The sequence below is a fragment of the Exiguobacterium alkaliphilum genome (assembly GCF_018138125.1).
GTDB lineage: Bacteria > Bacillota > Bacilli > Exiguobacteriales > Exiguobacteriaceae > Exiguobacterium > Exiguobacterium alkaliphilum.
The window spans coordinates 2,305,023-2,362,693 of record NZ_CP073101.1; the positions used below are offsets into that span (position 1 = coordinate 2,305,023).

Here is a 57,671-nt window from a genome sequence, read left to right on the forward strand (position 1 = left end):
CGTTCGTGAACGATTGGACGACACGTGCCCCGGAGACGCTGTCTTCGACCCGCGCGTTCACTTCGCCGATGTTCGTATACATCTTTTGCCACGCCTTATTCATGTTCTTGTTGGCGTATGTGATCATCGCGACCAAGAACGGAACGGCGACGACCGTGACGAGTGCGAGCTGCGGATCGATTGTGAACATGATCCCGAACGCGCCGAGGAGCGTCATGATGGCGATGAAGAAATCTTCTGGCCCGTGGTGCGCCACTTCGCCGATATCGAACAAGTCGTTCGTCACCCGGCTCATCAGATGGCCGGTCTTATGATTATCGAAGAATCGGAACGATTGTTTATGGATATGGGTGAACAGCTCTTCCCGCATATCGGTCTCGATGTTGATCCCGAGTTTGTGTCCCCAATAGTTGACGACGTATTGCATCATCATGGCGAGTATGTAAAGGATGAGTAGGCCGATGCTGACGATGATAATCCAGTTCCATTCCCCACCTGGCAATAGATCATCGATGAACCACTGGACGGCGAGCGGGAACCCAAGTTCGAGCAGACCGACGAGGATGGCGAATGAGAAATCAAGGATGAATAACTTCTTATGTGGACGGTAATAACTAAAGAAACGTGAAATCATGTCGTTTCCCCCTTCTAAACAAATAGTTTACGCCTTTTTGCAGGAAGTGGAAAATGGGAAGCACGTCTTTTTCAATCTTTTTTCAGTCGCGGTATAATACAAGTAAGGAGTGATACACATGAACGTACAGATTACAGACAGCGCCAAGGCACGCATCGACGCCTTGAAAGGTGAACGTGACGGACAGATGCACTTGTTTTATGAGACGGAAGGTTGTGGTTGCGGCAATAGCGGCATCTTCGAGATTCGCTACGTGACCGAGACGACATCGGAGGACGTCGAGATCGACTCGAACGTCGGACCGATCCTCATCAAAAACTGGACGAAAATCTTTTTGGACGAGGATATGATCATCGACTATCGTGACGATAAGCGGACGCTCGTCTTGAAGAGCAACGGCCAAGTGTTCAACTCGAACTTGCTCGTGACCGACGGGACCGGTTGTCAGTTGAACGTCCCGAGCCGATGAAAGAGGCGTTACGACATCATCCGGCCCTCTGGCTGTGGTTTCTCCTCAGCTTCGGACTCGGCTTGTTCGGCATTTATCTCGCCTTCACAGATTCCGTCTATTCGATGACGGCCGTGATCGCATCGCTGTTCGCTTTTGGATTTGCGCTTCAGCGGACGGCGAAAAAGATGGAAACATAATTAATAATGCGTCACTTCTAACCTTTTGACCAGAAGTGACGCATTTTTAATTGATATCAATCGTATTGAATGTGATCAAGCCACTATCTTTCAACACACCATAGGCCACACGCCCGTCGACGTAAATTGGTTTCGACGTCGTCCCGCTCGTGTTCGGTAACGTCGCTACACTTTCTTGGCCTAGGTCTGCAATCAACAACCGATTCATCCCTTCCCGGAAAAGGATCCGGTCGTCGTCTAGGAAACGAAACGCATCAAACGTTATTTTCGTCTGTGATCCTCTATATTCAAACGTCTGGGAAGAGGATTTCGAGACAAACTCCGCTCGGCCTTCTTTGCCGAGCGCGACATAATCGGTCCCCATCTCAAAATCAATCAATGCGCCCATCTCTTCGTCAAACGAACCATCGGTCGACACGAGCCTCGTCGTTTTGTCCCCTTGATCGAAAAAGCTCTGATGGATCAGCGCACCATCCACACTACCACGGTAGTCGAATGGGTATTCCCCGTCTCGTTTCTCCCCTTCTTGGAGCGTATACGTCCGTAACGCTTCAACCGACCCTATCGTCGGCGAATACTGCACCAGACTTGACGTCGTCACTGTCTCTGACGCCACATAGTCGACCCACATAAAGCCGTCTTCTGAAGTGACCACATAAGGAAGGGAGGTCTGAAACGCGCTGATGCCTTCGTAAAGTTCAGTCGGTTTCGTTTCACTCATCTTCATCCGAAAGATCGTCCAGGCAAAAGTTTCACCCTCAATCATGTCGTACTCGAGCCAAACCAACTCGTCATCGATGCCGACGAGATTGCCAATCGTTTTGGACGTTTTGTAAATCGATTGGTTCGTCGCTTGTTCCGTATCATAGACGAACACTTCATGCGCCGCCTCACCCGTCGTATACGTATAGACAATCCGCGTGTCGACGAGATGCTCCGATGCGATCATCGGTGTTTGATCAGCGAAGAATAGCGACAGGTCATACGTCATCATTTCCCCGACTGACTCGATTTCCCCGGCGCTAGACAACAAAATCATGTCCTCATGATCTGGAACTGATTTTGTCACCGTCTCATCGACGGATTTCTTGGTTTGTGGTGTTGCTTTCGATTCTGCGAAGCAACCGGACAAAGCGATCGACACGGCCATCGTGAGTCCGACCCATATCATGCTTTTGTTTCGTTTCATAATTACCCCTACTCCACATACATTTTATTCCATAATCATAACATCATTTCCCTTCTTTAGATATATGAAAAAAGACCCGCCAATTGACGGGTCCTTGTGACTAACACTTATTTCTTCTCTTTCACGGCTGTGCGAATCGACAACTCCTCGAGTTGTGCGTCCGCGACCGGGCTCGGTGCTTGTGTGAGCAAGTCGCTCGCCGACGCCGTTTTCGGGAAGGCGATCGTGTCACGAAGGTTCGAACGACCCGCGAGGATCATGACGAGACGGTCGAGACCGAGCGCGATACCCGCGTGTGGCGGTGTGCCGTATTCGAACGCTTCGAGCAAGAAGCCGAACTGGTCGACCGCTTCTTGTTCGGTGAAGCCGAGCAATTTGAACATCCGCTCTTGAATGTCACGCTCATAAATCCGTTGCGATCCGCCACCGAGCTCATAGCCGTTCAAGACGAGGTCATACGCGAGGGCGCGAACGCTCGCAGGGTCCGTCTCAAGCAAGTGGAGGTCCTCACGGTTTGGCATCGTGAACGGGTGGTGGTTGGCGTAGAAACGGCCGTCTTCTTCTTCGAACGTGACGAGTGGGAAGTCCGTCACCCAAAGGAAGTTGAACTTCGACTCGTCGATCAGACCGAGTTCATGTCCGAGCTTGACGCGAAGCGCGCCGAGGCTGTCCGCGACGACAGTCGGTTTAGCCGCCACGAAGAGGAGAAGGTCGCCCGCTTCCGCATTCGTCGCTTCGATCAACTTCTGCGCGTACGTCTCGTCGAAGAACTTGGCGATCGGTCCGTTCAAGCCTTCCGATGTCACTTTGAGCCACGCGAGGCCTTTCGCACCGTAAACGGCCGTGAACTCTTGAAGCTTATCGATGTCCTTACGTGAGAACTTGTCGGCTTCCCCTTTAACGTTGATTGCTTTGACGTGGCCGTTCGACTCGAGCGCCATATCGAACACTTTGAAGCCGGCTCCCGTGACCGCTTCCGCGACATCGATGAGTTCAAGTCCGAAACGAGTGTCCGGTTTGTCTGAACCGAAACGGCGCATCGCTTCCGCATAAGTCATCCGTTCAAACTTCGCTGGCGTGTCCGTCCGACCAAGCGTCGCTTCCATCACTTGTGCCATCATCGATTCCATCATCGCCATCAAGTCTTCGACGTCCATGAAACTCGTCTCGATGTCGACTTGTGTGAATTCCGGTTGACGGTCAGCCCGAAGGTCTTCGTCACGGAAGCAACGTGCGATTTGGAAGTACCGATCGAACCCGGCTACCATCAAGAGTTGTTTGAAGAGTTGTGGAGATTGTGGGAGCGCATAGAACTCACCGCCGTGGACACGACTCGGGACGAGATAGTCACGCGCGCCTTCCGGTGTCGACTTCGTCAAGATCGGTGTCTCGACTTCAAGGAACTCTTCTTCCGTCAAGAAGTTACGAATCGTGTTCGACGCTTTTGAACGGAGACGGAACGTCTCTTGGAGCGCCGGACGACGGAGATCAAGATAACGATACTTGAGGCGAAGGTCTTCCGATACGTTCTCAGCCTCGTCCCCGATTGGAATCGGTGTCATCTTCGCTGCGTTCAAGATGTTGATTTCTGAAGCGATGACTTCGATGTTCCCCGTCGGCATGTTCGGGTTTTTGTTCTCACGCTCAAGGACTGTTCCTTTAATGTCTAACACGTACTCGCTTCGAATCGACTCGGCGAGTTTATGAACCGCCTCGTTTTCTGGGCGGACGACGACTTGGACAATGCCTGTGCGGTCACGGAGGTCGATGAAGATGAGCCCTCCGAGGTCACGACGTTTTTGAACCCATCCTTTCAATTGTACGTCTTGGCCAATCAGTGACTCGGTCACGCGGCCGTTCATATGTGTGCGTCCAATCATTGTGCTGCTCCTTCCGATAGTTCACGAATTTTGTCTGCGACGGCCGAGAGCGGCACGTCGACTTGTTCCCCTGTCGCCATCACTTTGAGCGACGCCGAGCCGCGCTCGACTTCATCGTCACCGAGGATGACGGTAAATTTCGCCTGCAAGCGGTCGGCTTGCTTGAATTGGCCTTTGAACTTGCGGCCGAGGTAATCACGGTCCGCCTTGAATCCTTCAATACGAAGGAGTTGCAACAGACGGGTCGCTGTCACTTCGACGTCTTTCCCGCCTTGGGCGACGACGAAGACGTCAAGTCCTGTCTCGAGTGCCGGGAGCACCCCTTCGTTCTCGAGAGCGAGGATGAGACGCTCGAGTCCGATCCCGAAACCGATGCCCGCCATGTCCGGTCCACCGATGTCTTGAACGAGACCGTTATAGCGTCCCCCGCCGCAAAGCGTCGTGATGGCGCCGAAGCCTTCTGCCTCGGACATGATTTCGAACGCCGTGTGCGTATAGTAGTCGAGCCCGCGGACGAGCGTCGGGTCGACGACGTAGGCGACGCCGAGCGCATCCAAGTGTGCGAGCACTTTCTCGAAGTACGTCTTCGACTCCGCGTTCAAGAAGTCGAGGATTGACGGTGCCGTCTTCATCGACGGGTGGTCGCGGTCGACTTTGCAGTCGAGCACGCGGAGCGGGTTTTGGTGAAGCCGCGTCTGACAGTCTTGGCACAGTTCATGCGCGACCGGCTCAAAGTGGCGGATGAGCGCTTCGCGGTGCGCGTTCCGACTCTCGGCATCCCCGAGCGAGTTGACGACGACTTTGATTTTCTTCAAGCCGAACGACTTGTAAATCGAGTAGGCGAGGCTGATGACCTCGGCATCGACGGCCGGGTCACTGCTGCCGATCGCCTCGACACCGTATTGGTGCAACTGACGGAAGCGACCTTTTTGCGGACGCTCGTAGCGGAACATCGGTCCCATGTAGTACAGTTTCGTCGGCTGGTCTGGGCTACCGAACAGCTTGTTCGTGACGAAGGCGCGAACGACCGAAGCCGTCCCTTCCGGACGGAGCGTGTACTCGTCCTTACCTTTTTTCACGAGCGTGAACATCTCTTTTTGGACGATGTCCGTCGTCTCACCGACGCTTCGTTTAAATAGGTCGGTCGTCTCGAAGATCGGGGTACGAATCTCTTTATAGTTGTAACGGGCGCTGATGTCGCGTAATTTCGCTTCGACATATTGCCACGTCTCGACCGTGCCCGGGAGCAGGTCTTGTGTGCCGCGTGGTGCTTTCATCTAAATTCCCTCCTTAAAATACAAAAAGGCCCTCGTCCGCAAAGGGACGAGAGCCTGTTAAAGTTTCCCGTGGTACCACCCTCGTTGCAGAGCCAATGCTTGAAACTCTGCCACTCGAAATCGGTTAACGCCCGATGAAACGGCTTCCCCTACTCTACGTTCAAGGAAGCACCTCCAAAGTGTCGTTCGGGTCATCATCCAGACGATGCTTTCAGCCGCGGCATCGATCTCTTTACTGGTGGGGTGACCGTACTCTTCTTTATCAAAGGTGTTAGGTTATATGCTTCATCATGCCGAATCACGCCTCGTTCTGTCAAGCGTTTTTTTCGAGCATAAGTGTGACCGGCCCGTCATTGACGAGCGCGACATCCATCATCGCCCCGAACTTCCCGGTCTCGACGACGAGCCCGTGCGTCCGCAGCCGGTCATTGAACTTCTCGTAAAGCGTCTCTGCGATATCTGGCTTCGCCGCTTGCGTGAACGCGGGACGGCGCCCTTTTTGCGTATCACCGTACAGCGTAAATTGGGACACCGACAACACTTTACCGGCGACATCTTGAATTGATAAGTTCATCTTCTCATCCGCATCTTCGAAGACGCGGAGTCCGGCGACTTTGTCGGCGAGCCAGTTCACTTCTGTTTCGGTATCCTCGTGGGTTACCCCGACGAGGAGAAGATAGCCGACATCAATCTTGCCGACGATTGTCTCGTCCACCGTGACCGATGCTTCTTTCACTCGTTGCAACAATACACGCACTGAAATCTTCCTTTCGTCACGTCATCATGACTCGGCTGACCGAGTACACGTCCGAAATCTGTTTGATTCGGTCGACGACTTTTTGCAGATGGTTCACGTTCGGAATCGAGATCGTCATCGAGATGCGGGCCTGTTTGTTCGTATCCCCGCGACCGCTGACCGCCACGATGTTCGTGTTCGTCGCCGAGACGGCTTGAAGCACATCGTTCAAGAGACCAGACCGGTCGTATCCCGTGATCTCGATGTCGACGTTATAGTTCTTCTCTTTCGCTTGTCCGGCTTCCCACTCGACGGTGAGAAGGCGTTCCGGGTGTTGCTCGTTGATGATGTTCAAGCAGTCTTTCCGGTGAATCGAGACGCCACGTCCGCGCGTGATATAGCCGACAATCTCATCGCCCGGCACGGGGTTACAACACCGGCTCATCCGGATGAGCATATTGTCGATCCCTTTCACCGTCACGCCGGCCTCGGCCGTCTTCTTCTTCGGCGACTGGCTCACTTTCAGCTCGTTGATCGCATCAGACAGTTCGAGCTTCGGCTCTTTCCGTTGCTTCTCCGTCAACTTATGTGCGACTTGGGCCGCGGTGATGCCGTGATAGCCGACAGCCGCATACATCTCTTCCTCGTTCCCGAAGTTGAACTTCTCGACGACGACGGCGAGCGCTTGATCGTCGATGACTTCTTTCGGTTCAAAGCCGAGTTTCTTAATCTCGACCTCGACGAGCTCTTTCCCTTTCTCGACGTTCTCTTCGCGCTGTTGGCGTTTGAACCATTGACGAATCTTATTTTTCGCTTGGCTCGAGACGGCGAGTTTGAGCCAGTCCTTGCTCGGCCCGTAACTGTGTTTCGACGTGATGATCTCGATGATGTCGCCGGTCTCGAGTTTATGGTCGAGCGGCACCATCCGTCCGTTCACTTTCGCACCGGTCATCCGGTGACCGATCTCGGTGTGAATCCGATACGCGTAGTCGATTGGGACAGAGCCTTTCGGCAACTCGAAGACGTCGCCTTTCGGTGTGAAGACGTACAGCATGTCGCTAAAGAAGTCGACTTTGAGCGACTCCATGAACTCTTCGGCGTCCGTCGTATCTTTTTGTAACTCGAGAATCTCGCGAAGGTGGGCGATTTTTTCATCGAACCCGTTCGTCGCGACGTTTTTTCCTTCTTTATACGCCCAGTGCGCGGCAATCCCGAACTCGGCGATGAAGTGCATGTCTTTCGTGCGAATCTGCACTTCGAGCGGTTCACCTTTCGGTCCGATTACAGTCGTGTGAAGCGATTGATACATGTTCGGTTTCGGCATGGCGATGTAGTCCTTGAAGCGCCCTGGCATCGGTTTGTATTGCGTATGGATGATCCCGAGGACGGCGTAGCAGTCACGAATCGAATCGACGATAATCCGAACAGCCATCAAGTCATAAATCTCGTTGAATTCTTTTTTATGCTTCACCATTTTATTATAGATGGAATAGATGTGTTTCGGACGTCCGTTCACATCGGCCTCGATCGACACTTCTTCGAGGACTGCGTTCACTTCCTTGATGACCGACGTGACGAGTGCTTCTCGCTCGGTCCGTTTCTGCTTCATCATCGAGACGATCTTGTAGTATTGCTGCGGGTTGATATAACGTAACGAAATATCTTCGAGCTCCCACTTGATCGTCGAGATCCCCATCCGGTGTGCGAGCGGGGCAAAGATTTCAAGCGTCTCTTCGGCCTTTTGGACCTGTTTCTCTTTCGGCATATGTTGAAGCGTCCGCATATTGTGCAATCGGTCGGCGAGCTTAATCAAGATGACGCGCACGTCTTCTGCCATCGCGATAATCATCTTGCGATGGTTTTCGGCGAGCTCTTCTTTCTTCGATTTATACTTGATTTTCCCGAGCTTCGTGACGCCATCGACGAGCATCGCCACGTCCGCACCAAATTCATCCGCCAACTCCTTGAGCGTCACGTCCGTGTCTTCGACGACGTCGTGCAGGAGCGCCCCGATAATCGTCGTCGCGTCGAGTCCGATATCGACGAGAATCCCGGACACTTGGACCGGGTGGAGGATGTAAGGTTCGCCGGAACGTCTGAACTGACCGGTATGATGGCGTTTTGCGTATTCGTAAGCGCGCTTCACTTCGGCAATGTCGTCTTCACCCATATACTCCCCGAGCGCGTCGAGAAGGTCCTCAATACTTACGATTTGTTTTTTGGTCATAACATTCGACACCCTTTTTCTTACCGCCCCAATCGTCTCGGATTCGACGCAGCATGGTAGTAGTGAACGTACATGTACATTCTAATTTTACTTACTATTATCAAAAAAATCTGACGACCTGTCAAAGGTTGCGGGTTATTTTACTCAAAAACTATTCAAAAAAGGGAAGCGTTCGCTTCCCTTTCAATCAATCTTCGTAACGGATGAGCGAGAAGACGTCATATCCTTCAAGACGCTCACGTCCGCCGAGGCCGTCAAGCTCAATCAAGAACCCGATTCCCGCGACGACACCGCCGAGTTGTTCGATCATTTTGATTGTCGCTTCAATCGTTCCACCTGTCGCAAGCAAATCGTCCAAGATGACGACTTGTTGACCTGGTTTGATTGAATCTTTGTGCATCGTCAAGATGTCCGTCCCGTACTCGAGACCGTAAGCGACACGCACCGTCTCGCGCGGCAATTTGCCTTCTTTACGGACCGGTACGAAGCCGAGCTCGAGTGCGTATGCAGCCGGGCAACCGACGACGAATCCACGCGCTTCAGGGCCGGCGATGAGTTCTGCGCCGCGCTCCTGTGCGTAAGTGACGAGTTCGTCGACCGCTTTCTTATACGCGACACCGTCTTGCATAAGTGACGTGATGTCTTTGAAGCTGATTCCTTCTTTCGGGTAATCCGCTACTTCTTTAATATGTTGTTTGAAATCCATTTTATGAGTAAGCCTCCTGCATCTTGTTCGATCGCAACGTTTGTAACCGCTCTTTCAGTTCCGCCAACGACGCATAGACGTAACGCTCTTCGAGTTGTTGTTTCCCGACTCGACGTTTGTAGCATGGCGCTTCCGTCAAATCACGCTTCGGCGCTTCCGGATTTACTCCAGGCAGTCCGTCTTCCATTGTAACAAGAAATTCGAGTTCAGAGAATACTTGATGCATAAATTGAATCGTATTTTTTGACCATTTTCGCTCGATTGACAGGCGAATCAAGTTTTCACGCAAGTTTTTCCGTTCGCACGTCGCCATGTGGACGTAATATGTTCGGAAATCCTCCCGTGTCGGCAACTTCTCGAACAGCGAGTCGCCTTGACCGAACGCACAGTACACACGCTCGACTCCGTCATGGAGTCGGTCCGCGAGTTCAGATTCATCGTCCGGCAAGTCGAGCAAGACGACGAAGCGGTTGAGCGGCTCGTCACCTTCGTGGAGCGGGAACGGTTTAGACGTCCCTTGGAACGAGACGAATGACGTCGCATCTTTCGGCAACTCGTCGAGCTCTTGGAGCGACTTCTTCTTGCCGCGATAGTCGAACACTTGGAAATCGTCGACGCGCATATCTTGAATCATGAGTTGTGGTTTGCGCATCCCGTTCCATTCGTTCACCTGGAGGCTGCCCATGAGCGAGACGTGGGCCATCTTCGAGATTTCCGAGATGACGTGCCCAAAGCCGAACCCGATGCCGTCGAGTTCACGTTTGTCCCCGGCGAGCTGCACTTTCAAGTGTGAGTTGTCCCGGCCGATTTGGCGGATGTCCCGCAGCCGTGCGTCCGCGACGACGACACGCGGTGACGGGTTCCCCATCCCGAACGGGGCGAGCTTGTTAATCTCGGCGATCAACTCGAGCGTCACGTCGTTCACGTCGAGCTTCAAGTCGACGTTGACCCGGGCGACGAACGTCTCGTCCGGGATCGTTTCTGCCTGTTCGTTCAATCGTTTCCGGAGCTCGGCGACGTTCTCAGACAAGAGCGTCATCCCGGCCGCGGCCGGGTGTCCACCGAAGTGCGGGAGGATGTCTTCATTTTTCGACAGCTCCTTGAACAAGTCGAAGCCGTCAATCGAGCGGCCAGACCCCTTCGCCTTCCCTGTCTTCGGGTCGTGACAGAGCAAGATGACCGGGCGGTAATACGCCTCGACGAGTCGTGACGCGACGATTCCGACGACGCCAGGATTCCAGCGCTCGCTTGCGACGACGAGGACGCGGTCGTCCGTCATCGAGGCCTCGACGAGCTCGGTCGCCTCTTTCGCAATCGTCTTGACGATATCTTGGCGCTCTTTATTTTGTTTATCGAGTTGCTGCGCGAGCTCGAGCGCTTCGGCTTCCGTCTCGGCGAGAAGCATCTGCAAAGCCGGCATCGCGGAGTCGAGGCGTCCGGCTGCATTGATGCGAGGCCCGAACGCGAAGCCGACCGACTCCTCGGTAAGCGGCGCGTCCGTCAACGCGCACACTTCGCGCAACGCAAGGATACCGGGCCGTTTCGACTCGTCGAGCGCCTTCAGGCCGAGCTTCGCGAGGAGACGGTTCTCCCCGTCGAGCGGCACGAGGTCAGCGATCGTTCCGAGGACGGCCAAGTCGAGGAGCTCTGCCGGCATGCGGCCGAGCACCGCATGGGCGACCTTTAAGGCGACGCCGGCACCGGCCAACTTGTCGTACGGATAGGTAGCATCGATGTGCGGATGAATGATCGCGAACGCGTCCGGGAGCGTCTCTTTCGGCTCGTGGTGGTCGGTGAGAATCAAATCGACCCCGAGCTCTTTTAAGAGTGCCGCCTCTTCAATCCCAGAGATGCCGCAGTCGACCGTGATGATGAGCGTGAACCCTTCATTCGCGGCCCAACTGAACGCCTCTTTGTTCGGCCCGTACCCTTCTGTGAAGCGGTTCGGGATATAGCATTCGGCCATGACGCCAATCTCGGTCAAGGCGTGCCACATGACGGCCGAGGCGCTGACGCCATCGACGTCATAGTCCCCGTAGATGAGGACCATCTCGCCGTCGTCCGCGGCCCGTTTGATGCGCTCGACGACTTTCGTCATCTGTTCGAATAAGTATGGATCGTGAAACGTGAGCTCGTCCTCGACGTGAAGAAACGCGCGCGCCGCCTCGACGTCAGCGTGCCCCCGCTCGACGAGCAACGTCGCGAGTTGAGGCGATATATTTAATTCGGTTTGGATTCGTTCAATCGCGGTCGCATCCGTCTCCGGATACACCCACCGTTTTTTTGCATGATACATGTCCTTCACTCCAATCAACTGTTGATTATATCAGAAGGAGCGAACGATGTGCCGTCTTGACATTTAAAAAGGTCCCCCGACCGAAGTCGGGAGACCATTGAATCACGCCTCTGGGGCGGGCTCTGCTTTCTTTTTGTTGAGCGTCATTTTTTTCAAAAGGAGCCAGAGGTATGAGGCGATGAAAATCGACGAGTACATACCCATGAACAGACCGACGAGAAGCGCGACCGAGAAGCCGCGAATCGATTCGGCGCCGAACACGTACAACGCGAGCGCCGTCAGAAGGACGGTGATGACCGTGTTGACCGAGCGGACGATCGTCTCTTGAATCGACTGGTTGATGATTGAACGGTAGACGTCCATCGATTTGATTTTCCGTTCTTTCTCATACGCCTGAATGTTCTCACGGACACGGTCGAACGTAACGATCGTATCGTTGACCGAGTAACCGATAATCGTCAAAATCGCAGCGACGAAGTACAAGTTGACTTCGATGCCAAAGATGGAGAACGCGACGATCATGAAGAAGGCATCATGAAGCATGGCGACGACAGTCGCGACCGCATACGAGAACTCGAAACGGAACGTAATATAGAGAATAATCCCGAGCGACGCGAGTGCGACCGCATAGATGGCGTTTCGGGCGATGTCACGACCGACTTCGGCCGAGACGGTGCTGATGTTCGGGTCGCTTCCGAACGTCTCCGTAAAGACGTCTTTGACAGATGCGACGTCTTGTTGCCCGAGCTGTCCGACGAACGTCACGTTCGCGAGCGTGCCGCCCTCCGCGTATTGGACCGACGAGATCGATTCGTCGACGCCCGCCTCGCGGAACGCTGCCTCGAGTTCTTCTTGTGACACTTGTGTCTCGGTTTGAACTTCAACCCGCGTCCCAGACGCGAAATCAATCCCGAGGTTGAGGCCACGGAACAACAAGATGCCGAGACCGATGATGACGATGGCGCACGAGACGAGGAACATCGTACGCATATGTTTCACATAGTTCCATTCAGTGAGCTTAAAGTTCACGGATTTCACTCTCCTTCACACCAAACCATCCTTTGCGTTTGTCGAACAGACGACTTGAAACGAGGAGGTGCATCAAATAACGTGAGATGAAGACGTTCGAGATGAACGTCATCGCGATTGAGATCATGAGCATGATCGCGAAGCCTTTGACCGAGCTCGTCCCGAAGTAGAACAAGACCGCGGCCGAAATGAGCGTCGTCAAGTTGGCGTCAATGATCGTGCTAAGCGAGCGGCGGTTACCGGCACGGAACGCCGACAACACCGATTTCCCAGAACGGAGCTCATCTTTGATTCGCTCTGCCGTGATGATGTTCGCATCGACCGCCATCCCGACACCGAGGACGAGTGCGGCAATCCCTGGCAGCGTCAACACGGCGTTGATGCCGTTAAAGAACAGCATGATCAAGTTGATATAGAGCACGAGCGTGATAATCGAGACGAGGCCCGGCAAACGATAGAAGAACAACATGAACAAGAAGACCGCGGCAATCCCGATTAAGGACGCGAAGATCGTCTTGTCGAGGGCGTCTTGGCCGAACTGGGCCGAGACCGACGTCGAGTAAATCTCTTCAAGTTTGACCGGGAGCGCACCGGCGTTCAAAATGTCAGCAAGACGTTGACCGCTCTCGGCGTCAATCCCGCCACCTGAGATGATGGCCTTGTCTGACAAAATCGGAGACGTGACGGATGCGTCCGAGACGATCTTCGAATTCTCTTTTTGAATCTCTTCTTCATATGTGTCGCCTTCTTCATAGTCTAACCAGATGACGAGACGGTTTTCTGGTGGTTGACGCTGCGCGATTTGCGATGTCACTTCACCGAACTTATCGGCCGACTGAAGCGTCAACTCAACGACCGGCTGGCCTTGTTGGTTATAGCTGAGGGCGGCCCCGCGCGGTGCGAGGTCTTTCCCGTCGAGGAGGACGTTGTCATCGATGTCACGGAACGTGAGCTGCGCTGTCGACGACAGCACTTCCCGCGCATCGTTTTGGTTCGATACGCCCGCGAGCTGGACGCGGATTCGGTTGCTGTCCTCGATGCGGATGTCTGGTTCCGATACCCCGAGGACGTTGACCCGGTTATTGATGGCGCGAACGGTTGCATTCATCGCCGACTGGTCGATGACGTCCCCGTCTTCGAGTGGCTGTACTTCATACAGCACTTCGAACCCGCCCTTTAGGTCGAGACCGAGGTTCGTGTTCTTCACGACCCACGGCGCCGTGAAGACGGCAAGTAGAATCGTTGCAATCATGATGACCGCAAAGATCGCGATATTCCCTTTTTTGTACATACGACAATTTCCTTTCTACACCACAGGTTCTGTTTGAAAATCTTCTCTCGTTAACATTACAAATATTCTAAACATTTATCAATCGTTTTCCTAAAATTGTAACACCAAAGCGACCATTTCCCACGTTTTAATTTGCGCAAGCGACTAAATGTTGCGCAAGGGCAAAACTTGATGTATGCTGAATTTATCAAAAACTCAAATTTTATGACAAAGGAGCTTTAACTTATGGATAGCACAATTGTTTACGCCTTTTTACTCACTTTGTTCGCCGGACTCGCGACCGGCATCGGGAGTATGATCGCGTTCTTCGCCAAACGGACGAATACGGCCTTCTTGTCCGTATCCCTCGGTTTCTCTGGCGGGGTCATGATTTATGTCTCGTTCGTCGAGATTTTCCCGAAAGCGCTCGAAGAACTGATCGGCGCCCACGGAGAACAGGCCGGGACGATTTATACCGTGCTCGCCTTTTTCGGTGGAATGCTCCTCATCGCGCTCATCGACAAGTTCATCCCGTCCCCTGAGAATCCGCACGAGGTCAAGTTCGTCGAGACGATGCAACACGACCCGTCCACACACGAGTTGGCTACGACAGCGACTGCACAAGCGCCTTTGAATGAGGCGTCGAAGAAACGTCTTCATAAGATGGGCCTCTTTATGGCGCTCGCGATCACAATCCATAACTTCCCGGAAGGACTCGCGACGTTCATCTCGGCGTTGAACGACCCAGCCGTCGGTCTCGCCATCGCCATCGCCATCGCGCTTCACAACATTCCGGAAGGGATCGCCGTGTCGGTGCCGATTTATTACGCGACCGGTTCGCGGAAGAAAGCACTCAAATACTCGTTCTTATCGGGGCTTGCCGAACCGGCAGGCGCCATCGTCGGGTTCCTCATCCTCATGCCGTTCTTGAACGACACGATCTTCGGTCTGTTGTTCGCCGCGGTCGGAGGCATCATGGTGTTCATCTCGCTCGATGAGTTGTTGCCAGCCGCACGAGAGTACGGTCGCGCCCATCATGCGGTCTATGGCATGGTCGCAGGGATGATGGTCATGGCGACGAGCCTCGTCCTGTTGATGTAACTGTTTGATTCACACGCGCATGAAAAAAGAGGTCGGAGAAACGTTCGTTTCTTCGACCTCTTTTATGTGTGTCTCACTGCTGATCTGACGTTTTGAATAAATGCACGAGGTCTTTTAATTCAACAGACATGTGGCTCATCGTTTCGGCGATGCCGTTAATCTCTTGAATCGCCGCAAGTTGCTGCTCGACGTTTGCGCCTGCCTCTTCGACACGTTGTTGTGTCGACATGGCGTTCGTTGACATATCCTCGACCGAGACGGCGACTTCCGTCGTGTTCGCGCTCACTTCTTCGGTCGCGGCCGCGATCTCGCCCATCTGACGGGACGTCTCTTGAATGACGGAGACGATCTCTTTGAACGCTTCCGCGACCTCGCCCATTTGCGCCACCCCGTTCGTGACGTGTCCGCTCGTTACGTCGAACGCCGACTCGACTTGTTTCGTGTCGCGCTGGATGTCACCGACGACCGCCTGAATCTGTTTGGCCGACTGTTTCGATTCCTCAGCGAGCTTTCGGACTTCGGCCGCGACGACGGCGAACCCTTTCCCGTGTTCACCGGCTCGGGCGGCTTCAATTGCGGCGTTCAATGCGAGCAAGTTCGTCTGCTCGGTGATGGCCGTAATCGAGCGTGTGATCTTCTCAATTTCGAGCGACTGATTCGACAGACGTTTCACCATCTGCTCGGTCAAATCGTTCGCCCGTTGAATCTCTTGCATTCTCGCCTCGGCGAGTTGAATCGTCTCGAGTCCCCCGCTCGCCGCTTCGAGCGTATGGATGGTTTGCTCGTTGACGCCTTGGGAGGCCGCTGCGATTTGATTCAGACCGAGGACGGCTTGGTTGACGCCTGACGTCCCTTCCTCGGCCCGTCTCGCCAATACTTGGGCGGCGAGGTTCATCTCTTCAAATAAACCGGCGACACCTTGCGTCGTCGTGGCGACGTGATCGGTGCTCGAATATAGGTTCTCCGAATAGGCGGTCACTTTCTCAGACGCTGCCCCGACTTGACGAATCAAGCCGACAAGATTTCGTTTCATATCATTGAACGCTGACACGAGGTCACCGAGTTCGTCGTTTGACTCAACGTCGATATCCCCTCCTGTCAAATCACCTTCTGCGACGACGCGCGCTTCTTTCACAAGACGATTGATCGGTCGAAGGAACAGCTTTTGTAGGGCGATGAGAGAAAAGACGCCCACTCCGACACCGATGACACTAATGACGATCATCCAAACAATCGATTGTCCTGCCCCAGCCTGCACCGCATCCGTCTCCTCTGCCAGAAGTTCAGTTTGGTGAGCGACAAGGTCAGTCACGGTCATCCGGACGCGATCGGTCGTCGGCGTCACGCTTGTATTGAGCACCGTTTTGAAGCCGATCTCGTCTTGTTGTTGCCGCAGGTCGATCGCGCGAGCCATCTCTGTGTCGAGGTGTTGATTGAATTTTTCTAAGTCGGCAATCTTACCGAGTACCGTCTCGTCGGCCGAAGCTGCTTTTAACGAACTCATCAACTCGTCCCGCTTGGCTTGCGTCGCTTCCAAGCTGATGAGTGTCTTCGGGTTTGAGACGAGCAAATAGTAATTTAAATACCGCTCCGCATCGGTCACGGTGAGCGCCAAGTCTTCGGCAATTAACATCTGCTTGACCCCTTCATTTAAGACCCGGTCATAGTCAGACGTCGCCCGCTGTAGCTGGTACGATCCAAGTCCCCCGACGAGGAGGAGCGCGATGATTGTCGGTACGAGGGCGACCGCCATCTTCCGGCGCATCGACGACCGTCCTCTCTGTTTCTTCGGTCGCACCCGCCGTCTCCAGTTCGTCAACGGGCGAAGCAATCGTTTCACGTCCATATCCATTCTCCTTCGTTTCCAAATTCTTCTCAATATGACATTAATGCAAACGTTTTCATGATTCAATTTGATTTTTGGAAATGAGGTCGATGTTTCGATGTATTGACGAAGTTTGACAAAAATCAGTCACTTCCGTTATCCTTTTAATCGTAACGATTACTATTTAAGAGGTGCATGATGATTTCTTCCCATACACGTTTATTGATTATCGGCGGCGGGATCCACGGAACGACGCTTGCCGTCTCCTATCTCGAACAAGGCGGCGCTCTCGACGACGTCTTGATCATTGATGCGAACGAACGACTGCTCGATAACTGGAAACGGCAGACGTCCACAATCGAGATGACGCATTTGCGGTCGACGCGTGTGCATCACGTCTCGTCGAACCCCCACGCCTTGAAACAGTTCGCAAGCCGACACGACTACGGCTCGCATCACTTCAAAAATCGCTTTCGGACGACCCTCGCTCGCCATGTTCAACGACCACTGTGAACAGACGATTGAAGCGTTAGGGCTTCCTGCCCGGTTTATCGGAAACGAGGCAGTCGAATCAATCGAGCGACACGAGACGTTCGTCATTCAAACGACGAATCGACGCATCACGGCCGATACGGTCATCGTCTCGACCGGGCAGTCGAACACGATGCACGTGCCAGAATGGGCGACCCTGTCGACATGTCGCCACGTCTTCTCAAAATCAGAAAGTGAGGAACAGGAGAACGTGACGGTCGTCGGCGGCGGGATTACGGCACTCCACTATGCGATTGCCCGGGTGAACAAAGGGCATCACGTCACGCTCGTCACGAAACGTCCGCTCGAGCCGAGCCAATCGTTCTTACGTCCGCTCCTAGAGCAGTTGTCTTTACCGCTCACCCCGTGCGGTACGCCGGTCCTCGACGACACGCTCGCTTGGACTGACGGTCTCTATATGACCGGACCCTACGCGGACCTCGTGCTCGGACCGTTCGCCCGGGCCATTTATGGCGGCCAAGAAGCGGCACGACGCATCGTCCCGCAACTCTTGAAGGCAAAACAAAAAGTCTGACCGGATTCGGTCAGACTTTTTTGCTTACTCCGCGAACGAAGCGTTTGCTTTTTTGACGACTTCAGCGATCGCGCTCCGGTTGAAACGGAGAAGCGACTGGTCGCACTTCAAGACGACTTGCGTGTCTTCGATTTGGTGGACGACGCCGTGAAGGCCGCCGATTGTTACGACGTGATCCCCACGCTCAAGCGCGTTTTGCATCGATTGAACTTCTTTCTGACGTTTCGTCTGCGGACGGATCAACAAGAAGTAGAATACGACGAAGATAAGGATCATCGGTAATAGTGCTACGAGAGTTTCCATGCGTAAATTCACCCTTTCCTTCAATATCAGGTTCATTATACCGTGAAACTGAATCGTTGTCACACAATGCCTGTGGAAGAATTAGAAATTCTTGGCGTTCGGTTTGTTATACCCATATTCTTCGAAAAACTCTTCCTTGAAATCAAGGAGACGGTCTTCACGAATCGCCTGGCGCACTTGCTCCATCAACTTGACGAGGAAATGGAGGTTGTGCGTCGAGCAGAGGTGGAGGCCGAACATCTCGTCGGCACGAATCAAGTGGTGGACGTATGCGCGCGAGTAGTTTTTACACGTGTAGCAGTCACACTTCTCATCGATTGGACCGAAGTCGGTCTTATGTTTCGCGTGCTTGATCGTGACGCGCCCTTTCGACGTCATGAGCGTCCCGTTACGGGCGATTCGCGTCGGCAAGACGCAGTCGAACATGTCGATCCCGCGAATCGAGCCTTCGATCAATGCGTCCGGCGAGCCGACGCCCATCAAATAGCGTGGCTTATCTTCGGGCATGAACGGCGTCGTGAACTCGAGCGCGCGGTACATGACGTCTTTCGGTTCACCGACTGACAAGCCCCCGACCGCATAACCCGGGAAATCGAGCGACACGAGGTCGGCCGCACTTTGACGACGGAGATCTTCGTACTCACCGCCTTGAATGATCCCGAACAACGCCTGATCCTGCGGACGTTCGTGCGCTTCGAGGCAACGCTCCGCCCAGCGGCTTGTCCGTTCGACCGATTTCTTCATGTATTCATGGGTCGCCGGGAATGGCGGGCACTCGTCGAACGCCATCATGATGTCCGACCCGAGCGCGTTTTGAATCTCCATCGCCTTCTCTGGTGAGAGGAACAGCTTGTCCCCGTTCAAATGGTTGCGGAAGTGGACGCCTTCTTCCTGGATGTTACGAAGGTCGGCGAGCGAGAACACTTGGAACCCGCCCGAGTCCGTCAAGATGGCGCCGTCCCAGTTCATGAACTTATGAAGGCCGCCCGCTTGTTTGACGACTTCGTGTCCCGGACGAATCCATAAGTGGTACGTGTTCGACAGGATGATGTTCGCGCCCATCGCCTTGACTTGTTCCGGCGCCATCGTCTTGACGCTCGCTTGCGTCCCGACCGGCATGAAGACAGGTGTCTCGAACGAGCCGTGCGGCGTATGGACGATTCCGTGCCGCGCCCCTGTCTGTTTACATGTGTGGATGTGTTCGTATGTGACTGCGTGTTTGGTCATTTGTTCTCTTCCTTCCTCGTGATGAGCATCGCATCTCCAAAACTGAAGAAGCGGTAACGTTCTTGTACCGCGGTACGGTAGGCGTTCAAGATGATGTCGCGTGACGCGAACGCCGAGACGAGCATGACGAGCGTCGACTTCGGCAAGTGGAAGTTCGTGATGAGCCCGTCAATCGCCTGTAGGTCGACCCCTGGGTAGATAAAGATGTCCGTCCAGCCCGATGACTCGACGAAGTCCCCATGGTCGCGCACGATCGTCTCAAGCGTCCGGGTCGATGTCGTCCCGACGGCGAAGACGCGGCCGCCGTTTGCACGGACGTCGCGAAGTGCGTTTGCCGACGCATCAGACAACTCGAAATATTCACTGTGCATCGTATGCTCTTCTATCGAATCGGCCGTCACCGGACGGAACGTGCCGAGCCCGACGTGGAGCGTAAGCGGGATGAGCTTGACGCCTTTCGCCTGTGCCGCCTCGAGCAGTTCTTCCGTGAAGTGCAGTCCCGCCGTCGGTGCGGCCGCACTCCCGCGCTCTTTCGCATATACCGTCTGATAGCGGTCCTGATCATCGAGCTGTTCGCGAATGTACGGCGGGAGCGGCATCGTACCGAGCTCATCTAAGATCTCATAGAAGATGCCCTCATAGTCGAACTTGAAGCGACGTCCGCCTTCCGGGAGCTCCTCGACACACTCGGCACGGAGCAGTCCATCACCGAACTCGACGATGGCGCCGACGCGCACTTTCTTCGCCGGTTTGACGAGCGCTTCCCAGACGTCGTCCTCTGTCTGTTTCAAGAGCAGCAGCTCGACTTTCCCACCCGTCTCTTGTTTCGCCCCGAACAATCGGGCCGGCAAGACGCGCGAGTCGTTGACGACGAGGGCGTCGCCTGTCTGTAAATAGTCGAGCACGTCACGGAAATGACGGTGCTCGATGTCGCCCGTGTCGCGGTCGAGGACCAAGAGGCGTGAGCTCGTCCGGTCGAGAAGCGGCACTTGGGCGATTAGTTCTTCTGGTAACTCAAAATCATAGTCGTTGACGTTTAATTGAATGTCTTGCATAGCGTTACTCCTCTTCATAACCAAAATGCGTCTTTGCGTACTGGGTGATCATCCGTCCACGCGGGGTGCGCTGGAGGAATCCTTGTTGCAACAAATACGGCTCATACACGTCCTCGATCGTCTGGGCGTCTTCCCCAATCGTCGCAGCGAGCGTCTCGAGCCCGACCGGTCCGCCGCCGAATCGTTCGACCATCGCCCGTAATAGCCGGTGGTCGACCTCATCGAGCCCGAGCGCGTCGACGTGCAACCGGTCGAGCGCGCTTGAAGCGAGCTCTGGATTGATCTCTTTCGTCCCCGCCACTTGGGCGAAGTCACGGACGCGGCGCAATAGCCGGTTGGCGATTCGCGGCGTGCCGCGCGAGCGTTTCGCAATCGCCCCGCTCGCCTCTGGTGAGATCGATAGTCGGAACAGTTGGGCCGTCCGGCTGACGATGGCGGCGAGCTCGTGCGTCTCGTAATATTCGAGTTTGAGCGTCACACCGAAGCGGTCACGGAGCGGGGCCGATAACATGCCGGCCCGTGTCGTCGCGCCGACGAGCGTGAACGGCGGCAAGTCGATGCGGACGCTTCGTGCCATCTCGCCTTGCCCGTAGACGATATCGAGACAGTAGTCTTCCATCGCCGGATAAAGAATTTCTTCAATCGTCCGGCTGAGTCGATGAATCTCGTCGATGAACAAGACGTCACCCGGTTCGAGCGTCGATAAAATCGCCGCTAGGTCACCTGGCCGCTCGATCGCAGGACCCGCTGTCGTCTTGATGCCGACGCCCATCTCGTTGGCGATGATTTGGGCGAGCGTCGTCTTCCCGAGCCCCGGAGGACCGTAGAGGAGGACGTGGTCGAGCGTTTCACGGCGCAACTTCGCCGCCTGAATGAAGATCGACAAGTTGCCCTTTGCCTTCTCTTGTCCGATATACTGCTCGAACTTTTGCGGGCGCAGGCTCCACTCTTCTGAGTCTTCATATTGTTGATGGGATTGTGACAACAACCGTTCGTCCATAGCTTCCTCCTTATTTCAACAACAACTGCAAGGCGCGCTTTATGTAAGCGTCTGTCGTCAGGATTTCTGAATTCAGTTCTTTACGGACACGGGCAATCTCACGCTCCGAGTAGCCGAGGGCGACGAGCGCTTCGCATGCCTCGTCGAGTTCCGATGCGCCTTGGGCGAACAAGCCTGTCTGCGGCACATAGTCCGGTGCGAGTTCGGAGAGCTTCCCTTTCAAGTCGAGCGCCATCTGTTTGGCCGTCTTCTTGCCGACGCCCGGGAATTTCGTCAAATACTTCTCATTCTCCGTCTCAATCGCATCGATGAGCGCATCGATGTCGCCCGATGCGACGATGGCGAGCGCCCCTTTCGGTCCGATGCCGTTGACGCCGAGCAATTTATTGAACAGCTCGCGCTCCCGGCGTGACCGGAAGCCGTATAGCGTCTGTTGGTCTTCGCGCACGTAGTGGTGCGTAAATACGATTACATGTTCGTCTTGTTCACGATAAAAAAACGGGTTAGGCACATGTACTTTGTAGCCGACGCCCGAAACATCCAACGTTATATATTCCGCACACACATAGGCGACGGAGCCTTTTACGAATTCAATCACGGTCATATCTCCTCTTCATAGGAAAACTGCATTCATTGTACCATAACCATCGTCACGAAAAAAGGACAGGCGATTGCCTGTCCTTAGCGTGCGAGCATCCGCTCGAGAGCGCGCGTCGCCCATTTCGTCGTCTCTTGATCGACGCGGATGATATTGACGGGATCTGTCTCGAGTGACTCGAGTGCCCAGAGAAGATGCGGTAGGTCGATGCGGTTCATCGTCAGGCACGGACACATGTACGGGTTGAGCGAGACGATGTCCTGCTCGGGGTGCGTCGCGGCGAGTCGGTTGACCAAATTCATCTCGGTGCCGACGGCCCACTTCGTCCCCGGCGCACTCGCCTCGATTTGGTCGATGATGTACGACGTCGACCCGGCCTCGTCCGCCGCCTGAACGACGTCAAACGTACATTCCGGATGAACGATGATGCGTCGCTCCGGGTCATGCTTCCGTAGCGCTTCGATTTGGGCGACGTTGAACTTCTCATGGACCGAGCAGTGCCCTTTCCATAGAATAACGCGGACGTCCTCGATGTCACCCTCATAGACGAGACGTTCCCGGAGCGGGTCCCAGACGGCCATCGCCTCGAGCGGCACGCCCAAGTCATATGCCGTGTTCCGTCCGAGATGTTGGTCCGGTAAGAACAAGATCCGTTCGCCCGCCTCGAGCGCCCAGCGCACGATGTCATGCGCGTTCGACGACGTGACGGTCGCCCCGCCATGTTTCCCGACGAACGCCTTGATCGCCGCCGTCGAGTTGACGTATGTGATCGGGATGATGCTGTCACCGAGCAAATCTGTCAGCTCTTCCCACGCGACTTCAGTCTGATCGATATCGGCCATGTCGGCCATCGAACACCCGGCCCGCATATCCGGCAAGATGACGAGCTGGTCGTCTCGCGTCAGCATGTCGGCCGTCTCGGCCATGAAATGGACGCCACAGAAGACGATGAACTCCGCCTCGCTCATCTGTTCGGCGAGCCGTGCGAGCTGGAGCGAATCCCCGGTCGCGTCCGCGAACTGGACGACCTCGTCCTTTTGGTAATGGTGGGCTGGCAAGAACAGGCGGCTGCCGAGCCGTGCCTTGATGGCTTCGATTCGTTGTTCCATCTGTTCAACCGTCAAATCAGCGTATCGCGCTGGCATCGTTCCGAGTAACTGCATGTTTGATCCCTCCTAATAAATTCAAGCTACAATCGAGCGCCGTCACCGAATGGGTCAACTGCCCGACCGAGATGACGTCGACGCCCGTGCCGCGATAGGCAACAATCGTCTCGACGGTGATGCCGCCCGACGCCTCCGTCTTGATGTGACTTGGGACGAACGTTCGCCACACCTTCAGTTCTTCTGGCGCCCGGTTGTCGAATAGGATGATGTCGGCGTTCGCCTTAATCGCCTCATGTAACTGTTCGAGCGTCTCGACCTCGACTTCGATCGGTGTCGTATGGCCGACGAGCGTCCGCGCCCGGGCGACCGCGTTCGTGATGCCGCCGAGCGCCGTGATATGGTTGTCTTTAATCATGACGGCGTCGTCGAGGCGGAGCCGGTGATTCTTCCCGCCTCCCGAGCGGACGGCGTGCTTCTCGAGCATGCGCAGTCCCGGTGTCGTCTTCCGCGTGTCCGTGACGGCAATCGTCGGGTCATCGAGCGCCTCGATGCAGCGCCGGGTCATCGTGGCGATGCCACTCAAGTGTTGGACGAGGTTGAGCAGCACCCGTTCCGTCTCGAGAAGCGTCCGTGTCTTCCCCCGCAACGTGAAGAGCTCATCCCCGATTGAGACGTTCGTGCCGTCCGAGAGGCATGATTCGACGACGAGCCGTTGCATTTGGGCCAGCTCCAAGACGACGTCCATACCACAGAACACCCCGTCCATTTTGGCGGTGACCGTGGCAAGTGACGTCTCGCGCTGGTCAATCAGTCCACTCGATAGATCACCGAAACCGATGTCCTCATGTAGATACGCCGTCAGCTGTTCGCGTAAAGCAATCTTGTTCATATGTATCCTCCGTCCTGATCATGGCATGGGCCAAGAGCCGCGCCGCTTGCAGACTCAACGTCTGTTCACTTAATTGTCTTGTCACGTGTTTCGTCCGTGCCAGTTGTTGGGTATTTTCTAAGAAACTAGCGATTTTGCCTACATGCGGCGAGATTGTCAACCATTCCCCTATCTGTTGCCGATAGCGGCCGAACAGATCATCCGACACCTCAAACCCGGTCGTCTCGTTCACCGTGAACGGCTTCTCCTCCACTACCATCGCCGCCGCCACCCGTTTTCCGAACACCCAGCATTCGAGTAATGAGTTTGACGCGAGCCGATTCTGTCCATGGACGCCCGTATCGGCGACTTCACCGACCGCGTATAGTCCTGCGACCGTCGTTCGTCCATAGGCGTCAACGCCGACACCGCCCATATGGAAATGCAGTCCCGGTCGGACCGGGATGCGTCGGACGTCAATCCCGTGTGCGACACACGTCGCCATCAGTTTCGGGAACCGCTCCCCAATCCGTTCGACGCGGCTCGTATCCAAGTACACCGGGCCTGTATGGTCCGTAAGCACACGGGCGACCTCATCCCTCGGGGCGAGGCTGCCGAGGGGGTGCTGTTCCATCACATGTCGCCCGGACGTGTCGACGAGTTTGGCGCCCGCCCCGCGTAGCGCTTCCGTCACGAGATGGGGTGAATCGACCGCGAGCAGCGTCGGATGAAACTGGATCCGAGACAAGTTCGAGAGTCGTGCCCCGACCGCTGCCGCCAAGACGAGCCCGTCCCCTGTGACCGATCGACAGTTCGACGTCCAGTCGACGAGTCCCCCGATGCCGCCTGTCGCGAGGACGACGGCCCCGGCCTGCACGTGGAGACGCGTCTCGCCGTTGAAACCGGTCGCTCCGCTCACACGGTCGTCCGCCTTCGTCAACGTATCGATGAGGACGTGCTCCATGACGGTCACGTGATCCGGGAGCTTGCGCCGAAGCGTCGCCATCATATGGCGCCCCGTCTCATCGCCACCGACGTGAAAGATGCGATTTTGGCCATGTGCCCCTTCTCGCCCGACGGCGTACCCGGTCTCATCGCGGTCGAAAAGGATACCGAAACGTTCCAGCTCTTGAATCGCCGTCCGTCCCTCCTCGACGAGCGTATGGACACGGTCGGGTTCGGCCGCGTGTTTCGAGGCGACGAGCGTATCCCGCTCATGATCGACGCTCGACGGCTCCAAGTACGAGCTCGCAATCCCTCCTTGGGCCAAGTCCGAATTCGTACTCGTTCGTTCATGCTTGGAGACGAGCAGGACGCTCAACGTCGGGGGCAGATGGAGGGCGACCGTCACGGCCGCCAAGCCGGTGCCGATAATCAGCACATCGACTTTTTCAAACTGTAAAGACATCTGTATATCACCTGTTTTTCATATGTAATGTTGACTTGTAAACTAGTTTCGCATAATTTTGTGAAGAAGACAACATGAGAAAAGAGGGACATCTGATGAATCGATACTTTGATTACGCCGCCACCCATCCGATGACGAAGGTTGTGCTTGACTATTACGTGGCGATGGCCCGGGGCGTCTACGGCAACCCGTCCTCCCTCCATAGCGCCGGATTCATGGCGGAAGATTATTTGACCGATTCGAGACGACTCATCAAACAAGCGCTCGGCCTCGACATGCTCCGCGGCAAACTGCTCTTCACCGGGAGCGGCTCCGAGAGCAATTACATCGCGCTGACGAGTCTGCGGAAACGCATGAAAGGCAAAGAAGTGATCACGTCGTGGCAAGAGCACGACTCGGTGTCGCTCCTCCTTGACGAATGGGAGGCCGAGGGCGTGACCGTCCACCGCTTGAAATTGAAGGACGGCCGTTTCGACCATGAGACGTTCACCCGGCTCCTTGACCGGGACATCGGCCTCGTGACGTTTCAGCACGTCAACTCGGACACGGGTTGGGTCTTGCCGCTTCATCACATCCTCTGCCAATTGAAATATAAAAAAGTGCTCCTTCACGTCGACGGTGTCCAGGCGCTCGGGAAGATTCCCGTTTCCGTCGACGGGATTGACGCCTACTCGTTCAGCGCCCATAAAGTCGGGGGTCCAAAAGGCGTCGGCGGGCTATATATGGAACGCCTGCTTCCCCCGCCCTATTATCCGGGCCATCACCAATACGGGATTCGACCGGGGACGATCGATGTGCCCGGAATCTGCGCCTTCGTCAAGGCGTTCACCGAACGGCATGAGGCACGGACACGTCATGAAAGAAATTACGTGGCGTTTCGTGCTATCTTGAAAGAGAAGACATCGTCTTACGTAACATGGCTCGAGTTCGAGCAGCAGAGCCCAGCTATCTTTTCGTTCGTCTCGAGCCGGCGCGACGGGCAATGGTGGATGACCGAACTCGACGCGCTCGGGTTCCAAGTCTCGGCCGGGTCGGCCTGCCGGGCCGGTCAGAACGGGCCGAACCGCATGCTCGAGTCGCTCGGTTTCGAGACGAGCGCCTGTCACGGGCTCGTCCGCATCTCGTTCGGGGAAGGTACGACCATCGAGGCAACGTCGGCGCTCGCCGACGCCATCGTCACTTTAGCAAGGAGAGTTGAATCGTATGAACAAACGCTTAGCCGGTGAAGAACGCCGGCGTACGCTATTAGAACTGATTGAATCGAGCACGGAACCCATCACCGGGGCCGAGCTCGCCCGCCACGTCGCGGTCAGCCGACAAGTCGTCGTCCAGGACTTGTCGCTCTTGAAGGCGAAAGGCCATCAAATCGTCGCGACGGCGCGCGGGTATGTCTATCTTCCCGGTGAAGGGGCACCATCGGCCTACACCCGAAAGATTGTCTGCCGTCACACACCCGAAGAGATGGAAGTCGAGATGAACGCCATCGTCGATGAAGGGGTCACGATTCGCGACGTCATCATCGACCATCCCGTCTACGGCTCCATCACCGGACAGCTCATGGTGAAGAGTCGTCGCGACGTCCGGGCCTTCTTAGAACGGGTCGCCGCCAATCAAGCCGCTCCGCTGTCGCATTTGACGGACGGGCTCCACATCCATACGCTCGAGGCGGACAGCGAGGACGCGATTCACGCCGCCGTCGAGGAGCTCGATCGGCTCGGCATTCTCGTGTCGGCACTCGACTAAAAAGATGTCACGTTTTTGTGACATCTTTTCTTTTGCTTTTTCGTCCCGTCCGGTATACTGATGGATGGGTATGATTTCCTATTAACTTATTTGAGAAAGGAGTGACGCGGCATGTGGCATTTCCTCGAACAACTGTTGGTCGGTTGCGGTGTGTTCAGCATCCCGCTCGGCATCTTCATCCAACTGATCCCGAACGAGCTCGTGCTCGCTTACGGCGGTTATCTCGTCGGGTCCCTTGACGCGTCGTTCCTCTTCATCTTCCTACTTGCCTGGTCCGCCTTCGTGACGAGCCAGGTCGGCTTATATTGGATCGGCCGCTACGGCGGGCGCCCGGTCGTGTTGAAACTGTATCGCTCGTTCCGCATCAAGCCGGAGAAGCAGCTGCAGGCGGAGGCGTGGTTCGAGAAATATGGCGCCTGGATCGTCTGCCTGAGCTTGATTTGGCGGCAACTGTTCGCCATCAGTGCCGGCGTCATGCGTTTGTCGTTCCGAAAGTTCTTCGTCGTGACGACGATCGTCTTCGCGGCCTGGTCGTTCGTCTTCATCAAAGTCGGGCTGATGCTTGGCAGCAACTGGCGGCAGATCGGGGAGTTCATGCACGGGTTCGGCCCGTACGTCCTCCTCGCGATTTTGTTGTTCTTCGGCGTCCGTTACGTCATGTCCCATCCGAGCATCTTAAAAAAGTCAGCTTGAGCCATCGCTCGAGCTGACTTTTTGAATAGAGGGAAATCACCCGTCTGCGGCGAATAGGTCAACGTGCAGTCATCACGCGAATAGACGGCAACCGTCAAAGGAGGAATCACCATGTTCCATCGTCGAAAAACGTATACGATTCGCCCAGAACGTCTTGAAGAATTCACGTCATTTTTCCATACATACCTGTATCCGATTCAGGTATCGCACGGCGCACGGCTCGTCGGCCGTTGGGTGACCGAAGACCAGACCGAGGTCATGGCGCTTTGGGAGTACCGCGACCGCGAGCATTACGAGCAAGTCGAACGGGACTACCGCGCGAGCTCGCTCCGCCGCGAGGCGATGAAGAAGCGGGCCCGACTCGGGAAGGACCTTTACATCAAGTCGATCGAGGAGTTCATGATGCCGACGGGACATTACACACCCCCGCGCACCATCGTCTCGGTGACCGCGTACGTCACGAACGATGCGGGCGAGGTGCTCCTCGTCCAAAATATGCACCGGAACGACACGTATGAGATGCCGGGCGGTCAAGTCGAAGAGCACGAGTCGCTCGTCGACGCCGTCCATCGTGAAGTGAAGGAAGAGACCGGGGCCGAGATTGAAGTCGAGGGCATCACGGGCATCTATCAGAACGTATCGTCTCGTGTGTTGTGTGTCACGTTCCGGGCCCGATACGTCTCTGGCGACCTCGCCCCGCAACCGGGCGAGACGCAAGAAGTCGGCTTCTACAACATCGATGCGTCGAACATCTCCGATTACATCAAACGCGAGCACTTCCAGATGCGCGTCCTCGACGCGATGGACCCGACGTATTTGCCGCACGCCATTTACAAAGTCCGCCCATACGAGCTGCTCGAACGTGTCGAGCGCCATCCTACCGTCTGACGACAAAAGGGACCCCCGGCTGGAGGTCCCTTTCGTTTATGCTTCTTCTGCCGGATCGGGCTCGGATTGGTTCGTTTCGACCAACAGCTTGCGCACACGGCGTTTTTCGACGTGGAGAACAGTGAACGTCATGTCCTCATACGTGACACGCGCCCCTTTCTCCGGGATGTCGCCGAGCAATTCGACGAACCATCCTCCCATCGTATTCGAGTCTATTTCAGGTTCTTTAATGCCCATCTCTTCGGCGAACTCATCGACGTCCATGTCGGCCATACATTCGTACACGCCTTCACGGAGGCGTCGCAAGTAGACGACCGATTCGTCGTGCTCGTCCCAAATGTCGCCGACGAGCTCCTCGAGCATGTCCTCGAGCGTGATGAGACCGGCCGTCCCCCCGAACTCATCGAGCACAATCGCCATATGCGACTGCTTTTGCTGCAAGATCGGGAGCAGCTCAATCAATTTCGTCTGAGGCGAGACGTACGTGAGCGGTCGGATGAGCGCCCGGACGTCCGTCACTTCCTCGCGTACCATCGAGCGGAGGAAATCCCGCTCGGACAGTACGCCGATGACGTTATCGATTGAATCTTTATAGACCGGCAGGCGCGAATGCCCGCCACTGAAAATGGTTTGTTTGATTTCTTCAAGCGAATCATCGATATCGACGGCAAGGATGTCGATGCGCGGCGTCAACACGTCATCGACTGTGATGTCGTTGAACGCGAAGGCGCTGTGCACGAGCTCGGCCTCGGTCTCCCCGAGCACCCCTTCCTCTTCCCCCATATCGACGAGCACTTTCAGCTCTTCTTCCGTCACGGACGGCTCTTTGTCCTTCATCCCGATGACACGAAGCGTCAGACGCTTCAGTCCCGTGAAGAGGATAGTGATCGGCTTCAACACCTTCACCAAGAAGATGAGAATCCCGCTAATGAGAAGCGAGTATTTCTCGGCGAACTCCTTGGCGAGCGATTTCGGGAGAATCTCACCGAAAATCAAGATGAGCACCGTCGTCGCGAACGTCGAGATGAGCAGGCCCGTCCCGCCGCTGAAGATGGATGTCGCGATCGCCGTCGCAACCGTCGCCGAGCCGATGTTGACGACGTTGTTCCCGACGAGAATCGTCGAGAGCGTGTCGTCGAACCGGTCGACGAGATGCAAGACGCGCTTGGCGGCCTTGTCCCCATCTTCCGCCATGCGAATCATGCGGACGCGGTTCACACTCGAGAGCGCGGTTTCCGCTGACGAGAAGAAGGCTGACAATAGAATCAATACTGCATAAAGAATTAAACTAGACGAGGGCACAGGGTCCACGTGTACTTCACACTCCGTTCCTAATTGAAAAGATTATTCGACGAACTCGAACTCGAAGTCGAGAATCGCTACGACGCTGCCGTCTTCGGCACCGAGTTTGCGGAGATCGTCGTCGATGCCCATCTGACGCATCTGACGGGCGAATCGTTTGATTGACTCGTCGTGGTCGAAGTTCGTCATCTTGAAGAGCTTCTCGATGCGTGGCCCCGTGATGACGAAGCGATCGTACTCATCGATGTTGATTTGATACCCTTTCTCTTCCTTCTCATAACGATAGACGACGCGCGGTGTCGCAGTCTTCTCTTCGAGCTCTTCGAGTGGGAACTCAGGCGTAGCATCCACAAGGTTAGCTACTTCGATAAGCAGATTGCGAAGTCCTTCTTTCGCGAGCGCTGAAATCGGGAATACTTTGACGTCATCACCGACTTTTTGTTGGAACTCGGCGAGATGCTCTTCTGCATCCGGCATGTCCATCTTGTTGGCGACGACGATTTGTGGACGCTCGAGGAGGCGTAAGTTGTACGACTCGAGCTCCCGGTTGATTGTCGTGTAGTCTTCGAACGGGTCGCGCCCTTCCATGCCGCTCATATCGATCATGTGGACGATGACTTTCGTCCGTTCGATGTGACGGAGGAACTGGTGACCGAGGCCGACGCCTTGGCTCGCCCCTTCGATGAGTCCAGGAAGATCGGCCATGACGAAGTCACGGTCATCTGCCGTCTTGACGACACCGAGGTTCGGTGTGATCGTCGTGAAGTGGTACGCGCCGATTTTCGGGCGTGCCGACGAGACGACCGACAACAGTGTCGATTTCCCGACTGATGGGAAGCCGACGAGGCCGACGTCCGCGAGGAGTTTCAACTCGAGGCGAAGTTCGCGCTCTTGTCCTGGTTCCCCGTTCTCGGCAATCTCTGGTGCCGGGTTGGCCGGCGTCGCAAAGCGACAGTTCCCGCGTCCACCGCGACCGCCTTTGGCAATCGTGGCGCGTTGGCCGTGCTCCGTCAAATCGGCGATGACGGTATCCGTCGCCGCGTCAAAGACGATTGTGCCTGGTGGGACTTTGACGACGAGCGGCTTCGCGCGACGTCCGTGCATCCCTTTCGACATGCCTTTTTCACCGTTTGAGGCGATGAATTTCTTCGAGAAACGGAAGTCGACGAGCGTACGCAACCCTTCTTCCACTTCAAAAATGACGTCGCCGCCGTGACCACCGTCACCGCCGGCAGGGCCTCCGTCCGGGACATACTTCTCGCGGCGGAATGCGACCATCCCTTTACCGCCGTCTCCAGCTTTTACAAAAATATTAACCTGATCGACAAACATTTAATTCCCCTCCTTTAAACGAAACGTAGAACATTCTACGGTCTGTTCGTACACTTCCTCTGGCGTGAACACGCCTTCCGGCACGTTGCCGAAGACGCGCACCGTCAGTCCGTCCGTGAACGTCACATGAATCGGTCCATCCGTTCCTGACAGAAGACGGACGAGCTTGTCCGCCACGCACGCATCGTCTAACGATACGCGGTCGGTCGATACCGAATAGGTCAACCGCCCTTCCCAATTCGCTTGAATGACGACGAGACTCGTCGCCGGTACGTTCAACCGAATGAGCGCACTCTCTTCGTCGGCGTGCTGACGATATCGCTCGTACAGCCCCTCGAGTTTATCAGGTTCGAGCGCCGCATACAAAGAGATCATCTGAAGCCGATTCATCCATTCGTGACGGACGGTCGATACGAGTTTCAGTGCTTCTTGTGAGTCCATTTGATCCTCTCCTAGAAAAAAAGACTCTAACCAAATAAGTGGCTAGAGTCTTCTGCGTGGTTCTACTTACGCAACTGGGTAAACGCTCACTTGTTTCTTGTCGCGACCAAGACGCTCGAAGCGTACTACGCCGTCAACTTTAGCAAACAATGTGTCGTCGCCACCACGGCCGACGTTTTCACCTGGGTGAATCTTCGTACCGCGTTGACGGTAGAGGATTGATCCAGCTGAAACAGTCTGTCCGTCAGCGCGTTTAGCGCCGAGGCGTTTCGAAATCGAGTCACGACCGTTTTTAGTCGATCCTACTCCCTTTTTCGATGCGAAGAACTGAAGGTTCAATTGTAACATGAGGTCCACCTCCTATTGTTCAATTTGGATATAATCACCGTAACTTTGGGCGACCGTGTCTAGTTGCACGAGCATCCCTTCTAGTAACAGCTGGGTGCGAGTCATATCCTCCGGCGATAAATCAGGATACGTCTCGACATAAAAGTAACCACCCTCTGTTTTGTCTGCCATTTCTACGAGAAGCGACTGACCTGCGAGTACCTCGACCGCGTTATACGCCCCAAAGATGATGGCGGAAACGCCGGCACACACTAAGTCAGAACCGGGTTCAGCAAAGTTGGCGTGACCTGTCACTTCAACGGAACGAATCGACTTCGTCTCGTCTCGTCTGACCATTACTCGAATCATAGCTTACGCTTCGATTTTCTCGATGCGAACTTTCGTGTAAGGCTGACGGTGACCTTGCTTACGACGGTAGTTTTTCTTAGCTTTCATTTTGAAGACAGTGATCTTCTTCGCGCGACCGTGTTTAACGACAGTTGCGACGACTTTAGCGCCCTCTACGAGTGGAGCTCCGACTTTAACATCGTCACCACCAACGAAAAGAACTTCACCGAATTCTACAGTACCCTCGACATCAGCATCGAGTTTTTCGATGTAGATCTCTTGACCTGCTTCAACTTTGATTTGCTTACCACCAGTTTTGATGATTGCGTACATATACGTGCACCTCCTTGTTTAACTCAGACTCGCCATCCAGGGCAGGGCAAAACCGTTTCAACCCGTTCTGTGCGGTTGTAGCCATTTGGGTGCTTCCAAACGAACTAACGTTATAGATGATACCACTCTCGTTCAAACGTTGTCAACGACGTTGTACGAAATTTTGACATTCCTCGTCCGTCCCGAAAAAGACGATGTCCGCTTCCCCGTCAACGAAATAAATTTGAAGCCCGAACGCATCCCACTCCCCATCCTGCCATTTCGGCGGGAGCGCCAAGACGACGGCCTCATGCGCCGTCAAATCGAGAAGGTCACGCTCAAGCTTTGAGAAGACGGCGAGCTTCGACGGACGCCCGTCCCGCACCATCCGGTCTTGAATCGAGCGGCCGGTCCGTTCTCGGGACAGTTCGAACAACCCCATCTTCGTGAAACCGTACACTTCGACGCGACGCGGGTCGCGGACGCCGACTCCCTTCATCTTTTTCAAAATCCGGGCTTGTCCGTCCTTTGAACCGCGCAAAAAATCGATGACGACCATGCCGCCGATGTTGCGTAGCCGGAGTTGCTCCATAATCGTATAGAGCGCCGCCTCGTTAATCGTGTCGGCGGCCCGGCCTTTGTCTTTGACGGCGACGTTCTTGCCGCTGTTGACGTCGATGACGGTCATCGTCTCGACTTGTTCAATCAAGACGTACGCCCCGCCTTCGAGCCAGACGACCCGGCTCGTCAGCTTCGCAATCGCGTCATCAAGCCGACGTGCCTCGTTCATCCGGCCTTTGCCGACGAACCGCTCGACCGGGATTTCAAGTAGGTCGAGACGACGTTTCGCCTCGGCGTCGTTCGTCGTGACCGATTCGACCGTATGTTTCCGGGCGAACTGTTCACAGAGCAGCTCGTCTTGTCCGAAACGCGCGGACGCGACGTCTTGGGCCCGGGCGCGCAGACGCGCAAGCTCGTCTCGTAACGCTTCAGGGTTCGCCTGACCCGACTCGGTCCGGAAGAGCACCCCTTCCGCTTCCTCGAGATCGAACACTTTCGACAACCGGTCTTGTGTGACGAGGTCGAGCTTCCGGCTATAAAGTGTACGTCGTCCATACGGGAAATAGACGAGATAGCGTCCGCCGAAGCGGATGTTTTCCGTCACTTTATGATGTTTGCCGTTGATGCCTTCCTTCGTCACTTGAACGAGCCGTTTCTCGCCGACGACAGCCGCTTGACCGATCGTCGGGACGTCCGGGTACGACGCGAGCGCCTTCAGCGTCTCGGCGATCGGGAGGAAGAACGTCGTCGCGCCGTCGGTCAAAAACGCGGCCCCGAGCGATGGATGAATCCGTTCGACCGCCGCCTCGACGATTGTGCCGACGGCGAGTTGGTCGAGGAAGCGCTCTTCGACTTCGAGCAACCGCTCCCCGTCGACGAGCATCGCCCGCTCGATGGATGGGGTCCGTTCATAGATGAGTTTCATAGTTCGCTCTCCTTTCGACACAAAAAGGCAACTTTCGTTGCCTTTACGCTTTTTTCATTCCAAATTTCATCATGAGCTTTGTCCAGAAGCCGACCGGTTTTTTCTCCGTCTGAATCGACATGAGTGGCACCGATTCACCGAGGATGCGACGCGTGATGTTGCGGTACGCTTGTCCGGCGTTATTGTCCGGGTTCATCGTCACCGGCACCCCGCGGTTCGCGGCGGCGATGACTTCTTCGTCATCGACGACGACGCCGAGCAGGTCGATCGACAAGATGCGCATGATGTCATCGATGTCGAGCATGTCGCCCGATTCGACGAGATGGTTCTTGACGCGGTTGACGATCAATTTCGGTGCGGCGACGTGCTCGGCTTGCTCGAGCATCCCGATGATGCGGTCCGCATCTTGGACGGCCGCTTTCTCGGGTGTCGTCACGACGACGGCCTCGTCCGCTCCGGCGATGGCGTTCATGAAGCCTTGCTCGATACCGGCCGGGCAATCAATCAACACGAAGTCATATTGCGTCTTCAACTGGTCGATGATCTCTTTCACTTGTTCCGGTTGGACCGACGTCTTGTCTTTCGACTGGGCGGCCGGGAGCAAGTACATCTCTTCGAACCGCTTGTCGCGGACGAGCGCTTGATGCAGCTTGCATTGACCGCTAATGACGTCGACGAGGTTATAGATGCTCCGGTTGTCGAGTCCAAGCACGATATCCAAGTTCCGAAGACCGATGTCCGTGTCGACGAGACAGACCGAATGTCCAGACAATGCGAGACCCGTCCCGAGGTTCGCGGTCGTCGTCGTCTTCCCGACGCCACCTTTCCCCGACGTCACGACGATAGCCCGGCCTTTCTTCACTTCTTTCGCTGTATGTACAGGCTCTACTACTTGCTCCATCAAACTCACCCTCTCTGTAATTCCATTGCATATGCATCTTTCAATCCCGTCATGACTTGACGGAGACGTGTCATTTCAATCCCTTGATTCGTCTGATACGCGCAACCCATCTCGATTTCCGGAAGCTCTTCGCCGTCGTCCGACGCGAGAACGTGCTCGCCGATCGCCAAGAACTTCGGATGCAAGAGACTTGCCGTGATGACCGCGTCACTCCATCCTTCGACACCGGCCCGTACATTTCCTCGTATCGTACCTAAACAATAGATGCTACCTGTCGCCCGAACCTCGGACCCCGGGTTGACGTCCCCGATGATGAGGACGGACCCGTCAAACGAGAGCACTTGTCCGCTGCGGATCGTCCCGCTATGGTAGTGGAACGTCTTTTTGCCGTAAGTCGCCTTCGCCTCTTCGGTCAGCATGACCTCGCTCGAAAGCTCCTCGATATAAAAAACGCCATGACGAGCAACGACTTCACGAATTTGACGTGACAGCTCCTCGTCTAAATAACGAGTTCCCGCGTGCAACTTGAGTGCAATCTTCCCAGAGGGCGGCTCCATTTCTTCTAACGTGGCCTCAAGCTCTAGGAGCACGTCGTCGATGCCACTCCGTGGATTGAAGTGGATGGCAATCCCGTTGCGATGTCCTTTAATCGTAATGTGTCGTTTACGCTCCATCATGGCTACCCTCTCTTCGCTACAGGGCGCGTCGCCACGTACCGCGTCATCGGGTAATACAGTACCGCGATGGCGATTGCATTGACGAACAACGTCCCTGGAATCTGTTCAACTAAAAGTGTCTGCATGGTCATGGTCGTCCCGCCGATTGCTGCCATCACACTATAAATCGTGAACGAATAGACAAGAATCATAAACGTGAACGTGATGACGACCGAGAAGAAGTTCTCACCTATATATTTTAACACGAAGCTGACTAAGAGAGGAATGAGTGAAAAAGTAAATAAGTAAATTCCGAGCAAGTCGGTGTAGACGATGTCATACAGTAATCCGAAAACGAGCCCGAAACCGAACGCCGACTCAAAGCGGCCATACAAACTGATATACATGAGTCCGATCAACGTCAAAGCGAGGAACGGGGTCATGTAGTGCCACGAAAAGATGGCCGCCCATGTCCCTTCAATAAGAAAGAGGAGGAACAAGGCGATGAACACTCTCATGTTACTCACCGGCTGCTCCTCCTTCCTCAGGTGCCGTCAAGAACGGTTCGACGAGCGTCCGATCGATGACGTACATTTGCGAGAACTCGTTGAAGTCCGCCTCTGGCTTGATGCGGGCCACTTGCGACACCCCGTACTCATCGGTCTCAATCGACTCGACCGTCCCGATGACGAGTCCAGCCGGATAACGGCCGCCAAGACCTGACGTCGAGACGATTTCGCCTTCTTTCAATTCGACGCTGTTCGAGATCTTCGTGAAGAAGAGCTCGTTCGTCTCACTGTCGAAGCCGTCAATCGTACCGTACGTCGCCTTCCCGTCCGCATCGTTGACGACGGCCGAGACGTTGTTCGTCCGGTTGTTGTCGCTGAGCAGTTGGACTTGCGACGTATACGCGCTCGTCTGGATGACACGTCCGACCATGCCGCCGGCTGCCGTGACGGCCATCCCTCGCTCGACGCCGCGCTCTTCCCCGACGTTAATCGTGATGTAACGTTGCCAATCGTTCGGCGTCCGTCCAATCACTTCGGCCGGGATGAGGTCGAAGTCCCGAAGTGACGTCTCGCTCGCGTCAATCATTCGACGCAGCTCCTCGTTCTCTCGGCGCAAATCGTCGGCTTCGACCGACACTTCAGCGTACTTCGTCAAATGTTGCTTCAATTGACGATTCTCTTCATAGATGTCGCGGACGTCCGTAATCGAGGACACCGTGCTGTCCATCCAGCCGATCGGCACGGTGAACACCCGTTGGAACGTCCCGACCACATCACGCGTGACGTCTTGGTACCATGCAGATTCCGACCGTCCTCGAATCGAAATCCCTAAAATCACGACGAATAAAATGATACCGATTAGCGTGATGATGAGCTTTTTATTGCGTACGAACCGGCTCATCACTGATCACCTCTCATCGACGTGACGAAATGCCTGATTTTGAACGGAGGACGTCCATCATTTCGAGAGATTTTCCAGTCCCGATGGCGACACAGTCGAGTGGCTCATCCGCGACGAGCGTCGGGATGTGTGTCTCGTCTGAGATGACGTCATCCAAGTTTTTAAGGAGCGCGCCGCCGCCTGTGAGGACGATGCCGCGGTCCATGACGTCTGCCGCGAGTTCTGGTGGTGTCTGCTCGAGCGTCTGCTTGACGCCTGCGAGAATCGCCTCGACCGTATCCGAAAGTGCTTCGCATACTTCAGCCGCTGACACTTCGATTTGTTTCGGAAGGCCCGTCACGAGGTCGCGACCGCGGATTTCCATCTTCTCGCCTTCGTTCGACGAATCGATGCGTGCTGAGCCGACTTCCATCTTGAGTGTCTCGGCCGTGCGTTCCCCGATCATGAGGTTGTATTTGTTTTTGATGTAACGAATAATGGCGTCATCCATTTCGTCACCGCCGACGCGAATCGATTGGCTCGTCACGATGCCGCCGAGTGAGATCACTGCGACTTCGGTCGTACCGCCACCGATATCGACGACCATCGAGCCTGTCGGTTCCCAAACCGGGAGACCGGCGCCGATTGCTGCCGCGAACGGTTCTTCAATCGTGTACGCCTCGCGTGCGCCCGCTTGTTTGGCCGCATCTTCAACGGCGCGCTTCTCGACCGAAGTGATGCCGCTCGGGACGCAAATCATGACGTTCGTCTTCGAAGAGAACAAACCGCTCTTCGACTTCTGCGCTTGCTCCATGAAGTACTTGATCATCGTCGCAGTCGTTTCAAAGTCCGCGATGACGCCGTCTTTCATCGGACGACGTGCCGTCACGTTGCCCGGTGTACGGCCGATCATATCTTTCGCCTGGTTACCCACGGCCTCGATTCTACCTGTATCTGTACGGAACGCCACAACAGACGGTTCACGAACGACGATGCCTTGACCTTTTACATAAACGAGCGTGTTAGCCGTTCCAAGGTCGATTCCGATTTCTCGGTTGAAACTACGAAACATAGGTGTTGCCCCTCTCTTATTTACACTATTTTTTATTATAACGGAAAAATCATGTTTGAAAACGTTCATTCGATTACAGGTTATTTACAATCCCTGCATCCAAGTCCTGTCTCACCGTCTACTAGTTTGCCTTCTTTTACCGAAAAACGCAAATCAAAAAAGCAAGCGCATGAAAGCGCCTGCTTCGATTTCGACTCATTTCTCAAACATTCTTTAGTGTGAGAAGCACCGCCGTTTGAAGCGCGTGACGGTCCGTCTCGTTCAACTTGACAAGAAAGCTTTTTAAGAACGTTTTCACATTATGGACGACGTGCCAATACTGTTCGGCTTCGAGCTCTTGTTTGTGGACGCTCAGTCTAGCGGGCAAGTCTTCTAGCAACACGATCAGTTCTTGCTCGTCCATCCCGCGGTCAAGTAGTCCGAAAATCGGGTTTAGAAGCCGTTCATCTTCATCGTGCACATAGATGGTCGAAATCCTCACCTTGCTCCATAACGCTTCAAGCACATCACTAAACTCGGTCTCGTCGAGTTCCGGGTGTAAGACGAGCTCGTCAAATGTATCGGCCACGTGTGCAATCGAATGGGCCCAGCCTTTACCGGTCACATATCCTCTCGTATCGATCTCGCATTCAAGATACGCCAACAGCTTCGCCTTCAATCGCTCGAGGTCCGCTTCCGACAAGAAGCGCTGTTGCCGGTCCTGATACAAAATCAAGGCGAGCAACAGCGTCGAGAACGACCGGGTGAAGACGGTATCCGTTCCCGTCTCCCCGATACCATGGAACAAATGATACTTGAGCGTCGTCTGAAACAGGTTCGTCAACTGTTCAGTCGTCATTAACTCATCTTCAATGATGAACCGGAAAAAGAGCGTATAAATCAATTGATCTCGAAGTTCGGCGTCCGTCGAACCGATATGATGGAGCATCGACTGGATGACACGCGCTTCGTCTACTTGATGCAAGTGAACGGTCCCGTCCTTGATGTCCGTTAAAATTCGCTTTAAATCTTCTTTTTGATAAATCATGTCTTCAAACATGTCGCATCACGTTCCCTTTTCATCCGCCTTATAATACCGTTTTCGACACCACGTGGACCGACTCCTTTACATACGAAAAGCAGGCACGATTCGCCTGCTTCGGATATGACCTGATTCAAGTTCGCGTCGAAAATGAAAGCAACAACATCGCCCCGTAACAAATGACCGAGATCAAAAGCACCGGTTGAAAGAAGCGGGACGGCTTTTGCCGTGTCGCCCCGGCAAGAAACCCCGATACCGTCACAACGAACACATACACCCCGACGTACATGAAGAGGAGTTGTCCAATCATCTGCCAGACTTGTGAATCGATTGTCGCGTTCCCCCATGCAAGAAACAGTGCCAAATAGGCAATGAAGGCGACGATGCCGAGTGCAATGACGAACAGCGGCGACAAGCGGTCGAACCATTCATTTTGTGGAAGCTGCTGGAACAGTGCGATGCTAACCAAGACGAACAGCATGAAGACGACGAACGTCAAGGCGAGCGGTTGGAGTGGGACAAAACTCGCTAACAGCGCCATTCCAACAATTAAAAGCCAAGTAATTTTTTTCATGTGAACACCTCGTCTGCCAGTATAGCAAACTTGGTTCTCATTTGGAAATATCCTTCCAAAAATCAGCCGTTCATATACCCCCGCTGTTTCATGCTGACGTAATGGTCTTCCCCGATGATGACGTGGTCGAGACAGGCGATACCGACGATATTCCCCGCTTCGACCAAGCGCTCCGACACCTCGATGTCTTCCCGGCTCGGTGTCGCGTCGCCACTCGGATGGTTGTGGACGGCGATGAAGCACGCCGCCGACAGCTTGAGCGCCTCGCGGAACACGTCCCGCGGGTGGACGATCGACGAGTTGAGTCCACCGACGAAGAGCGTCTTCCGGGCGATGAGCTGGTTTTTCGTATTCAAATACAGACAGACGAAATGCTCCTGATTGAGGAGCCGCAACTCGTCTCGGAGCAACTCGTACGCGTCTTGCGGCGAACGGATCGTCGGCATCTCAGACTTCGGTTCTTCGACGTAACGGATCCCGATCGTGAACGCCGCGAGCAACTGCTCGGCCTTCTTCTTCGTCATCCCTTCGATTTGGCACAAGTCGCTCACGGACGCCTGCGATAGCGCCCGAAGCGTCGGATAGACATCGGATAATCGCCGGGCGGTCGCGTGCGGGTCCCCGCCCCGTCCCCCGATTTGAAGCAGACTGGCGATGGCGGTTTCAGCACTTCGGTCGAGCACCATGGTCATTCCTTCACCTACTTTCGCAGCAATCACAGAAAGCGTGGCGTCACCCCGTGACCTTCGAGCGTCCGGACGAGCGGCATGAGCGGCAGGCCGACGACGTTATAGTAGTCGCCTTCTAACCGTTCGACGAACAATCCGCCCGACCCTTGGATGCCGTAGGCGCCGGCCTTATCATACGGCTCAGCGGAATCGAGATAGCCGTCGAGCCACGCCTCCGGGATGTCGATGAACGTGACGCGTGTCGTCGTGACGAACAAGTCTTGGCGCTCGGGTCCGATGATGCTGACCCCGGTCAGGACGTCATGCGTCGCACCGGAAAGACGACGGAGCATCTGGCTCGCCTCTTCCCGGTCGGCCGGCTTCTCTAGGATCTTCCCGTCTAAGACGACGACCGTGTCCGACCCGATGACGACGGCGTCACGGTGCAAGCGGGCGACGTCCATCGCCTTCTCCCGGGCGAGGCGCCCGACGTATTCATCTGCCGCTTCGCGCCCGTTGACACCCTCGACGACGTTCGACGGGATGACCTCGTGGTGAATGCCGGCCTTGGCCAATAGTTCGGTCCGCCGCGGTGACATCGAGGCGAGGATGACACGTTTCTGTGTTGGTTTCATTGTATCGACTCCTTCTCATCTTAGATAACGGGCTTCCTTCCCGTTTCACACTCCCCTGTTGATTGTAGGCAAACCGACAGCCGAATACAATCGTAGCCGACAGAAAAACGCCCCTCGATTTCGAAGGGCGTCGCGTCACGGCGTCGTATAGTCATACACCGGGATGTCTTTACGTGGGAACGTCTGCGTCGGCACGTACCGGTCCTCAATCAATTGCGTCAAGTCCGGTCGATAGAAGGCGTCGAGTTCGACCGTGAAGTCGAGCGGCGCAATCGTCTCGGTCGTGTTCGGTCCCGTCTCGGCCGGTCCCGTGAACTGAACGGTCCGCAAGATGTGAATCCGGTTCATCGACTCGACCGACTCGAGGAAGAGGACGAGCGCGTCGTACGTCTCGGCTTGAAGCGAAACGGTCGTTCGCACCGAGGACGCGTTCACCGGGGTGATGTCGACCGGTGTCGCCGGTTCGGCCGTCGCGCTCACGTCTTCCGGTTCCGGCGTCTCGATCGTCTCTGGCACTTCCGACTCGGCGAGGACACCGTCCGCGAAGGCGATGCTCGTCACGTTGACGCTTGCGAGCTGGCTCGCCTGCGACAACGTCTCGACGACCGTGTCCAAGGCTGGCTCGGTCGGGACGCGCGTCTGGAGACGCTGTGAGTCAGCGACGTTGACGGCACGTCCTTCTTGGCGCATCAGTTCGAGCTTCGTCTGTTCGAGCGACAGTTCGCGTTCGAGTGCCTTGACGTCTCCTTGTTTCGTGAAGTACGTATAGCCGAAATATGCCGGGGCGGCGATGGCCGTGAACAGGCAGAGGGTGAAAATCAAATAAATCGTCGAACGTTTCATTGGCTCACCACCTCCTCATCGGTCGTCCCTTCGGTATCGGTCTCCGTCACTTCGGCGTCGACGAACGTGAACGTGAACTCACCGATATAGCGCGGCAACGGTTCCTCGGTCAACCGGGTCGTCTCGTCCGTCTCCGTGCTTTCCGTGTCCGCTTTCGTCTCGGTCGTGACGCCGAGCAGTTTGACGTTCTCGAAGCGCGGGTCGTTTAAAAGCGCCCGTTGGAAGGCGTTCAATTCCGGCAACGTCTCGAACTGGGCCCGCACACTCATGAGCGAGCCGTCCGCGTAGTTATACGTCAACACGTATCCGGTCGGCGGCAACTGTTCCGTCAACGCCCGAAGCGCCGGGACGGCCTGTTTTTCCTCGTTCGTGAGCGACGTCACCGTCTGGTCGAGCGAGAGCACTTGTTGCCCTTTCGAGTTCACCTGCTCCGTCTGATAGATGCGGACGAGCTGGAGTTGTTCATTCAGTTGGGTCTCCTGCCGTTCAAGTCCTTGCACCTCATAATATAAGAACCCAGCGAGCCCACCTCCAATCAGGAGCGAGGCGAGACTCGCGACGACCGGCCAGCGGAGCGTGACGTCGGTCGAGTTGATGAAGTTCGCGTCGCGGTCACGATCGAGCGTCGCCATGCCGAGAAGCGGCAACATCTGATGCGACAGCGGCGTCGCGTGCGAGAGCGGGAGCGGGTCGTCAATGCGTTTGACCGGCACCATCGCCTCGGCCTCGATCGTCTCGACGAGCGTGTCGAGCTCGGGAATCGTCCCCGTCACGATCAGCTCGTCAATCGGGCGACCGTCCGTGCGGAGCGAGTAGCGATAAAAGTCGAGGAAGCGCGACAGCTCGTTCAACCATTCGTCCGTCTGCGTCAGGAACGCCTCCCGCGAGCCACTGTATGTATACGTGACGACCCCATCCGTCGTCTCGGCACGGTACGGGATATCCGTCTCGATGGCGCGGATGAAGCGGACTTGTCCTTCCTCTAAGACGAGCAGTTGGTGCGCGAACGGTGTCACGTGCCAAAGGAGCGTCGATTTGAGCGGGTCGAGCGTCTCGAGACGGGCCACGCCGTTCGCAATGGCGACCGGGCGCGGGACGATCTTCTTCAAGACGAAGCCGCGTTTTTTCATGTAACCGCGGATCGCTTTCGTCAACTCGACCGAGACGGCGTGCAGCATGACCTCGGTCTTCATCTCCGTCTCGCCGAGCACCTCATAGTCGAAGGCGACGTCGTCGAACGGCAAGATGATCGAACTGCCGATCTCCATGAACAAATAACCGCGGATCTCGTCTTTTGGGATATTCGATGGGATATCGACTTTACGCGACAACACTTCCGTCTCGGCCATGTCGACGGCACAGACCATCCCTTTTCGTACTTTCAATTTTCGGCACAACTCGTCGAAGGCGAGGCCGAACGCGTTCTCGTCTTGGATCCGCCCTTCGGCGTAGGCATTCTTCGCCAACTGGACGGAGGCGCTCCGTTTGAAGACGCCTTGTTTGATCACGGCCCCGTGGATGCTGAGCGCATCGAACGAGAAGTACGCGACCGTTCCTTTCTCTATAGCCCGGCTCATGCTGGTTTCCCCCTACATTAAATCAAAATACCAATCAAAAAATGACTCGCTGAACCAAAACGTCAACATCGTCCCGAGCGCAATCGACGGGACGAACGGAATCGGTTGCTTGCGTCCGATTCGCTTGAATGCGATCAATGTCAGACCGACGACCGCACCAATCAAACTGGCGAGGAACAACGCGACGAGGACGTCACGTGGTCCGAGCACGAGTCCGATTACTGTAAACAGTTTGACATCGCCTGCCCCAAGTCCCCCTTTTGAGACGAAAAAAACGGTCGCTAAAATCGAAAATCCGAGCAGTGCCCCGGCGAGCGGGCTCCACCACGTCGCGCCGGATACGTAAGTGAGGACGAGCAGAACCGGCGCCGTGTAAAGCAAAATGACGTTCGGCACGAGCATCGTCGACAAATCGGACATCGCCAAAGCGAGCAGCGTCGACAAGAAGACGAACGCGAGCAGCGTTGTCCCTGAGAAGCCGTACAGCCAAAAGCTGTAGCCGTAGCCGATTGCCCCGAGCAGTTCGAACAGCGGATACGTCGGCGCGATCCGTCCGCCACAGCCGCGGCATTTGCCACGGAGGAACAAGTAGCCGAACACGGGAACGAGTTCCCATGCCGATAAGACGTGGCCGCAAGACGGGCAGTGCGACCGTGGCGTCACGATCGACTGCTTCTGTGGCACGCGGAGCCCGACGACGTTCGTGAACGAAGTGATGACCGCTCCGAGCACGATGCTGTAAATGAGTCCAATGAGGTCAACCAATCTGGTCACTCCTTCTGTAAGTATATGCCAAAAATAGAAAACCGGCTAGGCTGAGCGAGTGCCCAGCGCCAGCCGGAAAGGAAATTTATTTTTATTCTGGATCAGGAGTCGATTTAGCTTTTTCTAATTCTGCTTTGTTTAAGTTTGATTCAGGCGAATCTTTAAAGCTGTATTTTGCTTCGTCACTAGTCAAAGTGACAGCATAAGAATATTTCCCACCATTTTCTGTTATAGCTACAGAGGCTGTCGAATACATTTCTGAGGCAGTTTTGTTGAATGGATCTTTAAGACCAGAAATATAGTTTGCACCTTCACCTGTAGTGAAATCTAAAGTTGTCGCCCCCGGATTTGACGCAGTATGTAATTTCGCCGCGCTTACCATCTGCTTCGCATCGGCAACCATCGCATCCTTCTTCGAGTTCTCAATAATCCCACCAATCGCGACGACGGCGATGGCTGCGATAATCCCTAAAATCACGACGACGACGAGCAACTCGACGAGTGTGAGGCCGCGCTCATCTTTCAACTGTTTCGCATCTTGCCAAATCATTTTCATTTTTTCCAACATGATTGATTCTCCCCTTTTGTGTGTTTTGCTATGTTGTATGCTGCATGTATTACATAAGACCTAGATTAAGTAGAACAATTTTACTATACATTCAAAATTTGGAGTTGAAAAGTAGTATATGTGCATAAACTAAGAATTTTCTACTGATTTTGGATATCCCCATAAATTTGGAACATCGGAACGACGACGGCGATGACGATGACCCCGACGATACTTGCCAATACAACGATTAGTAATGGCTCGATAATCGACTTCAACCGGTCCGTCGTCGTCTCGACCTCGGTCTCATAAAACTCGGCGACTTCGTTCAACATCGAGTCCAAATCCCCGCTCTCCTCGCCGACCGCGATCATTTGCGTCATGAGCGGCGGGAAGTTCGTGTTGCGCATGAGCGGCTCGTGAAGCGGGATGCCTTGCGCCATACTGTTGCGCGCCTCGGCGAGCCCTTTACGGATGACGCGGTTCGAGACGATCTTCTCGGTAATCTCAATTGCCGACAAGATCGGCACGGCCGCTTGAAGCAGGACGGCCAAACTTCGGGTCAATAACGCGATTTGTGACTTTAGGACGATTGGCCCAAAAATCGGTAGTTTCAGCAACAACCCGTCGATGATGAACCGCTCCTTATCTCGCTTCAACATCCACGTAAACACGAGGACACCGAGTATCGCGATTCCGAAGATGAGCCACCAATAGGCGGCGACGAAGTCGGAGACGGCGACGACGATCCGGGTGATGAGCGGAAGTTCGCCTCCGAGCTGCCCGAAGATGCTCGCGAACGTCGGGACGACGCTCACCATGAGGAAGGCGACGACGCCGATGGCGACGATCGAGACGACAAGCGGATACGTGAGCGCCGAGATGACTTTCCGTTTCACGTCGTACTGTTTCTGAAGCTGGAGCCCGATTTGGTCGAGCGCTTCCTCCAAGTTCCCGCTCGCCTCACCCGCAAGCGCCATCGAACTGAAGAAGTTCGAGAACACGCGCGGGTGTTTCTTGATCGCCTCGGAATAGGCGATCCCTTCCCGTAAATCGTCCTCGACTTGGCTGAGCGTCTTCTTCAATACTTTCGACTCGGTCTGGACGCGCAAGATCGACGTCGCCCGGACGATCGGCACACCGGCCCGGATGAGCGTCGCGAACTGGCGCACGTACATGATCAAATGTTCAATCTTCACCCGCTCCGGGAGAAGGTTGATCTCGGTGTTGAGCCCGGTCGACTCGAGTTCGGACAGCTCGGTGACGAGAATCGACTCTTCGCGGAGTTTCTCTTTCGCCTCGCGGAGCGAGACGGCCGTGATGCGGCCTTTTTTACGGCGCCCGTTCAAGAGCTTGCCTTCGTATTGGAATATGGCCATACGCTTACCTCATTTCTTCGTTCGGCACGGCGTTAGGGTTGATGATACCTTGCCGGACGAGTTGCTCGATGGATGCATCCATCGACTGCATCCCGCTCTGCCGGTTCGTCTGGATGACGGTCGGGAGCTGGAACTCTTTTTCATTGCGAATCAAGTTGGCGACGGCCGCGTTGCCGAGCATGATCTCCATCGCGGCGACGCGTCCTTTCGGGACGTCGACACGCGGGAACAAGCGCTGGCTGACGACGCCTAGCAAGACGTTGGCGAGCTGTGTCCGGATTTGGTCTTGTTGCTCGGCTGGGAACGCGTCGATGATACGGCTGACGGTCGACATCGCGCTCGACGTATGTAACGTCGCCATGACGAGGTGTCCCGTCTCGGCCGCCGTCATCGCCGTCGAGATCGTCTCGAGGTCGCGCATCTCCCCGAGCAAGATGACGTCCGGGTCTTGCCGGAGCGCGGCACGTAGTCCGTTCACGAACTTCATGACGTCCGAACCGATTTCGCGCTGGTCGACGATGCTCTGGTTATGGGAATGCAAATACTCGATCGGGTCTTCGAGCGTGATGATCCGCTTCCGTTGCGTCCGGTTGATCTCATGGATCATCGCCGCGAGCGTCGTCGATTTCCCCGACCCGGTCGGCCCCGTCACGAGGATGAGTCCGTGCGGTTTCTCGATAAGACGTTTCAACACGGCCGGCAAGTCGAGTTCGTTCATCGTCGGGATTTCCCCGGAAATGGAGCGAAACGCGATGGCGACCGTCCCTCGCTGATAATAGGCGTTGACGCGAAACCGTGAGACGCGCGGCACACCGAACGAGAAGTCGAGGTCGCGCTCTAAATCGAGCCGGGCCCGCATGTCATCGGTCATAATTTCGCGTAAGTAACTCTCAATGTGGGCCGGCAACACCTTCTCCTCACCCATCGTGACGAGGCTTCCGTCGATGCGGAAGATCGGCGGCGAGCCCGCGGTCAGATGGATGTCCGAGGCGCGCTGTTCGACCGCCTTCGTCAAAATCACTTCTATCGATTGATGGATCATCTCATCACTCCGTTATGACTGTTCTCAGTATTTCTTCGGTCGTCGTCAATCCTGACGCGACTTTTTCTAACCCGTCGGCGAGCAGGAACCTCGCCCCGTGCTGTTTTGCGTAGTCGACCATCTCGGCCTCGGTCGCCTGATTCATGATGAGACGGCGCAACCCTTCATCGATTGGCACGACTTCATGGATGGCCAGGCGGCCCCGATAGCCGGTGAAGTTACAAGACGCACAGCCGTTGCCGCGGACGACGTGGTCGATGGCGACCCCTTCGTTCGCGAACAGTTCTTGCTCACGCTTCGAGACGGGCTGCGGATGACCGCAATCCCGACAGACGCGTCGGACGAGACGCTGGGCGACGAGCCCGGACGTCGACGCGGCGACGAGGAACGGCTCGACCCCCATGTCGACGAGACGGGTGATGGAACTGATGGCCGAGTTCGTGTGGAGCGTCGACAGCACCAAGTGACCCGTCAGCGAGGCACGAATGGCGATCTCCGCCGTCTCCGTGTCTCGAATCTCCCCGACCATGACGATGTTCGGGTCTTGACGGAGAATCGAACGCAATCCTGAGGCGAACGTGAGCCCGACTTTCGCGTTGACTTGTACTTGGTTGATCCCATCGAGCTGATACTCGACCGGATCCTCGACCGTGATGATGTTTTTCGTCTCGTCGTTCAATTCTTTCAGTGACGCGTAGAGCGTCGACGACTTCCCTGAACCGGTCGGCCCGGTGATCAAGATGATCCCGTTCGGTCGCTTGAGCATGTCGCGGTAGACGCGCTCGTTGTGCTCGCCGAAGCCGAGCTTTGTCAGGTCGGTCAACCCTTCCGACGAGTCGAGCACCCGGATGACGATCTTTTCACCGTACATCGTCGGGAGCGTCGAGACGCGAAAGTCATACGGTCGGTCGCGGAGCGTATATTTGATGCGCCCGTCTTGCGGCAATCGGCTCTCGGTGATGTCTAAGTTACTCATGACCTTGATTCGGGTCAGCATGACGCTTTGAATCTTCTTCGGATAGACCGCCTCGGTGCGAAGGTCGCCGTCGACCCGGAAGCGGACGTGGAGCTGCTTCTCGTGGGGGTCGAAGTGGATATCCGAGGCGCGTTGGTCGATGGCACTCAAGAACAGTTGATTGACGAGCCGGATGACCGGCGCGTCATCTCGTGACGCCGTCTCTTGCCGTTCCACTTCGGGCGCTTCTTCTTTTAAAATCTCGATGAGTGAGGCGTCCATCTCGTAATAGCGGCTAATCGTCTTACGTATCTGTTCTCGCGTCGCGATACCGACCTCGATGTTCATCCCCGTCTGGAGCCGGACGTCATCCACCGCAATCAAATCAAGGGGATCCGCCGTCGCGATGAACAGCGTGTTCCCCTGTAACTCGATTGGCATGATATCGTGCTTTTGGGCGATCGCCTTCGGCACGAGCTTTGTCACGGTCATGTTGATGTCTTGCGCGTATAACGCGATAATCGGCACGTTCAACTGCTCATGAAGCACTTGAATGAGCTGCGTCTCCGTCAAATAGTTGAGCCGCATGAGCGTATCGCCGAGCTTTTCACCCCGTCGTTTTTGAGCGAGCGCCTCATCGAGCTGGGCCGTCGTGATGATCCCTGCCTCGATGAGCATCTCACCTAATCGTTTCTTCGTCCGTCTCACCTTACTTCACCATCCTCTGCGGTACCTCCTGTTGCACGACGTCTCGTTGTTCGATGAAGACGCTCAATGCGGCACCGCCGATCACGCCGAGGACGAGGAGGGAAATAGCCCACCACGTCCGCTCGAGTCCTTCCATGTACATCGTGTACACGCCGACCGCGATCACGGCGACGAGAAGCGCGATGACGAGTTTCGTCTCCCGTTTTCGCACGTTCGGGACCGACAGAGCGAATAGCGTCAACGTGGCGAGCACCCAGAAGGCGAGCAAAATCAAATATCCAATCATCCGACTGCCTCCTCGCTTGTTTCCGGAACGCTTTCAAATACCGGCGGTTCTTCTTCAAAATCATACAATCCGTCATTCTCTACATCGTCATCGAACGGGTCATCTTCCAGTAGTTCGTCGGGAAAAGTTGGGATGACCGGTTCGACCGGCTCTGGAGGCGGAAGCGGGACCGAGCTTTTCGTCACAATCTCCGGGACCGGCTCATAGAAGTCGAACCCAAGCATCTCAAGTGTTTCCCCTGATTCGGTGATGCGGACACGATACAGCTTCCCGGATTCACCCGCTTGTCCCGATTGTGTCACGGAGGAGCTACCGGCCGGAAGTGACGGGCTGAAGCGAACGACATTTTGATACGGCACGCTCACGACTTCTTCGACGCGTGACTCGTACGCCGCCTCGAACGCTTTTCCGAGCAATTGCACGGTCATCGTGTTCCCTTCGTTCAAGACGATGATGGCGTATGCCGTCTGTTCTGTGTTTTGAACGGCAAAGTTCGAACGGTCATCGACGAGCACGTCATAGCCGAGTTCGACCCCGCTCGGAAGCACTTCATGCGGGACGCGTTCTAAAATGTTGAACGGCGTCGCCGCGAACAGCTGGTAAAGGGAAGGGCCGAGCGTTGTCATGGCGTCGAAATCGTCACCGAACGCCTTCAAGCTAAAGATGTCCCCGGCGTTCATTTCAAACCCGTTCATCCGCTCGAGTACCGAGCGCATCGCCGGTGTCGGGCTGACCGTCATCGAAGCGACGACCTCGTTCTCTTCGGCAATCGTCTCAAGGACGATATTCGAATCAAGCTGAGATGCCGATGCGGTGATCGGTCCGGTCACCATCGTCATCGTCACCGGCTGATTGTCGAGGTACGGGGTGATCCGTTCTTCGTCAAGGGCAACCGCGAGCGGGTAATCCCCTGGTTCGGTGATCGTCTCGAGCGTACCGTCGACGTTGAACGTCACGACGTCTTTCCCGACTTCGAGCGTCGTCCCGTCGACGAGCGTCACGTTGAACGGCGCGTTTTGAAAATCTTTGACGGCGTTGTCAAGCCGGATCACCGCTTCTTGCTTTGTCATGCCTGACACATCGATGCCGGCGACGCGCGTGTCTTTATATGTAGCACTCGTCTTCGCGGCCACGTCCAAGTAGTTGACGAGCCCGATCGTCGGCAGCGACACGAGCAGGACGAGCCCTGCTAGGATGAGAACGTGCATCCCATATCGTTTCATAATTTAAATTCCCCCTAAATGGTCGATCCATGAGACTTTCGATGGACTATCCGAAATCACTGTAACTTTAGTATAATATGCATTGTACAGAAAATAACAATTAATTCAGGAAAATAGACTGTTTTTGCCTACAGTTTTACTATTTTTGAAAAGGAGGTCAACGTGTTGCGTCGTTCTGAACAAGGTTTCACACTCGTCGAAGTACTCGTCTCGATTGTAGTCGTATCGATTCTCGCGCTCGCTATGATGAATATCTTCTCCCAAAGCTTACGAATCACCTCCTCCGATTTAGATCGGACCGTCGCCAATCAAATCGCCCAAAATACGTTCAAGACGATTGAACGACGCGCTGCCGACATGACGGGCTCGTTCGACGTCGCGACGCTCCTCGGCGGAACGCAAGGTGCCTGCGAACTCTGTAACGTCTCGATTAACGGCCGTGAGTTCGACGTCGACATTACACCGACAGAAACGACGCCCGGCTTACTCGACGTTCACATCACGGTCACGTCGGAGACGCTTCTAAAACCGATCACGTTGAAAGGAGTGGTGACGAATGCGACGCTTCGCGAGAAGTTCCCTGAGACAGGCAACCCAGAAGCTGCGACGCGATGAAGACGGTGTGACGCTCGTCGAGCTGTTGCTCGCGCTCGTCATCTCTGCTATCTTCGCCGGCATCGTCATCGCCGTCTTTCTGTCCGGTACGCTTGGGTTCCGTTTGACGAACGACACGAGCTCCCTCCGCAGTGAGGCCGACTATCTCATCTCGACCGTCATGCAGGAGATGAATCGGACTGAATTCGATGCCGTCGAAGTGACGAACGGGGTCTACACGTTCCATCGCCTCGGTGACCCGAAACTGTCAGCGAAAGGCATTTTATATCGAGAGAGCGGCTACGTCGCGACGACGGCTTCCCTCTCGTCAGCTTCTTTTGCCTCTTCGAATCCAGACGTGCTACTGCAGCATGCTACCGTCACGTTAAAGGACGGTACGGCGGACGCTCGGGACAAACGGAGCCGTTTTTATACGTCCGGGCTATTTGAAGTGAGCATCACGCTCGCCCCGGCGAACGACCCGTCACGGCCGAAGACGTTCACAAGCGTCATCCCATTTTGAGAAATGAGGTCTTTCTTATGAAACAAGATGAACGAGGCTACGTGCTCATTCTCGTCCTCGTGACGATGGCTGCGCTCGCCGTCCTGTCGTTAGCGGCCATCCAAGTCAACTTGGCGGCGAATAAACAGACCGTCTTCCGTGTCAACGAGACGCAACTTGACACGGACGTGAAGAGTGTGTTGAACGTGCTCGTCGCAGACGTCCGAAAGACGTTCCCGAAACACGATCCGGATACGGTCGAAGACTACATGAAAACGCAAACGGCGTTCCAAAGTCGAGTCGAGACGTTGCTCGCCTTGAATCAGCTATATACCGGTTCACGCCAGTCTGATGAAAATGAGATTCGGTATACAATTAGCCGGTCCGTGACGGACAGAATCGACGCTCCGTTCACGACCGTGTTGACGCTGACGGCGACCGGCACGACGAAACCGAAGCCAGAACAGCCGACCCAGACGGCGACGTATTCACAGGACGTCTATTTGACGGCGTTGCCGTCGTTCTTGTATTACGTGCTCGGCACAGACGATATGCTGACGATCAACGGTCCGCCGTCCATTAGCGGCAACATGTACGCCGGGAAACAGCTCGACTTGAATCGTGATGCGAACTATCAACTCGGCAGCAGTAAAAAGACGCTCAGCAACAGCCCGACAAGCCGGTTCTATACGGACGGCAAGATCGACCTTGGAGACACGGCGGAGTGCAGCGGCTGCGACGCCCCAAACTATTTCGCGACGAGCACGACGCCAGGCGCCTCGGACCGACCTGATATCGGTCAAGTCGAGAGCTCGTTCTCCAAGTTCAACTTCGATTACTCGATCGTCCAATATGTGAACCGGCACGTCACGGCCGCACCGTATATCGCGTATGGCGCACCGGAAGCCTCGATTTTCGGCAGCGGACGCTTCAATGTCCCTACCACGCCGCCGTTCATCACCCAGACGTACACGGTACCCGGACAAACCGAGCCGATCACGCGTTGGACGGAGTTCATCGATCGGCAAAGGCTCGACGCCATCACCGACTTGCGACGGATCCAAGCGCCGACGACGTCGAATAACCCGATCATCATCAGCGAGTCGATCGCCCGTTCGACGGTTCCACTCCTTTTCGACGGTGACGTCGTCATCGAAGGGACGCGCGACATCACGATCAGCCGTCCGCTTATCGTGAACGGCAACTTGACAATTCGCGGCAAGGTCGCCTTCGACACGACCGTCTACGCACTGAAAGACGCCTTTATCGACCGAGCCGAGATTCGCGGTGTCTCTTCGGCGCAAGACAGTTCGCTCGTCTTGCTCGCGAAAGGGAAAGTGCTGCTCAACCGGATCGACGAGTTCAGCGACACGTCGTCCCCGCTCCAGGCGTTCCTCTATAGTGACTCTGAACAGCCTACGCGCGTTTTTGCCGTCGGTTCGATTGTCAACATCAGAGGCGGCCTCTACAGCAAAGGACCGCTCGAGATCAACACGTTCCGCGGTACGTTCCAACCGCTCCCGGCCGGCAGCCCGAAAGAGGCGTATTTTGCTTCATCGAATGTCACGCCGTCCGACGAGTTCGCCAAGTCACGGCTCGTCATGGAGTATAACGAAGGCGTGTTCGAACAAATCAATACGCTCCCGGTCACGAACCAGTTGCAACTGTTCGTCAGCCAACCGGTGAAACAATAAAGAGGAAGCCGCGCTGGCTTCCTCTTTTACATTTAATAGAAATCGCCGCTCGGCTCATCCGTCCCTGGGTTCGGGTCCGTGCCCGGCTTCACTTGGACGTAGAATTCTTGGGCGATTGGCGTCGGTCCATTTCCGTTCGGGAATGAACGGCTGACGTCTTGTGTGACGAGTCCGATTTTCGCAAGACCCGGCTTCACGAGTGTTAGCGTGTTGTTCTCGATTTTGATGACGTCTGTCCCTTCCAGCACGGTCAACCCATAACCGGTGACATTCGCTGTCGTCGGGAAGAACTTGACCGGGTATGCGTACGGGCTTTGGCTCATATACAAGACGACGTTCGGGGTCGAGACTTTTTGCGGGTACTCTTTCACGTTGATGAGTGCCGTCTTGGATTGACCTGAATATCCTGTGAGCGCCCCGACAACTTGAACATTGCCGTCACTCCCGTGCTGCGCTTCCACGGTCACCGACGTGCCGTTCGGGGTCAACCGAAGCGCGTTCGAGTTCGATGTCCAGGACACCCCGAGCTTATTGTTGACAGAGGATTGATCGTCTTTCAACTGGTTCAACGTCAACGTGGCGGTTTGTCTCACGACCGAACCATCTTTCGGGTACACCCAAAGCTCTTTCGGGTCTGGCGTCAACGTCAAGTTCGGCAACTTGACGGTCACTTTCAAATCGTTCGACTTGGCGACGAATCCGTTCGGATATTTGTATGTTGCGCGAACAATCGTCTCACCAACGCCGACAGCCTTCAATCCTGTCGAAGTGGCGCTGCCGCTTTGAAGCGTCACGATGTTTGAGTGCTCGACGACCCAGTCTAAATTGACGTTAGACGGGATATGAGACGACAGTTCAGCCTCGATTGATTTCGTATCATTCATATAAATCGTCGTTGAAGATGGAAGTTTAAGCGTCAAGCCTTTGACGACGACCGGTTGCGTATTCAAACTGCCGGGATTACCCGTGAACGTCCGATCATGTTTTGCCGTCTTTCCAGCATGATCGGCCTCAAGTGAGTAAGCGAATTTACCTTCCGAAAAATTGAAGGTGCCAGGTTCGTTCCCCATTAACTTGATCACAATCGTTTCTGAGACATTCGATTGCTTCGCATAGTCATTGCATTTTATCTCTGCGCCCGACTTCGGTTTCCCACAAAAAATCTCGATTTTCCCTTTTAAGATGCGGGAAGTTTGATTAAACTCCCATCCTGTCGGCAACGGGCCAACAGGCGAAAACCCGTTTGGGATCTTCTCTTCAATCTGGGCCTCCCAATCAACATAATTGTATGCGTTGATGTTAGGGCCTTTGTCACGATTAAAGATTTCTTCTAGTGAAAACAAATACGTCATCGTGAACGTGCTGCCGATCAATCCTTCCGGAGGTGAAATCGTCCGGGTGATTTCACCTTCGAATTTATCAGGGATTGATTTTGCCGCATACGTTTCTAACCACGTGTCCGCAAATGCCGATGAGTAGAGAATGGCGGTGAGTGCGATTCCAAACATGGCAATCAGTACGTACTTCTTCGGTCTCGGTTGTTTAGACATCTAAGGTGCCTCCTGGTCTGTTCGATTCAATACACGTACTCACCTTAGTCATACCCTTTTTTCACCAGCCACACAAGGTCATTTTTGCAAACCTTGGAAATACGTTCTTACTTCACTAATGAAGTACAGCGACCCCGTCACGACGAGCGTCTTCGACTGTGGTGCTTTCATCCAATCATCAAGCCACGGTTTCCAATCGACATAATCGGCCCCGTCTGCAAGTAAATCTTCTTTCGTCCGTGTGCGCGGGAAATCGAACGTCGTCTCGTACACTGTTCCGACCGTTTGAAGCGACGCCACCATGCTGGCTCGGTCTTTATCGGAGAGGATGGCCGCGAGGATCGTCACGTCGTCTTCGAGCCGTACTTGCTCGATGAGCGCCTCGACCCCTTCCGCGTTATGGGCTCCGTCGAGCAGAATGCGCGGCGTTTTCGACACGAGCTCATATCGGCCTGGATGCTGCGCTGTCTCAAGACCTGACCGAATCGCCGTTCCTCCCCATCCGAGATGACGCGCGACCGCGACGGCACACGCCCCGTTATACGCCTGATGGTGTCCGGTCAATCCGAGCGTCACCGGAGGCAACCCGTCGTATGTCACGACCGTCTCGCGCCCGTCCTCAATCGACGTGACGAGTGATGTGGCGTCATGAATCGGGGCGTCCATCGTCTCTCCTTGTGCGTCAAGCAATCCAATTAACCGCTCCTCCGTCAAACTATGGAACATCGGCACATCGCGCTTCATGATGCCGAACTTCTCAAGCGCGATCTCTTCGAGCGTATCACCGAGGATGCCTTGATGGTCGTGCCCGATGGACGTGACGACCGTCGCGAGCGGCCGTTTCAACACGTTCGTCGAGTCGAGGCGACCCCCGAGACCGACTTCCCAAATGACGAGGTCAGGCTGTTGTTCATGGAAATAGAGCCATGCCATGACTGTAAGCAGTTCAAATTCCGTCAACGTCTCTGGTGACGCACTCGCACAGGCTTGAACGCGATTCGCGATGTCGACGAGGTCCTCTTCCCCGATTGGTTCTCCGTTCAACATAATCCGCTCCTCGAACTGGATGATGTATGGTGAGATGAACGTCCCGACGTTCAGACCTTGTTTAATTGCTATCGACCGCAAGAAAGCGACGGTCGACCCTTTCCCGTTCGTCCCGGCAACGTGGACCGAGGGCAACTCCTCAATCCCGAGTCGTGAAAGCATCCACTCCATTCGTTCGAGCCCCGGCTTGATGCCAAACCGAAGCTGTCCGTTCAACCAATTCAATACGTCTTGTCTCGTCTCCATCTCGATTCACTCCTATATGTACACTTCCTTTTCATCTTACCAAAATTCGCAGACACCGAACGAATGAATCGGCTGTGCTATACTCGAGGCGAAGAAGGAGGGATTGTGATGACAACCAATTGGAACTTCGAGGCGACGTACCTAGAACTCCGTGACATCTTTTACGACCGGGGACCCGTCCATCCGGTCGAAGCACCTGAGCTCGTCTTGTTCAACGACGATCTCGCGAAATCGCTCGGGCTCGACATCGAGGCGGTGAAACAGGACGTCGCCCTGTTAGCCGGGAATATTCAGACCGACACGTCCTTTTCCGAGGCGTATGCCGGGCACCAGTTCGGGCACTTCACGATGCTCGGGGACGGGCGTGCCCTCATGCTCGGGGAACATCTCGCACCGAACGGAAAACGGTTTGACGTCCAATTGAAGGGCTCGGGCCCGACCGAATATTCACGGGGCGGCGACGGCCGGGCCGCCATCGGTCCGATGGTCAGAGAATTTATCATCAGTGAGGCGATGCACGCGCTCGGCATCCCGACGAACCGCGCCTTGAGTGTCGTCAAGACCGGTGAGCCTGTCATGCGACAACGTCCCGAGCATGGGGCCGTGTTGACGCGTGTCGCCTCGAGCCACTTGCGCGTCGGCACGTTCCAATATGCGGCCGCGGCCGGTTCGATCGATGACGTCATCGCGCTCGCCGACTATGCGATTCGTCGCCACGACGCTGACCTTGAAGTAAAGCCGGACCGCTACGAACAGTTCCTCCGTCGCGTCATCACGCGTCAGGCGAAACTGATCGCCGACTGGCAACTCGTCGGCTTCATCCACGGCGTCTTGAACACGGACAATACGTTCATCAGCGGTGAAGGACTCGACTACGGACCGTGCGCGTTCATGGACACGTATCATCCGCATACCGTCTTCAGCTCGATTGATCGGGAAGGCCGCTACGCCTATGCGAATCAGCCGTACATCGGGTCGTGGAACTTGGCACGCCTGGCCGAGACGTTATTGCCGCTCTTCGCCGAGACGCAAGAAGCCGCCATCGACATCGCCAACGAGCTGTTGAACGAGTATACGGAAACGTATAAAGAAGCGTACTTCACGGGACTCGCGCATAAGATTGGGCTATACGTCCGAAAAGACGGAGACGATGCGCTCACGGACGAATTGCTTCGCCTGATGGTCGAGACCGAGGCGGACTTCACGAACACGTTCCGCGCCCTCACGCTCCGTGACACGGAATCGCTCGCCTTCGCCAATCGTGACGACGGCAAGGCGTGGCTCGCCGCCTGGCGGAAACGTCTCGGGGAACAAGGTCTTCCGGATGAAGACGTGACCCGGCTCATGCGCCAGCACAACCCTGCGGTCATCCCGCGCAACCATCACGTCGAGTCAGCGATTCAAGCAGCCGAACGAGGTGACTTCGAACCGACGCATGCATTGCTTGCCGTTCTTAGAAACCCGTACGATTATGAA

General features: G+C 55.3%; 56 protein-coding genes, 2 pseudogenes and 2 other annotated features (2 of these 60 cut by a window edge). Of the genes and pseudogenes, 13 read left to right on the plus strand and 45 right to left on the minus strand.

Features of this window, described 5'->3' with window-relative positions; genetic code table 11:
• Positions 1–634, minus strand: partial view of an ABC transporter ATP-binding protein gene (locus tag KB235_RS11905; RefSeq protein WP_211779736.1) — the start only. 1,079 nt of this gene lie to the left of the window's left edge; only the first 634 of its 1,713 coding nucleotides appear in the window; its start codon is at positions 632–634; the stop codon falls past the left edge of the window.
• Positions 635–752: 118 nt separating this feature from the next.
• Between KB235_RS11905 and KB235_RS11910 the strand changes: the two genes are divergently transcribed.
• Positions 753–1,103, plus strand: a complete 351-nt coding sequence (locus tag KB235_RS11910; protein WP_034809652.1) for an iron-sulfur cluster biosynthesis family protein — start codon at positions 753–755, stop codon at positions 1,101–1,103.
• Positions 1,100–1,282 (plus strand): hypothetical protein, encoded by a 183-nt coding sequence (locus KB235_RS11915; RefSeq protein ID WP_211779737.1) that lies wholly within the window; start codon positions 1,100–1,102, stop codon positions 1,280–1,282. Before KB235_RS11910 ends, KB235_RS11915 begins: the two co-directional genes overlap by 4 nt.
• A 46-nt stretch (positions 1,283–1,328) precedes the next feature.
• Here KB235_RS11915 and KB235_RS11920 read toward each other — a convergent pair whose 3' ends face one another.
• The 8 genes and pseudogenes from KB235_RS11920 to secD form a co-directional block, all read right to left on the minus strand.
• Complete coding sequence (locus tag KB235_RS11920; protein WP_211779738.1) at positions 1,329–2,471, minus strand: hypothetical protein; 1,143 nt, start codon at positions 2,469–2,471, stop codon at positions 1,329–1,331.
• Positions 2,472–2,578: 107 nt separating this feature from the next.
• Positions 2,579–4,351 (minus strand): aspartate--tRNA ligase, encoded by a 1,773-nt coding sequence (gene aspS, locus KB235_RS11925; protein WP_211779739.1) that lies wholly within the window; start codon positions 4,349–4,351, stop codon positions 2,579–2,581.
• The gene (hisS, locus tag KB235_RS11930) at positions 4,348–5,628 is read right to left on the minus strand and encodes a histidine--tRNA ligase (protein ID WP_211779740.1); all 1,281 of its coding nucleotides are present in this window, start codon (positions 5,626–5,628) and stop codon (positions 4,348–4,350) included. Before hisS ends, aspS begins: the two co-directional genes overlap by 4 nt.
• 39 nt (positions 5,629–5,667) lie before the next feature.
• Positions 5,668–5,903, minus strand: a binding site (T-box leader).
• 38 nt (positions 5,904–5,941) lie between these two features.
• Positions 5,942–6,385: a D-aminoacyl-tRNA deacylase gene (dtd, locus tag KB235_RS11935; protein WP_211779741.1), complete on the minus strand. Its 444-nt coding sequence runs from the start codon at positions 6,383–6,385 to the stop codon at positions 5,942–5,944.
• A 16-nt stretch (positions 6,386–6,401) separates the two neighbouring features.
• Positions 6,402–8,591, minus strand: coding sequence for a RelA/SpoT family protein (locus tag KB235_RS11940; protein ID WP_211779742.1), 2,190 nt, complete (start codon positions 8,589–8,591; stop codon positions 6,402–6,404).
• A gap of 187 nt (positions 8,592–8,778) precedes the next feature.
• Complete coding sequence (locus tag KB235_RS11945; protein WP_034809662.1) at positions 8,779–9,297, minus strand: adenine phosphoribosyltransferase; 519 nt, start codon at positions 9,295–9,297, stop codon at positions 8,779–8,781.
• Position 9,298: 1 nt separating this feature from the next.
• Complete coding sequence (recJ, locus tag KB235_RS11950; protein WP_211779743.1) at positions 9,299–11,593, minus strand: single-stranded-DNA-specific exonuclease RecJ; 2,295 nt, start codon at positions 11,591–11,593, stop codon at positions 9,299–9,301.
• 102 nt (positions 11,594–11,695) lie between these two features.
• Positions 11,696–13,913: pseudogene (secD, locus tag KB235_RS15860) on the minus strand (protein translocase subunit SecD).
• A 225-nt stretch (positions 13,914–14,138) separates the two neighbouring features.
• Here secD and zupT point away from each other — a divergent pair.
• Positions 14,139–14,993: a zinc transporter ZupT gene (gene zupT, locus KB235_RS11965; RefSeq protein WP_211779745.1), complete on the plus strand. Its 855-nt coding sequence runs from the start codon at positions 14,139–14,141 to the stop codon at positions 14,991–14,993.
• A 73-nt stretch (positions 14,994–15,066) separates the two neighbouring features.
• Here zupT and KB235_RS11970 read toward each other — a convergent pair whose 3' ends face one another.
• Positions 15,067–16,839 carry a methyl-accepting chemotaxis protein gene (locus KB235_RS11970; RefSeq protein ID WP_211779746.1) on the minus strand — a complete coding sequence of 591 codons (1,773 nt, stop codon included), beginning with the start codon at positions 16,837–16,839 and terminating at the stop codon, positions 15,067–15,069.
• Positions 16,840–17,016: 177 nt separating this feature from the next.
• On the opposite strand from KB235_RS11970, the gene KB235_RS15725 reads away from it, so the two are divergent.
• Positions 17,017–17,331, plus strand: a complete 315-nt coding sequence (locus KB235_RS15725; RefSeq protein ID WP_246514198.1) for an FAD/NAD(P)-binding protein — start codon at positions 17,017–17,019, stop codon at positions 17,329–17,331.
• Positions 17,312–17,884: an NAD(P)-binding domain-containing protein gene (locus KB235_RS11975; RefSeq protein ID WP_246514199.1), complete on the plus strand. Its 573-nt coding sequence runs from the start codon at positions 17,312–17,314 to the stop codon at positions 17,882–17,884. Before KB235_RS15725 ends, KB235_RS11975 begins: the two co-directional genes overlap by 20 nt.
• Before the next feature lie 24 nt (positions 17,885–17,908).
• Here KB235_RS11975 and yajC read toward each other — a convergent pair whose 3' ends face one another.
• From yajC to KB235_RS12015, 8 genes are all read right to left on the minus strand, one after another.
• Positions 17,909–18,187, minus strand: a complete 279-nt coding sequence (gene yajC / locus KB235_RS11980; protein WP_034817966.1) for a preprotein translocase subunit YajC — start codon at positions 18,185–18,187, stop codon at positions 17,909–17,911.
• A gap of 81 nt (positions 18,188–18,268) precedes the next feature.
• A complete protein-coding gene (tgt, locus tag KB235_RS11985; RefSeq protein ID WP_034817965.1) occupies positions 18,269–19,414 on the minus strand; it encodes a tRNA guanosine(34) transglycosylase Tgt in 1,146 nt (381 codons plus the stop codon).
• A complete protein-coding gene (gene queA / locus KB235_RS11990; protein ID WP_211779747.1) occupies positions 19,411–20,469 on the minus strand; it encodes a tRNA preQ1(34) S-adenosylmethionine ribosyltransferase-isomerase QueA in 1,059 nt (352 codons plus the stop codon). The genes tgt and queA overlap by 4 nt, the downstream gene beginning before the upstream one ends.
• A gap of 4 nt (positions 20,470–20,473) precedes the next feature.
• Positions 20,474–21,469, minus strand: a complete 996-nt coding sequence (ruvB, locus tag KB235_RS11995) for a Holliday junction branch migration DNA helicase RuvB (protein ID WP_034817963.1) — start codon at positions 21,467–21,469, stop codon at positions 20,474–20,476.
• A 10-nt stretch (positions 21,470–21,479) separates the two neighbouring features.
• Complete coding sequence (gene ruvA / locus KB235_RS12000) at positions 21,480–22,067, minus strand: Holliday junction branch migration protein RuvA (RefSeq protein WP_211779748.1); 588 nt, start codon at positions 22,065–22,067, stop codon at positions 21,480–21,482.
• An 83-nt stretch (positions 22,068–22,150) separates the two neighbouring features.
• Entirely contained in the window at positions 22,151–23,230 is a 1,080-nt protein-coding gene (nadA, locus tag KB235_RS12005) for a quinolinate synthase NadA (RefSeq protein ID WP_211779749.1), read from the minus strand.
• Positions 23,193–24,062 carry a carboxylating nicotinate-nucleotide diphosphorylase gene (gene nadC / locus KB235_RS12010; protein ID WP_211779750.1) on the minus strand — a complete coding sequence of 290 codons (870 nt, stop codon included), beginning with the start codon at positions 24,060–24,062 and terminating at the stop codon, positions 23,193–23,195. The genes nadA and nadC overlap by 38 nt, the downstream gene beginning before the upstream one ends.
• On the minus strand, positions 24,016–25,449 hold the full coding sequence (locus KB235_RS12015) for an L-aspartate oxidase (RefSeq protein ID WP_211779751.1): 1,434 nt from the start codon (positions 25,447–25,449) through the stop codon (positions 24,016–24,018). Before KB235_RS12015 ends, nadC begins: the two co-directional genes overlap by 47 nt.
• Before the next feature lie 95 nt (positions 25,450–25,544).
• On the opposite strand from KB235_RS12015, the gene KB235_RS12020 reads away from it, so the two are divergent.
• The 4 genes from KB235_RS12020 to KB235_RS12035 all read left to right on the plus strand — a co-directional run bounded on the left by KB235_RS12020 (position 25,545) and on the right by KB235_RS12035 (position 28,773).
• Positions 25,545–26,675: a cysteine desulfurase family protein gene (locus KB235_RS12020; RefSeq protein WP_211779752.1), complete on the plus strand. Its 1,131-nt coding sequence runs from the start codon at positions 25,545–25,547 to the stop codon at positions 26,673–26,675.
• Positions 26,653–27,192: a transcription repressor NadR gene (locus KB235_RS12025; protein WP_034809685.1), complete on the plus strand. Its 540-nt coding sequence runs from the start codon at positions 26,653–26,655 to the stop codon at positions 27,190–27,192. The genes KB235_RS12020 and KB235_RS12025 overlap by 23 nt, the downstream gene beginning before the upstream one ends.
• A 111-nt stretch (positions 27,193–27,303) precedes the next feature.
• On the plus strand, positions 27,304–27,885 hold the full coding sequence (locus KB235_RS12030) for a DedA family protein (RefSeq protein ID WP_211779753.1): 582 nt from the start codon (positions 27,304–27,306) through the stop codon (positions 27,883–27,885).
• Between the two features lie 111 nt (positions 27,886–27,996).
• Positions 27,997–28,773 (plus strand): NUDIX domain-containing protein, encoded by a 777-nt coding sequence (locus KB235_RS12035; protein WP_211779754.1) that lies wholly within the window; start codon positions 27,997–27,999, stop codon positions 28,771–28,773.
• A 36-nt stretch (positions 28,774–28,809) separates the two neighbouring features.
• Here KB235_RS12035 and KB235_RS12040 read toward each other — a convergent pair whose 3' ends face one another.
• The 25 genes and pseudogenes from KB235_RS12040 to KB235_RS12160 all read right to left on the minus strand — a co-directional run.
• Positions 28,810–30,084 (minus strand): hemolysin family protein, encoded by a 1,275-nt coding sequence (locus KB235_RS12040; RefSeq protein ID WP_051690376.1) that lies wholly within the window; start codon positions 30,082–30,084, stop codon positions 28,810–28,812.
• 33 nt (positions 30,085–30,117) lie between these two features.
• On the minus strand, positions 30,118–31,407 hold the full coding sequence (gene obgE, locus KB235_RS12045) for a GTPase ObgE (RefSeq protein ID WP_034809692.1): 1,290 nt from the start codon (positions 31,405–31,407) through the stop codon (positions 30,118–30,120).
• Positions 31,408–31,848: a Spo0B domain-containing protein gene (locus tag KB235_RS12050; protein WP_034809695.1), complete on the minus strand. Its 441-nt coding sequence runs from the start codon at positions 31,846–31,848 to the stop codon at positions 31,408–31,410. It lies immediately after the preceding gene.
• Positions 31,849–31,914: 66 nt separating this feature from the next.
• Complete coding sequence (rpmA, locus tag KB235_RS12055; RefSeq protein ID WP_016508537.1) at positions 31,915–32,196, minus strand: 50S ribosomal protein L27; 282 nt, start codon at positions 32,194–32,196, stop codon at positions 31,915–31,917.
• Between the two features lie 12 nt (positions 32,197–32,208).
• Positions 32,209–32,544, minus strand: a complete 336-nt coding sequence (locus KB235_RS12060) for a ribosomal-processing cysteine protease Prp (RefSeq protein ID WP_034809697.1) — start codon at positions 32,542–32,544, stop codon at positions 32,209–32,211.
• Positions 32,545–32,547: 3 nt separating this feature from the next.
• Positions 32,548–32,856: a 50S ribosomal protein L21 gene (gene rplU, locus KB235_RS12065; protein WP_016508528.1), complete on the minus strand. Its 309-nt coding sequence runs from the start codon at positions 32,854–32,856 to the stop codon at positions 32,548–32,550.
• Between the two features lie 15 nt (positions 32,857–32,871).
• Positions 32,872–32,943: a sequence feature (ribosomal protein L21 leader region), on the minus strand.
• A gap of 55 nt (positions 32,944–32,998) precedes the next feature.
• Positions 32,999–34,321: a ribonuclease E/G gene (locus KB235_RS12070; RefSeq protein ID WP_211779755.1), complete on the minus strand. Its 1,323-nt coding sequence runs from the start codon at positions 34,319–34,321 to the stop codon at positions 32,999–33,001.
• A gap of 43 nt (positions 34,322–34,364) precedes the next feature.
• Entirely contained in the window at positions 34,365–35,222 is an 858-nt protein-coding gene (gene minD / locus KB235_RS12075) for a septum site-determining protein MinD (protein WP_051622741.1), read from the minus strand.
• 5 nt (positions 35,223–35,227) lie between these two features.
• Positions 35,228–35,899 (minus strand): septum site-determining protein MinC, encoded by a 672-nt coding sequence (locus KB235_RS12080; protein WP_034809700.1) that lies wholly within the window; start codon positions 35,897–35,899, stop codon positions 35,228–35,230.
• 2 nt (positions 35,900–35,901) lie between these two features.
• Positions 35,902–36,396, minus strand: coding sequence for a rod shape-determining protein MreD (gene mreD, locus KB235_RS12085; protein WP_051622742.1), 495 nt, complete (start codon positions 36,394–36,396; stop codon positions 35,902–35,904).
• Between the two features lies 1 nt (position 36,397).
• Positions 36,398–37,288: a rod shape-determining protein MreC gene (mreC, locus tag KB235_RS12090; RefSeq protein ID WP_211779756.1), complete on the minus strand. Its 891-nt coding sequence runs from the start codon at positions 37,286–37,288 to the stop codon at positions 36,398–36,400.
• 13 nt (positions 37,289–37,301) lie between these two features.
• On the minus strand, positions 37,302–38,339 hold the full coding sequence (locus tag KB235_RS12095) for a rod shape-determining protein (RefSeq protein ID WP_034809705.1): 1,038 nt from the start codon (positions 38,337–38,339) through the stop codon (positions 37,302–37,304).
• A 202-nt stretch (positions 38,340–38,541) separates the two neighbouring features.
• Positions 38,542–39,378, minus strand: coding sequence for a DUF2785 domain-containing protein (locus tag KB235_RS12100; RefSeq protein ID WP_211779757.1), 837 nt, complete (start codon positions 39,376–39,378; stop codon positions 38,542–38,544).
• 115 nt (positions 39,379–39,493) lie between these two features.
• Complete coding sequence (locus KB235_RS12105) at positions 39,494–39,934, minus strand: hypothetical protein (protein WP_246514202.1); 441 nt, start codon at positions 39,932–39,934, stop codon at positions 39,494–39,496.
• A 62-nt stretch (positions 39,935–39,996) separates the two neighbouring features.
• The gene (radC, locus tag KB235_RS12110; RefSeq protein ID WP_211779758.1) at positions 39,997–40,626 is read right to left on the minus strand and encodes a RadC family protein; all 630 of its coding nucleotides are present in this window, start codon (positions 40,624–40,626) and stop codon (positions 39,997–39,999) included.
• A 23-nt stretch (positions 40,627–40,649) separates the two neighbouring features.
• Entirely contained in the window at positions 40,650–41,237 is a 588-nt protein-coding gene (locus KB235_RS12115) for a Maf family protein (protein ID WP_211779759.1), read from the minus strand.
• 135 nt (positions 41,238–41,372) lie between these two features.
• Entirely contained in the window at positions 41,373–42,080 is a 708-nt protein-coding gene (locus KB235_RS12120) for a hypothetical protein (RefSeq protein ID WP_211779760.1), read from the minus strand.
• Positions 42,077–43,657, minus strand: coding sequence for a pilus assembly protein PilM (gene pilM, locus KB235_RS12125; protein ID WP_211779761.1), 1,581 nt, complete (start codon positions 43,655–43,657; stop codon positions 42,077–42,079). Before pilM ends, KB235_RS12120 begins: the two co-directional genes overlap by 4 nt.
• A gap of 12 nt (positions 43,658–43,669) precedes the next feature.
• Positions 43,670–44,422 carry a prepilin peptidase gene (locus tag KB235_RS12130; RefSeq protein ID WP_211779762.1) on the minus strand — a complete coding sequence of 251 codons (753 nt, stop codon included), beginning with the start codon at positions 44,420–44,422 and terminating at the stop codon, positions 43,670–43,672.
• 91 nt (positions 44,423–44,513) lie between these two features.
• The gene (locus KB235_RS15730; protein ID WP_246514204.1) at positions 44,514–44,990 is read right to left on the minus strand and encodes a prepilin-type N-terminal cleavage/methylation domain-containing protein; all 477 of its coding nucleotides are present in this window, start codon (positions 44,988–44,990) and stop codon (positions 44,514–44,516) included.
• A 140-nt stretch (positions 44,991–45,130) separates the two neighbouring features.
• Entirely contained in the window at positions 45,131–46,348 is a 1,218-nt protein-coding gene (locus KB235_RS12140; protein ID WP_034817948.1) for a type II secretion system F family protein, read from the minus strand.
• Positions 46,349–46,352: 4 nt separating this feature from the next.
• Positions 46,353–47,390, minus strand: a complete 1,038-nt coding sequence (locus tag KB235_RS12145; RefSeq protein ID WP_211779763.1) for a type IV pilus twitching motility protein PilT — start codon at positions 47,388–47,390, stop codon at positions 46,353–46,355.
• 4 nt (positions 47,391–47,394) lie between these two features.
• The gene (locus KB235_RS12150) at positions 47,395–49,053 is read right to left on the minus strand and encodes a GspE/PulE family protein (RefSeq protein WP_034817946.1); all 1,659 of its coding nucleotides are present in this window, start codon (positions 49,051–49,053) and stop codon (positions 47,395–47,397) included.
• Between the two features lies 1 nt (position 49,054).
• On the minus strand, positions 49,055–49,339 hold the full coding sequence (locus KB235_RS12155) for a hypothetical protein (protein ID WP_034817945.1): 285 nt from the start codon (positions 49,337–49,339) through the stop codon (positions 49,055–49,057).
• 191 nt (positions 49,340–49,530) lie between these two features.
• Positions 49,531–50,562, minus strand: a pseudogene (locus KB235_RS12160) (G5 domain-containing protein); the annotation flags it as partial.
• Between the two features lie 165 nt (positions 50,563–50,727).
• Between KB235_RS12160 and KB235_RS12165 the strand changes: the two are divergent.
• Genes KB235_RS12165 through KB235_RS12175 form a run of 3 tightly spaced genes read left to right on the plus strand, consistent with a single transcriptional unit; the run spans position 50,728 to position 53,352 of the window.
• The gene (locus tag KB235_RS12165; RefSeq protein WP_211779765.1) at positions 50,728–51,177 is read left to right on the plus strand and encodes a prepilin-type N-terminal cleavage/methylation domain-containing protein; all 450 of its coding nucleotides are present in this window, start codon (positions 50,728–50,730) and stop codon (positions 51,175–51,177) included.
• Positions 51,119–51,679, plus strand: coding sequence for a PilW family protein (locus KB235_RS12170; RefSeq protein ID WP_211779766.1), 561 nt, complete (start codon positions 51,119–51,121; stop codon positions 51,677–51,679). The genes KB235_RS12165 and KB235_RS12170 overlap by 59 nt, the downstream gene beginning before the upstream one ends.
• Positions 51,680–51,696: 17 nt before the next feature.
• Entirely contained in the window at positions 51,697–53,352 is a 1,656-nt protein-coding gene (locus tag KB235_RS12175; protein WP_211779767.1) for a hypothetical protein, read from the plus strand.
• 32 nt (positions 53,353–53,384) lie between these two features.
• On the opposite strand, the gene KB235_RS12180 is transcribed toward KB235_RS12175, so the two are convergent.
• Together KB235_RS12180 and KB235_RS12185 are read right to left on the minus strand one after the other, a co-directional pair.
• The gene (locus tag KB235_RS12180) at positions 53,385–54,902 is read right to left on the minus strand and encodes a hypothetical protein (RefSeq protein WP_211779768.1); all 1,518 of its coding nucleotides are present in this window, start codon (positions 54,900–54,902) and stop codon (positions 53,385–53,387) included.
• A gap of 78 nt (positions 54,903–54,980) precedes the next feature.
• Positions 54,981–56,195 (minus strand): bifunctional folylpolyglutamate synthase/dihydrofolate synthase, encoded by a 1,215-nt coding sequence (locus tag KB235_RS12185; RefSeq protein WP_211779769.1) that lies wholly within the window; start codon positions 56,193–56,195, stop codon positions 54,981–54,983.
• A gap of 108 nt (positions 56,196–56,303) precedes the next feature.
• On the opposite strand from KB235_RS12185, the gene KB235_RS12190 reads away from it, so the two are divergent.
• On the plus strand, positions 56,304–57,671 hold the 5' portion of the coding sequence (locus tag KB235_RS12190; protein ID WP_211779770.1) for a protein adenylyltransferase SelO. The gene runs 72 nt beyond the window's last position; 1,368 of the gene's 1,440 nt are visible here — the first part of the coding sequence; it begins with the start codon at positions 56,304–56,306; its stop codon lies beyond the right edge, outside the window.

What these genes read in the sequence shown, in the direction of transcription:
- KB235_RS11910 (WP_034809652.1), top strand. Translation starts at nt 753, where the DNA reads ATGAACGTACAGATTACAGACAGCGCCAAGGCACGCATCGACGCCTTG.
- KB235_RS11915 (WP_211779737.1), top strand. Translation starts at nt 1,100, where the DNA reads ATGAAAGAGGCGTTACGACATCATCCGGCCCTCTGGCTGTGGTTTCTC.
- KB235_RS11920 (WP_211779738.1), bottom strand. Translation starts at nt 2,471, where the DNA reads ATGAAACGAAACAAAAGCATGATATGGGTCGGACTCACGATGGCCGTG.
- aspS (WP_211779739.1), bottom strand. Translation starts at nt 4,351, where the DNA reads ATGATTGGACGCACACATATGAACGGCCGCGTGACCGAGTCACTGATT.
- hisS (WP_211779740.1), bottom strand. Translation starts at nt 5,628, where the DNA reads ATGAAAGCACCACGCGGCACACAAGACCTGCTCCCGGGCACGGTCGAG.
- KB235_RS11940 (WP_211779742.1), bottom strand. Translation starts at nt 8,591, where the DNA reads ATGACCAAAAAACAAATCGTAAGTATTGAGGACCTTCTCGACGCGCTC.
- KB235_RS11945 (WP_034809662.1), bottom strand. Translation starts at nt 9,297, where the DNA reads ATGGATTTCAAACAACATATTAAAGAAGTAGCGGATTACCCGAAAGAA.
- recJ (WP_211779743.1), bottom strand. Translation starts at nt 11,593, where the DNA reads ATGTATCATGCAAAAAAACGGTGGGTGTATCCGGAGACGGATGCGACC.
- zupT (WP_211779745.1), top strand. Translation starts at nt 14,139, where the DNA reads ATGGATAGCACAATTGTTTACGCCTTTTTACTCACTTTGTTCGCCGGA.
- KB235_RS11970 (WP_211779746.1), bottom strand. Translation starts at nt 16,839, where the DNA reads ATGGACGTGAAACGATTGCTTCGCCCGTTGACGAACTGGAGACGGCGG.
- KB235_RS15725 (WP_246514198.1), top strand. Translation starts at nt 17,017, where the DNA reads ATGATTTCTTCCCATACACGTTTATTGATTATCGGCGGCGGGATCCAC.
- KB235_RS11975 (WP_246514199.1), top strand. Translation starts at nt 17,312, where the DNA reads ATGTTCAACGACCACTGTGAACAGACGATTGAAGCGTTAGGGCTTCCT.
- yajC (WP_034817966.1), bottom strand. Translation starts at nt 18,187, where the DNA reads ATGGAAACTCTCGTAGCACTATTACCGATGATCCTTATCTTCGTCGTA.
- tgt (WP_034817965.1), bottom strand. Translation starts at nt 19,414, where the DNA reads ATGACCAAACACGCAGTCACATACGAACACATCCACACATGTAAACAG.
- queA (WP_211779747.1), bottom strand. Translation starts at nt 20,469, where the DNA reads ATGCAAGACATTCAATTAAACGTCAACGACTATGATTTTGAGTTACCA.
- ruvB (WP_034817963.1), bottom strand. Translation starts at nt 21,469, where the DNA reads ATGGACGAACGGTTGTTGTCACAATCCCATCAACAATATGAAGACTCA.
- nadA (WP_211779749.1), bottom strand. Translation starts at nt 23,230, where the DNA reads ATGCAGTTACTCGGAACGATGCCAGCGCGATACGCTGATTTGACGGTT.
- nadC (WP_211779750.1), bottom strand. Translation starts at nt 24,062, where the DNA reads ATGAACAAGATTGCTTTACGCGAACAGCTGACGGCGTATCTACATGAG.
- KB235_RS12015 (WP_211779751.1), bottom strand. Translation starts at nt 25,449, where the DNA reads ATGTCTTTACAGTTTGAAAAAGTCGATGTGCTGATTATCGGCACCGGC.
- KB235_RS12020 (WP_211779752.1), top strand. Translation starts at nt 25,545, where the DNA reads ATGAATCGATACTTTGATTACGCCGCCACCCATCCGATGACGAAGGTT.
- KB235_RS12025 (WP_034809685.1), top strand. Translation starts at nt 26,653, where the DNA reads ATGAACAAACGCTTAGCCGGTGAAGAACGCCGGCGTACGCTATTAGAA.
- KB235_RS12030 (WP_211779753.1), top strand. Translation starts at nt 27,304, where the DNA reads ATGTGGCATTTCCTCGAACAACTGTTGGTCGGTTGCGGTGTGTTCAGC.
- KB235_RS12035 (WP_211779754.1), top strand. Translation starts at nt 27,997, where the DNA reads ATGTTCCATCGTCGAAAAACGTATACGATTCGCCCAGAACGTCTTGAA.
- obgE (WP_034809692.1), bottom strand. Translation starts at nt 31,407, where the DNA reads ATGTTTGTCGATCAGGTTAATATTTTTGTAAAAGCTGGAGACGGCGGT.
- KB235_RS12050 (WP_034809695.1), bottom strand. Translation starts at nt 31,848, where the DNA reads ATGGACTCACAAGAAGCACTGAAACTCGTATCGACCGTCCGTCACGAA.
- rpmA (WP_016508537.1), bottom strand. Translation starts at nt 32,196, where the DNA reads ATGTTACAATTGAACCTTCAGTTCTTCGCATCGAAAAAGGGAGTAGGA.
- KB235_RS12060 (WP_034809697.1), bottom strand. Translation starts at nt 32,544, where the DNA reads ATGATTCGAGTAATGGTCAGACGAGACGAGACGAAGTCGATTCGTTCC.
- rplU (WP_016508528.1), bottom strand. Translation starts at nt 32,856, where the DNA reads ATGTACGCAATCATCAAAACTGGTGGTAAGCAAATCAAAGTTGAAGCA.
- KB235_RS12070 (WP_211779755.1), bottom strand. Translation starts at nt 34,321, where the DNA reads ATGAAACTCATCTATGAACGGACCCCATCCATCGAGCGGGCGATGCTC.
- minD (WP_051622741.1), bottom strand. Translation starts at nt 35,222, where the DNA reads ATGGAGCAAGTAGTAGAGCCTGTACATACAGCGAAAGAAGTGAAGAAA.
- KB235_RS12080 (WP_034809700.1), bottom strand. Translation starts at nt 35,899, where the DNA reads ATGATGGAGCGTAAACGACACATTACGATTAAAGGACATCGCAACGGG.
- mreD (WP_051622742.1), bottom strand. Translation starts at nt 36,396, where the DNA reads ATGAGAGTGTTCATCGCCTTGTTCCTCCTCTTTCTTATTGAAGGGACA.
- mreC (WP_211779756.1), bottom strand. Translation starts at nt 37,288, where the DNA reads ATGAGCCGGTTCGTACGCAATAAAAAGCTCATCATCACGCTAATCGGT.
- KB235_RS12095 (WP_034809705.1), bottom strand. Translation starts at nt 38,339, where the DNA reads ATGTTTCGTAGTTTCAACCGAGAAATCGGAATCGACCTTGGAACGGCT.
- KB235_RS12100 (WP_211779757.1), bottom strand. Translation starts at nt 39,378, where the DNA reads ATGTTTGAAGACATGATTTATCAAAAAGAAGATTTAAAGCGAATTTTA.
- KB235_RS12105 (WP_246514202.1), bottom strand. Translation starts at nt 39,934, where the DNA reads ATGAAAAAAATTACTTGGCTTTTAATTGTTGGAATGGCGCTGTTAGCG.
- radC (WP_211779758.1), bottom strand. Translation starts at nt 40,626, where the DNA reads ATGACCATGGTGCTCGACCGAAGTGCTGAAACCGCCATCGCCAGTCTG.
- KB235_RS12115 (WP_211779759.1), bottom strand. Translation starts at nt 41,237, where the DNA reads ATGAAACCAACACAGAAACGTGTCATCCTCGCCTCGATGTCACCGCGG.
- KB235_RS12120 (WP_211779760.1), bottom strand. Translation starts at nt 42,080, where the DNA reads ATGAAACGTTCGACGATTTATTTGATTTTCACCCTCTGCCTGTTCACG.
- pilM (WP_211779761.1), bottom strand. Translation starts at nt 43,657, where the DNA reads ATGAGCCGGGCTATAGAGAAAGGAACGGTCGCGTACTTCTCGTTCGAT.
- KB235_RS15730 (WP_246514204.1), bottom strand. Translation starts at nt 44,990, where the DNA reads ATGTTGGAAAAAATGAAAATGATTTGGCAAGATGCGAAACAGTTGAAA.
- KB235_RS12140 (WP_034817948.1), bottom strand. Translation starts at nt 46,348, where the DNA reads ATGGCCATATTCCAATACGAAGGCAAGCTCTTGAACGGGCGCCGTAAA.
- KB235_RS12145 (WP_211779763.1), bottom strand. Translation starts at nt 47,390, where the DNA reads ATGATCCATCAATCGATAGAAGTGATTTTGACGAAGGCGGTCGAACAG.
- KB235_RS12155 (WP_034817945.1), bottom strand. Translation starts at nt 49,339, where the DNA reads ATGATTGGATATTTGATTTTGCTCGCCTTCTGGGTGCTCGCCACGTTG.
- KB235_RS12170 (WP_211779766.1), top strand. Translation starts at nt 51,119, where the DNA reads ATGCGACGCTTCGCGAGAAGTTCCCTGAGACAGGCAACCCAGAAGCTG.
- KB235_RS12175 (WP_211779767.1), top strand. Translation starts at nt 51,697, where the DNA reads ATGAAACAAGATGAACGAGGCTACGTGCTCATTCTCGTCCTCGTGACG.
- KB235_RS12180 (WP_211779768.1), bottom strand. Translation starts at nt 54,902, where the DNA reads ATGTCTAAACAACCGAGACCGAAGAAGTACGTACTGATTGCCATGTTT.
- KB235_RS12185 (WP_211779769.1), bottom strand. Translation starts at nt 56,195, where the DNA reads ATGGAGACGAGACAAGACGTATTGAATTGGTTGAACGGACAGCTTCGG.